This window comes from Mesorhizobium oxytropidicola, from assembly GCF_056174625.1.
The window spans coordinates 631,065-686,746 of record NZ_JBWBWK010000002.1; the positions used below are offsets into that span (position 1 = coordinate 631,065).

The window sequence follows — 55,682 nt, forward strand, 5'->3', positions numbered from 1 at the left end:
CCAAACGTCAAAGCTGATCTCATTGACCGCTTCGTCGGCGCCTATACCGCCGAGTGGCCCTGCAATTCCCGGCAAAAGGTGTTTTCATGAACGCTCATCCTGAGCCCCAGTATCACGGCATCGAAGCGCCAAACCGCTATACGCACTACCGCTTCGATCGATCCATCACTTATGACATTAAGGTCCTTGAAACCGACAATTGGCATGGCCCGCTTTATATCGTGAAGGATTATGCGGTGATAGCCGGCTTCGCGTGGCTGGTCATTGGAGCGAGCTGGTGGTTCTATCCCCTCGCGGTGATAATGATCGGAGCCCATCAGCGAGGCATCTCCACCATTTTGCACGATTGTGCGCACGGTGTGCTGACCAAGAATCGCCTGCTGAACTTCCTGCTCGGCACATTGCTGACGGCTTGGCCCCTCTTTCAACGCCACTTCGCCTACAAGCAGTCCCACGTCCACAGCCATCACCCCTACCTCGGGAGAGCCGATGCCGATCCTGACCTGGGATTCTTCATCGCGCAAGGTGTCTTCACACCCCAAACGGACCGCTCTTTCGTTTGGAAGATCATCATCTTGCCTCTGCTTGGATCGAAAACCTGCGCGTATCTGAAGTATCTGCTCCGCAACAGATACCAGATGATCCTCGACGTTCTCTCCGGCAAGAAGAGCTCAGTGCGGGTGAAGCGCGAAGAGAAATGGCGTTACCAGTTCGATCGCTGGGGCTTTTACGTGTTCTGGGCTTGTGTCGTCGCGCTCGCTCTAGTCTACGGCTCCTTCCAGGTACTTGTCCTTCTCTGGGTTGTTCCATACCTCACCTCATTCCACATCATCGGCTGGTTCATTGAGATGTCTGAACATTGCAGCTCCATGTATAACCGGACCGTGGACCTGCATATGGCCCGGAACCGCCGCAGCCGTCATATCGAGAAGTGGCTGACCGCGATCAACAGCGACCACTATCATCTCGATCATCATCTCGATCCAGCGACCCCGCTCTGGCGGTTACCCGAGGCACATGCCATCCGCATGAGGGATCGTGTCTATGCGGCGCACTGTTGCGAAGCGGGCGGGATCTTCCAGTCGGGCCCAAATGGCGAGCCTTCGATCCTGAAACTGATCCGCGACCAGAACCGGAAGCGCTTTGCCGAAGAGCTGGATTGTCGGCCTGAAGACTACGCATCGAGAAGCACGTATCTCCCGGAGCACCCAAATTGACCAAAAATGGCCCTGCAACACAATTGGATCCAACGCCGGCCCTTCATGCGGAGACGACAGTTCTGCATGGGGGCTATCGCTGTGATCCGGCGACATTGGCGACGACCGTTCCGATCTATCTCTCGAACGCCTATGCGTTCGAATCCATTGATCACGCATCGGACGTCTTCGATCTCCGGCGCGAGGGACGCACCTATTCGCGGTTGATGAACCCGACGACGGATATATTTGAGCAACGCGTTGCGGCTCTGGAGGGTGGCGTAGCCGCCTTGGCAACGTCCTCGGGGCAGGCCGCGACTATGATTGCGATCCTGAACATTGCCGTTTGCGGGGACAATATCGTGAGCTCCGCGCACCTGTATGGCGGGACAATCAATCTGCTCACCAGCACGTTTCAGCGGCTCGGGATCGAAACGCGCTTCGTCGACCCGAGCGAACCCGAGCGCTTCCGCGAAGCCTCGGACCACCGCACGCGCTGTTGGTTTGCGGAAGGGCTTCCCAATCCGAAGCTCAGCCCCTTCCCGATCGTCGAAGTGGGGGCGATCGCGCATGAAGTCGGAATTCCGCTGATCATCGACAACACGGTGACCCCTCTCATCTCGCGCCCTCTCAAGCTTGGCGCCCATGTAACCGTGCAGTCCACTTCCAAATATATTTGCGGCCACGGCACCACGATTGGCGGCATTATCGTCGACGGCGGCACCTTCGACTGGGCTGCTTATCCCGAACGCTTTCCGTTGATGACGGGTCCTGATATCTCCCATGGCAACATACTCTGGCTGGATGCTGCGCGCGATTTGCCCGGCCCGTATGGGGCCAGCCCGTTTCTGCTCAAGATGCGCAACACGCTCATGCGCGACTTTGGACCCTGCCCGTCCCCGTTTGCATCTTTTTTATGCATCCAAGGGTTGGAAACGCTGCCTTTGCGAATGCCACGACATTGCTCCAATGCCCGGCAGCTCGCCGACTATCTCAAGGCGCATCCTGGTGTTGTCGACGTGAACTATCCGGCTTTTGGCGGCACCGTTGATCGGCATCGCGCCGTGCAGAACATGGGCGATCATGGCGGCCCCATGATCGTTTTCGATATCGCTGGAGGCATCGAGGCCGGGGGTCGTTTTATCGAGCGCCTGCGGCTCGCCTACCACGTCTCAAATATTGGCGACGCCAGAACGCTCGCCACGCATCCAGCCTCGACGACTCATGCTTCGGTTCCCCGCGAGGCGCGCCTTGCTGCCGGGGTTTGCGATGGAACAATCCGCATCTCCGTCGGACTTGAGCATATTGATGATATCATCGCCGATATCCGGCAAGCCCTTGAGGGGGCCTGATCGTGGCCGCGATGGCAGACGGCAGCCCGGCGATTGTTGGTGTTGTTTCCGACCGCCGGACGATCGACGGCGTCGCCTGTGAGAGCGTGCGCGTCCGTTATCTCGAAGCCCTGCGATCGACCGCGGGAGTTTTGCCGCTCGTAATTCCGGGTGGACTTGCGGAAAAGGATTTGCGGGCCTGCCTTTCGGTCCTCAATGGGGTGCTGCTAACCGGGGCGGAGTCGAATGTCTCGCCCTCTCTTTATGGGGCGCCAGAAGCCAGTCCAGAGACTGCCGATCCCGACCGGGACCGGACAAGTATTGCTGCGATCAAGATCGCTCTATCGTCGGGCATTCCGCTGTTCGGAATCTGCCGCGGGTTGCAGGAACTCAACGTAGCGCTTGGCGGTAGTCTCTCAAGTGACCTTTCGGATGGTGAAGGTCGCACCACCCATGTGGAAGACCTCGCGCTCCCGCGCGACCTTCAATACGCCAGCTCGCATGCAATTCTCGCCGAAGGCCGCGGTTACATTGCCCAGTGCATCCGTCGCTCGCACAAGAAACCGGTCCTGGTCAACACGCTGCATCGGCAGAGAATCGCGCGTTTGGCGGATGGCCTTGAGGTTGATGCGCGATGCATGGACGGCGTCATCGAAGCTGTCTCCGTAAAGGGCACGGCAACCTTTGCCGCCGCCGTGCAATGGCATCCTGAATGGTTTCACGCGGAGGATCCACTCAGCGTCGAAATCTTCCGTGCATTCGGCGAAGCCTGCCGCTCCCACATGATAGCAACGAAGTCACAGTCATGAAGAATGCTTATTTGTCGTCGATCCTTGGGGCCGGTTTCGCCCTTCTCGCAGCTCTGTCCAATGGAACCGTCGGGGTCCTTTCCCGGTCCGCCTTTAATGAAGGGCTCGACCCCACTGCGGTCGCATTCTGGCGTTGCGGCATTGCGCTTTCGCTACTCTCGATCGCCATCCTTTTGAGGTCTGGGGGCTTGGCTCGACTCCTCGCTGCTTTCACGGGATCGTGGAAAATCGCCGTCTGCTCTACGCTTGGCATCTTCACGCTTTATCATTTCGAAACCCAAGCTTTCGCCTACGCGCCGATCCCACTTGTTGCCATCCTTGTCTTTACTGGCGGCCTTGGTGCAATCGCGCTCGACATCGTCATACTTAAGGAAAGGGTGACCACGCGAAAGGCGTTCGCCATGACCATGGTTTTCCTTGGAGTTTACCTCCTGATTGCCGGCGACGGCATGATGGCTGGAAGCATTATCGGCATCAGCCTCGCCCTTATCGCAGGGCTAGGCTACGCCAGCTTTATTTTCGCTTGGAAGTTCTTCAAGCTTCGCTCGTCCCTGGAAACTTTCTGGTGGTTCCTGGCTTATGGCTTTGCCATGCTCGCCGTTCCCTATGCCTGGAGCGGCGCGCCAATCCCGTCAGTGAACGCCTTTCCAGCGTTGTTAGCGCTCGGGATCATCCCCTCGTTCTGCGGTTTCTACTGCACAATCCTCGCCCTTCAGCATATCGAGGCTTACAAGACGCAGGTCATCGAATCGAGCGAGCCATTCTTTTCCGCCCTCTTCGCAGCTGTGTTCTTCGGCGAATGGCTGACGGGTCCAGGAATGCTCGCGGCATTGGCCATCATTGTCGGTGCGTTGATCACATCTGTGCCTGAGCGCGGTGTTATCTCCGTTGAAGTACGCCCAATTGGCGAAGGGGAGTAGGGCACCGTGTCCATTATTTCCAAAGACCAATATGCCTATGGACCGCGGGCGTGCTATTGCGTGGACAGATAGTGGCGTTGTCACGTTGTTTGAAATGTGGCTGCGTGAGGCCGACACCGCGCTTTTCAGGCAAGCCGTGCACGCACGGCTTCCCACGCGGCCATGGTTGGCGTCGATGGGTTCGAATTTGTGCTGCCGAGCGGTTGGTCTGGGAGGGGACGAAGAGATTTCGGACGGCGGAGAAGATCGACACGAAATGCTGCAATGAGCCGACCGACCGGAAACCCTGTCGCGTTCGTTCCCGTTTTCGGAACGGCAGGTGAGAATTCTCCGCCCGGTTGTTCAAGCCTTTATGCGAGCGGTGTTCCAAGTTCGGCATGAGCTGGCGTTTGGCCGCCCCGTAGGAGCGCAATTTGTCGGTGATCATACGCTTTGGCGGCAGACCCTGCTTCTTCAGAAGTCGCGTCAGCAGGCGCTTGGCGGCTTTGGTGTTGCGACGCGTCTGGACAATCTCGTCGAGCACATATCCGTCCTGATCAACCGCTCTCCACAACCAGCACTTCTGACCGTTGATGCGCACCACGACTTCATCCAGGTGCCAGACGTCATCTTTCGTCGGCGACTTGCGGCGTATGCGGCGCGCATAATCAGGGCCGTGCTTTCGGCACCATCGGCGGATGGTCTGTAGGAAATGACGATCCCGCGATCGAGCAGCATTTCCTCGACATCGCGCAGGCTCAGATTGAAGCGGAAGTAGAGCCAGACAGCACGGGCCACGATTTCGATCGGATAGCGGTGGTTCTTGTAGGTCGGTGCACTCACGGTCATGGGCGCGCTGCTACCTCAATTTCCTTACCGCTTAATCAATGTGACAGCACCATGCCGACCCCACCTACGAGGTCGATGGCGTCATCCATTACTGCGTCGCCAACATGCCGGGGGCTGTGCCGGTCACCTCGGCGCGTGCGCTCAACAACGCGACGTTGCATTACGGCCTGCAGCTCGCCGACAAAGGCCTGAAGGCGATGATCGACGATCACCATCTGCGCAACGGTCTCAACGTCCACAGGGGTAAGATCACCAATCGCGCTGTCGCCGAAGCACTCGGCTACGAACTGGTCGAGCCGAAGGCGGTGCTCGCCGCCTGATTTCAACAAAAAGAGTTTCCTCCCGTCGCCCGCCGGTTCGTTCCGGCGGGCTTTTTTTGGCGACGATTGGCCAGAGGCGTCTTCCCCTCTCCTTTCCATCAATGTCGCGGTGCAGCTCGTCGGGGCGAAGCCTGGTCGAGGATGAAGCTGAACGCGCCAGCCGCCGGCTCTTCCAGATGCTGGGCACCGGGCCCCTCCCCGTGAGCACGCGCCTTGGCGCCCGAGGTGCTTGTTCAATCGTTGCGACCAGATCCAGATCGCTGTGAGTTCGATCCTGCTGCTTTGCAGGCGGCCAGCTCTGCTCTCGGGGTAGCCATTGTCGAGCGCGCCGGACATGAATTCTCCGAATGATCTATTCCGATCTTCAGCATAGAAGAGATCTAGCAGGTCGTTGAAGAAGTCAGGCTCTTTCGCAAACGAAGCCTGAATCGTCGGCGTTGTGGATGTAGAAGTGGCCGACGAGGCGGCCTGCAGTGCCAAAGACAACCCAGCCGCGGCCACAGGCTGGGTCGTTCTCATCATGCCCCTCCCACGAGAATTCCGCGCAGGCTGAGCCATCGCGGGTGCCATATCGGACATCGAGGAAGCCCTTGAGTGCGCCGAAGGCGATCTTGCCATCCGCCGAGCCTTTGAATGTCAGATGCGCTTCCTCGACGAGATCAAGGAAGTCGTTATCCCAAACATCCATCTCGACGATGCGCCAGCGGCCGGCAAAGGCCTTGGCGAAGCTGGGAACCTTGGCCATCAACCGGTCTCCGCCATGAGCTTTGGCAGTCGCACCAGATTGTAGGCAGCGGCGGCGAAGGTGAAGGCCCATCCAACACGGTCGCGGCCGCGGAACCTGGTCTTGTGCTGGCCGGCCACGACCTTGATCCAACCGAATGCCTCTTCGATGCGCTTCCTGATGCGCTGGCTGACGGCATAGCCGCCATGCCGCGTCGTGCGCCCGTCGATCGCGGAACTGCGGCCGCTTGTTCTGCGCTACATGCGGCGTCACCCTCATCGAGCGCAGCTCATTGACGAAGTCTTCCGCGTCGTAGGCCTTGTCGGCGCCGAGCGTGATCGCCTGTGGCCGCTCCGCTCGAGGTTCGATCATGTGCAGTGCGGCCACCCGCTCAGCATGTCCGTCGGCCAGTGTCAGGCAGGCGTCGACCAGCAGGCCGTGGCGATTCTCCATCAAGCCATGTCCCATAAAGCACAGCTTGGCCTCCTTGCCTTTGCCCTTGCGATAGAGCCGGGCATCCGGATCGGTGGTCGAGGCATGTGTGTCGTTCGAGCGCTTGTGGCCATGGAAGTCCGATTCCGCGTTTCGCCCGCCCCCTTCGGCCGGCGGCTCGCCCGAGCCGTCCTTCGGTTTGACGCTCTTCATCGACGCCCACGCGTCGATCAGGGTGCCATCGACCGAGAAGTGGTCCGTAGACAGAAGCTTCTTCACCTTGGGCTGCGCCAGCACCGCAGCAAGGAACTTCGCCGCGATGTCGCCCTCCAGCAGCCGGTCGCGGTTTTTGGAGAACACCGAATGGTCCCAGGCCGCGTCGTCGACGCCGATGCCGACAAACCAGCGGAACAAAAGGTCGTATTCCAGCCGCTCCATCAACAGCCGCTCCGAGCGGATCGAGTAGAACGCCTGTAGCAGCATCGCTCGCAGCAGCTTTTCCGGCGGGATCGAGGGCCGCCCCATCGGCGAATATAGCGCCGCCAAGTCCCGCTCCAACGCCGCCAGCGCCTCGTTCACAATCGCCCGAATGCGGCGCAACGGATGATCGCCCCGCACCCGAGCCTCGAGATCAACATAACTGAACAGTTCGCCAGACCGTTCGTCTCCACCGCGCATGCCTCGTTCTCCGAATCTCTCCGGAGACACTGAATCACGCTCACAGCCCCGCTGCGAGCCACTTTTTCAACAGCCTGCTAGAACGGGCTTGGCGGCGTTTCAGGATCTCCTCCTCATCACATCGAGCATGGACGCTCCAACCGCGGTCGGATCACCACGAGCAAGACGGCGGGATGCGTCGCTATTGACCACGGTGCAGGACGAGCATGGCAAAAGTCTTGCCGGGGCTTTATTGCTTTCAACAGCAACCGCCACTATGAAGCGACGCTTCGCCAGCTGTATTTCAAGCCACCCGGAGAGTTCCATGACAGAAGAAGCCGACAACAACATCGACGTCCTCATCGAGCTCACCGCCGATGTCGTCTCAGCCTATGTCTCCAACAATCCGGTCCCGGTAGGTGAACTCCCTGCCCTGATCGGCCAGGTGCACACAGCGCTGAAAGGCACGGCCGGCAGCGTTTCCGCAAAAGAGCCGGAGGCTCTCGAGCCTGCAGTCCCGGTCAAGAAGTCGGTGACCCCGGACTACATCATCTGCCTTGAGGACGGAAAGAAATTCAAATCGCTAAAGCGCCATCTGTCGACCGACTATGGGCTGACGCCGGACGAATATCGCGCCAAATGGGGTCTATCGGGAGATTATCCGATGGTCGCGCCGAATTACGCCGCTGCGCGCTCGGCGTTGGCTAAGACGATGGGGCTCGGCCGCAAACCGAAAGAGCCGGAAACGGAGCCGGCGAAGACCCGCAAGAAAGCCGCCGCCTGACTTTATCTCTCGAGGTTCGTTGTGGCGCGCGCAACAGACAAAGTCTGCGCGGAATATGAAAAGACGGGGAACCAACCCCGCTTTCCCTTTCAAACAGCTTGGTTTCCCCAGGATTCGCGCCGGCTTGCAGCAATCTCCTGCTCCAGCGTTCCGGTCGAGCCTTGTTCTCGCCCGCTTCTTATTGGGCGGCCATCAGTCAGTCCTCGCCGTACCGTCCATCCGGCGGTTGCCAGCAGGCAGGAGAAAATTAGCCAGCTTTGCTGAGGCTGCCAGCTGAGGACTTGCCCGTGCGGCGGTCCTGTTCGACTTCATAGTTGATCTTCTGACCATCAGCGAGGGTCGAAAGGCCCGCTCTTTCAACGGCGGAAATGTGGACGAAAACATCCTGACTGCCATTGTCGGGTTGGATAAATCCAAATCCCTTGGTGCTGTTGAACCACTTCACGGTTCCGGTCGCCATATGTGTGTTCCTTTGTAACAATTGCAACGTGGGCAGGCCGTTAGGCCAGTCCCGATTCATAACCGAAAATCTGGAGTTAGGCGCAGCAAAAACGAAAAATTTGCAAGGCCGGTTTGATCGGCCGGCAGCAACTCGCGCGCTTCATCATGACCCTATCATCGTCCTGCGTTTCCGCCGCTCACATAGCCCAAAACAACCGCGGGATCTGAAGCCTAGCAGAGCCATGTCTATGGCTATGATCTCCTCCGAGGACAGCCGTCCGGCGCATTGGCCGCAACACATAGTCCTGCAGGTGACCGTAAACCTTTGCAATTAGGATGCGCCAGGGTCTCGGGTCACGGCAGGTTTCTTGGTCCGAAGGTGATGCCAGGGTGGTTCGGATCGATCCCGCCGGAGCCCGTCGCGTCCCGCGTTCAACGTGAGCAGTTTGAGGACGGGGACGAAGCCGGGTCTCACTGCCGAGAGGCTGCTGCTGGCCGCCGTTCGCGCGCCTGCTGCGTCATCGCCGCCGCGCCATCTGCCAAGAACGTTTTCGATACCCGGTGAAATTGACGAGTTGGACGCCAGGCACACTTGCAACCGGACATGATTTCTCCGCTGCTTGGCCCGCAAGGTAGGAAGCGGCGCTCAGCCGGTTAGAAAAGGGCGAAGTGACCTGAGCTCCGAAGCTTCGCTAGCAGGATGATGGCCGTTCCGCAGGGGTCAACCTTCGCTTGCTCACGTAACGGAGACGCATCCCAGGCAGCCAACTCTGCCACCAAAAGGGCGGTGTCGCCGTTTACCGATGCGCATCTAAGTTGTCGATTCTTCTCCATCACGATTATTGCCGTGCCGGTCACGCCATATCCAATCGCAGCCATGCGCTGAACGCAGATATCGCCGTCGACACGGACATCGAAAAGAACCGATCCAGCGGTTTTCTCCGCAGCGTCAGCCACACGATCACAGAACGGCCGATGCAGGCCTTCGATATTGCCGAGTGACTGCTCAAACAATGCCAATTCAACATGCTCCGCCACCATGGCTGCGAAAATGCGCGCCGGCTGGCTCAATGGACAATAGGCCAGGGCTGACTATCCACACACCAACCGTGCTCCCGATGCCTACATCGCAACTGCGCTTGACCGGCGCTACTTCGCTTGTCCGCGGCATGCCCAAAGCCGTTGCAGCGCTCCTCAAACAGATAGCGCAGACATCAGAGCCGAAGATGGCCGATAGGACGGACGCCCTTTTTTCCAAGAACCTCTTTGTCTTCGCTAAAATAGCCAAAGTTAAATTACGAGCGTTTCGGCTTGCCGGAAATTAGGATCTCGATGGATAAACCCGCATGGCTTTTTGGGTGGGTGCTGGCAGGAAGACTGATGCGCGGGCGTGGATGGATCAAGGCATTGCGTCAGGACGACGCTCGGCAGGTGCGTGCGCGCATTGCGGACCTGGAGCACGACCTCATGGCGACCACACCACAAGGGCGCCATCGACGTTTCGAAGCCGGACATGAACTCCGCAATGCGAAGTTCCGCCTCGAATGCCTGGAGGAATGCATCGCCGGAATATCGGAGAGAGGTGCGCGTTAGCGGAAGCTTCGCCGCTCTCAATCTGCCCTGGTGCGACTGGTCGGGGAGGGGAAGCCCAATGCAGCCTGCAACCGTCATCGGCACTCTGGCCTATGTCGTCTACCGCTGTACCAAGAAGTTGGTCGAGGACGTGCCCGATACAATCGACCCGCAGCTGCTGCCTCAGAGCCGCCGCGCCGTCTGCCTGGACGTTTTCGATAGCCCTTGACGAGTTGGACGCCAAGCATGCTTGCATGGCGAACCTCACCTCTCCATTGCGGTCAATCGATCCCCGGCAAAATGCGCGATGGAAAGGCGGGCCGCCTATGCGGATCCGAAGTTCAGGGCGTTCGATGCGGTTTGAGCGGGGTTTTGACCATGGCTGCCAACCAGATCCTGGCGGATCCGCTCGAAGGGGGAAACACCGGCTGCTCGCCTCAAGCAAGTCGACCTCATGGCCGGGATCCGGCAAACTGCATAGCGATAATCTGCCAATCACTTTGACTCATCTAACCGAAATCAGCTGCCATGCCAGGAGCGGCGTTGCTCAGGTAATCGGCCCACTTGTAGAACGATGAGCTTTTGATCGAGACAAGGGGAAAGAACGCGATGGGGCGCGGCATGCCCGGCAGTTCGAGCTCGCCTCCTGCCCTCCACCACACTTTGGGAATTTTCAGGGGAATCCGATCCGAAATGAGGGATGAATCCGAGGAAATATCGAACACTCTCATGTGGACTTGCCGCATGATCCTGGAAAGCGGTCCCGAGGATCGGCAGCGTATCGCGCTCGCCTATCAGGAAGCGCAAGCCCTGGTTGCCAGCATTCCGAAGGACAGTGGCGATGCTCGCCCGCGCATTGCGGCCTGCATCAAGCGGTCTGATACCTATAGGGCGGTGGATGATATTGCCTGCGTCGGTTGGACGCTGACGGCCATTGAGGAGCGGGTGGACGAACGAAACCTCCCCATCTGGCGGCAGCTCCGCAAGATCATTAACAAGATCCTCAGGGAGCTGCCCTTTTCCAAGCCGGCAGTGCATTGATGGGCGGCGATCCCCTCATCTGCCCAATTGGAGGCGCACTACGTTCAAGCAACCTTGCCTCTTGGTCACCGCGATCGATGTTGGTCGCTAGCGCTGCCTCCACCTCGGCGCTGACGACCGCAAGCGCCCCTCACCTCGAAATCGTCGAGAGCATGATCGAGGCGAGGAGACGGCTCCAAGCGGCGTCACGGTCGCGGGGAGCTCGATCTCGTAATCCGCGCCGGTCCGCATCAGGATGGTGCTGTAGCGATAGCCAAGCGCTGACCCTCATATTCGAGATCGAAACAGCCGATCGAGCGATGATGGTTCACCCTCTTGTTAGAGCTGGACGAGCGCCTATGCGGCCAGATCTTGCGAGCCGCACGAGGCAAAGCCTTCCTGCCGGGATCACGCTTTTCAGGTGACCGTGAGCGCCCTTGATTCCATGCCGTCGATGATCGATCCGCCACGATCTCGTCGGACTGAAGATGGCCACGCGCGCTCGAAGCACTCGACCATGTCGAGCGACGCCTCGGCATGGGGAATTGTCGGCACTGGAGGCGATCGACATCTTGCTGTCGGAGGAACTGACGCTGCGCGAGAACAGCCGCATCAAGACCCCTCCAGATGGTCTCGTAGGAAACGACAATCCCGCGATCGATCAGGGCCGATGTTTTCCCAGCCGTCACGGCGATTTTCGCGCAACCGAGTCTGCGACATGCTCGAGGTTCCACGATGCCGGTGGTGACGCTGTGCAAATCAATCATCGGCTCAGCCTTAGCGCTCCACGCTGGACGAAGGCTGCGCTGCAAGAGGCAGCCATAAATCTTCGATCAGAGCGCGGTGAAGCGCCCTAACAGCGTCGTCAAAGCGGGATTCATCAACTATGAAGATTATATCTACGCTGCGCATGAGCTGGTGGATGCCTAGGACCTCTATGCAAGCATCTGCTAGCGCTTGCACAGCAATGGCCGCTAGGTTCTGGAGATTTAGGTCGCTTCCGATGGCCGAGACAATGCTCACCTTCTTTGTAACAATATCAGCCGTCGGAAAGCTTTCCTCTAGAGCCTGGACAAGGGGCGCGATTACGTCGGGTGCCGCGGCTAGATAATGCGTGATGGTATTTGCGTTTGATGCCTTAGTGACGACGCGGACGTCATAGCCTTTCAACTTCTTGAGTATCTCCGCATCATAGTCGTTCCCACCCACCATATCCTGCTCGAAAAACTCTAGTGCATACACTCCTTTGAGGCCGGTGATAATCTCTGCCTGCGGTGTGTCAGAGACGTAGTCGCGCGTAATGACGGTTCCTTCGTCCCCAGGTTCGAAGGTATTCTTGAAACGAAGAGGTATATTCGCATGGCGCAACTCCTTGGCTGCAGCCGGATGTATCGCCTCCACTTCGAGGTTAGAGAGCTGATCGGCGACATCATAGTTGGTGTGGCCGATGGTGCGGACCCGTTCAATGCCGACAATCTTGGGGTCGGCTGTCGAAAGGTGGTACTCCTTGTGGATTATTGCCTCCTTGGCGCCTGTGCGTACGGCGATCCGGGCGAATGTAAACTCGGTGTAGCCACGGCCATAGAGCCGCACCAGGCCAGCTGGGCATCGGCTGTAGCCCGTGATGATCGGCAGCTGCTTGCCGAGGTCGATCGCGGATAGCGCCGTCTCGATTCGCTCGTCAAGGCTTATTTCAGTTTCGTCACGCCAGCCCGTCATGTCCACGAAGATCGCCTCCACGCCAAGTGTCCTGAGGAGCAGTGCCGTGTTGTGGGAACTGTGGGCTTCGCCCTGCGCGGCGAGAACCTCGCGCACGGTATGCAAGTGCTCTTCGAGCCTGAAGGGGCCATTTGAGCAAAGCCGCTGCAGATCCAACAGGCAGCCGCGCACTCCTTCGATGCGGTCGCGAACAAAATCATCGGCGACGCGCCTTTCCGGCGAGCGGCCGAAGACTTCCGCATTGATCCTCCTCATCTCACGATGGACCTCTGCGATCGCTTCGACCAAAGCCGATCTTGATCTGTCGCCCGCAAAGCGCGCATAGGCGCCGGGCTTGCCGGTTTTCTTGTGCTCGAGGAGCAGATCGGTCATTCCACTATAAGCGGATACGACGAATATACGGTTGTAGAGTGCGCTGCCCTTGCGTCCTCCGATTAGGACGTTCTTGAGTACGGCAGCGGTGTTGGAGATCGACGTGCCTCCGATCTTCTCGACAGTGTGGGCGTTAGGCTCGCGGTTAGGCAGGAGATTCACCTCAAAATCCTTTTCGGCGAGGTAGGTTGGTCAGTTGACAACCCGCGGCACCAGCGCGCCGTCCATACGTCTTGCATGCGCGCTGACGTCCATACGTTCTTCTCCTTCTGACGTAGCTCGTAGCGCTGCCATGCCGTGCGAAGGTTCTCCGAAACGCCAGCCATGGGAGGTAGATCGAATCCACGCGTCGTCGTACTTTCCTGGTCTGCGGATGTGCTAGCGCAGGGGAAGCCACGGCCTCTGGCATGACGAGCGACCGCGGTGAGGCGAAGGAGCCGAATACGCTTGATGTCGACGCTCATTAACCTTCTCTGTGGCGAAATCAGATCGCCTCAGTCAGAGTCGAGAGGATATGCGCCGGTCTCACCATGCACCTCGCTGCCGGCCAAGGGAGGTACAAAGACGTAGGCCAACACCAATTCGATCTCGGCCCAACAGGTAGGCGTCATGCTTATCGAACGCGTAAATGATGTTCGGTCGCACGACATGGACCTCATCCGCCTGCGGATCCTCGATAGAACCCGTTCCTGAGATGCAGTAGATCGCCCCAAGGTGGTTCCGAAAGTGCATCTTGAGCCCGGGCGTCCGGATAGATCCTAGTGATATGCCCATCCCATCGTTCTTGAGGAGCATCCGCCCGCTTTCCCAACTCGTCGTCTGGACCCGCCGGGCTGTCAGTTTCTCCTCATTAAAATCCCTGACGATCATGATTCACCTCTTACGCTGCCGTGTTCACGGTGCTGCCAATCACGCTTTCGATAGCGTCCTCGAGGATGTCGAGGCCTTGGCTAAGCTGATCCTCGCCAATGACAAGAGGTGGCAGACACTTCACGACCTCGTCTTTGGGACCAGCGGTCTCGACAATGAGGCCCTTTTGGAAGGCGGTGCTGATGACTTGACCGGCAACCTCGCCAGACTTCAGATCGATGCCCCGCATCATGCCACGACCCTTGGCTGAAGCGCGGCTTGGGTCGTATTTCTGCGCGATCTGCTCAAGGCGGCTTTTCAGCAGATTGCCTTTCTCCGCGACGGACGCAGCAAAGCTGTCTGTCCGCCAGAAGTGCTCAAGGGCTGCCCGGGCGGTCACAAAAGCATGGCAATTGCCGCGGAACGTGCCGTTGTGTTCTCCCGGCTCCCACTTGTCGAGTTGTCGATCAATTAGGACGAGGGCCATAGGCAGGCCATAGCCCGATATCGATTTCGCCAGAGTGACGATGTCCGGGCGGAGACCGGCCGCCTCAAAGCTGAAGAACGCATCGGTACGGCCAACACCCGCCTGAATGTCGTCTACGATCAGCAGAGCTCCGTGTTTGCGCGCAATGGCCGCCACCCTGCGCAGCCACTCCGCGCCGGCGACATTCAGGCCGCCTTCGCCCTGAACTGTCTCGACAATCACCGCCGCCGGGGCGTCCACGCCGCTGGAGGGATCCGAGAGCAGGCGATCAAGGTAATCGGCGGTGTCTACAGCGGATCCAAGATAGCAGTCATAGGGCAGTCGCGTGACGCCGCCGAGCAGCTGCCCGGCGGCGGCGCGGTGATATCGGTTGCCGGTGCAGGAGAGAGCGCCAAGGCTCGCGCCGTGAAAGCCATTAGTGAAGGCTATGATGTTGGGCCGACCAGTGATCTTGCGCGCCAGCTTGAGGGCAGCCTCGACCGCGTTGGCCCCGGTTGGACCGGGAAACTGTACGACGTAGTCTAGTTGTCGCGGTCTAAGAATCGTCTCATCGAATTCCCGCAAAAAAGACTCCTTGGCTTCGTTATACAGATCGAGGCCATGGGTGATGCCGTCACGCGCAATATAGTCTACGAGCGCGGACTTCAGCTCGGGGGGATTGTGCCCATAGTTTAAACTTGAGCAGCCCATGAGAAAATCGAGATAGGCTGTCCCATCTCGCGCAAACAGCTGGGCCCCTTGTGCCCTCGCGAAAACGACGGGAAAGCTGCGGGCGTAGCTGCGCACTTCGGACTCAAGATGGTTGAAGACCGCAAATTCCTCCTCGCGATCCGGTTTACTTTGGTCAGTCATCGTTGCCTCCCTATTTGGGTATTGGCTTGGCAGGTCGGCGGGTATGCCTGCAAATGGGTTCGTGGTCGAACCAGGGAGCTTGCCGAATTGGCGCACCCAAGTCCTGAGCCACAGCTGCGAAGAACAACTTGGACGAACACCGGTGCCGCCCGGCGTCGCGTTTCACGAAGAGGACTTCTCAAAAGTCATGCCAATTGCGCCGAAGGAGCCTTAGAAATATTTTACTGAGTTTTGTTCAATGATTTGACCCGGAGTGCAGGAGGCAACCAGGGCGAAACAATGTGTCGCGGATCCAACAAACACGACAGTAGGGGTCGGTTGCCCGGCGTTTTCTCAGGAATGGCGAAGGGGTTTAACAACGCGCGACTGGGAGCGGATCACATTGCGATCGGCGTTGACGACGGAGCATGCTACAGGCCGGAAATTGAACTGATATAAGTGCGTCAAATGGATACTTAGCATGGCGTTCCTAAGACTCGATCCGATCGATCTCAAAATCCTCGACGCCATCCAGCGCGACGGGCGCATCACCAAGCTGGCGCTGGCCGACAAGGTCGGCCTGTCGCCAACGCCGTGTTGGATGCGGCTGCGCAAGCTGGAAAAGGCTGGCATCGTTTCGGGCTATCACGCCAGCGTCGCCATGCGTTTGATCGCACCTGTCGCCACCGTGCTGATGCAGGTGACTCTGGCCAGCCACCGCCAAGCCGATTTCGATCGCTTCGAACGCATCATCCGTGACATCCCCGAGGTCGTCGCCTGCTGGTCGGTGGGTGGCGGCGTCGACTATGTGCTGAAGGTGATGGCGCGCGACATCGATGCCTATCAGCGGCTGGTCGACGGCTTGCTCGAGCGCGAGATCGGCATCGACCGTTACTTCACCTACATCGTCACCAAGACGGTGAAGGACGAGAGCGTCGTGCCGGTGGCCGACCTGCTGCCGGCGCAATCGTAACAAGACCCCAGAGATATCCTCTTCCCGGGGTGCACAATAGAGAGACTCTCTCTACGGGCAGGCATCCAAACAGCCTCTCTGTCCGCGCACTGCGGATAGCCTTCCCGTATCAGTCCGACCCGGGAGGTCTCGACCATGTCCGCGCACTTTGCCCGCACGATCCGCCATGACGCTGTCGCACTGCACTTAAATGTAAGATTGCGCCGACCTCTCGCGACCACTGTACCTAATGATGAGATTCAATGCCCCTGAGTCTCAATTCACCTGCAGCGGCTGAGAGTTTCTCGAAGCCGACATGCCGGCGCCGATTGCAACGAATCGCGTGTAATGGGGGCCAAGCGTTTGGCGGTTGAGTTCGGAGACTAACGTGGGCCCTGCCTCATAGACGATTGAGATACCAGCGAGCAGCGCCATGCGAAGTCCGATAGGCAAGATGGGTCTTGCAATCGTAGGTCTTGGGAGACCCTGTTCGGCTACAAGCTCATCGAAACCTTGAACGACGGCGCCAAGGATGGTGGAGTGGCGTATCGATGCCTGATGACGGGAGCGCTTTGGGCATCGTCTGATGAGCAGCAACCGGGCGATATCGATTGGCGATACCCCACCGACAGATGCTCCCCGCAGCGACTGATCGATGAGCTCCTCCCCATGGACGGCATTTACCCAAAGATCCTCGAACGGCGATGACGTGCTTGGGAGGGCAGATGCCCCCTCCCTCGTTCCTTGCTGCCGTTGCCTGCAAACGGGACAGGTTATCCGCCAACCCTCGATCCAGCTTCGCTGTACCGCAGTTGCGGCTCCTCGCAAGCTGTTTTGCTCGGAGCAGGCGACGCAGCATTGAATGACGCGTGGCGCGACGAGCCGCGCTGCCGATTGTGGGAACCCAGACGTGGTCATTGCCAAGATTGTCGAAGATTGGGATCGAAACAGCCTCGCAATGTGAACGGCGGCGGTTGGCCCCAGGTTTGTATCGGTTTGCCGCAAAGATGTTGCCTCAGGAATGGCATGGCGAAGCATCGTGAGCGGTGGGACGCCATAGAAATCGGCATGGCGCGTGATCCACGACGACAGGAGCTCATCTGGGACGGGTTTGAGAATGACTGAAAGCGGCCGTGTGCCGTTGAGCTCTCGGATCATGCGTATGCTGTTTCGGTAACTGGCGGCCGCCAACTTTCCACAGCTTCATCGGTGATATGCTCTAAGCCGCTCTCGATCGACTCGGCGGACAGGCTCGTGATCGCCTGGAAAATATTTGCAGTGATGCCGCCGCTGATCTGCAGAATTCGGCGTAGAGATTTCGGCGTCAGCACCGTCGGTCGGCGAAGCGGCATATTCCGCAAAATGGACGAAACTAGTGCTTCGAACTGTTCGTTGGCCGCCCACCTATTCAAGGTCAGCTCGCCGAATCGGCGGGCAAGCTGTACGTCGCCACTTATCGCTTCGCGCGCTTCGATAACGCCGAAGCAAACGAGGGAGATCTGAAGCCGATTGCTGAGAAATCGCAGCGTGTTCAGCACGACCCGCTGTTCGCGGTACGAGCCGGCGAGAATGTTATGTACTTCATCGATCACAAGAACGTGGACGCCGACCGTTTTCAGAAGCCGCAATGCCGCTTGCTCCATCTGCACAATGTCGGCGCGGGGTGCCTGTGGCGCGCCAAGTGCAGCCAGGATCCCGGCATATAAACGGCGCTCACCTGGCTTCCCGGTCATCTCGATTGCCAGGACCGGTATAGCCTGTACGCCGGTCGTCGGATCAAAACGGGAGGGGTTGTTGTCGCAGAATTTTTCCAGGATCATCGTCTTGCCCATACCACTGTCGCCGTAGATGGCCACCGAGGGCATGCGCGTGCCGCGAGGATGGTCGACCAGCAGGTTGAGACGATCGAGCGCCTGCTTGGCACGCGGATAAAAAATCCAGCGGCGAGCCTGAATTGCGCTAACTCGCACGATATCAGGCTCGCCTAGGAGGTCTTTGGCCGCCTGCGTCAGATGGACGGTATCGGTGCTCAAAGGGGCTCAATCCAGATCTTCAACGGAGGGAACAGGTTTGCTTGAATCGACGCCCCGAAGCGAGCCCACTTCATCGTCATCCACATTCGTTTTCGCAAGCCGCAGACGCCCTTGTGTCTTGTGTTTCGCCTCCTCGATCAGTTCGCGCTGCGAAAGCGCGGTACGAACAAGGACGTGCATGTCAATTTCGCGTTTGCCCTGAGCGTTGAGCTTGCGCCGCGCAGCCTGCGCCTCCCACAGCGTAATGGGCGCGAGTGTCACATCGGCATAGCGAGCCTCAACAAAGCTGCCGGAGTGACGCCTAACAAAAACGCGCGACAAATCGCGGGGGTCGTATTTCACAATCAGGCGGGCCTTGGCCCGTCCGATATCGGCGGCCAAGGCGGGAGACCAGTAGCGGATGTTGAAAAGATGGATGCCGGTCGGGCGCAACGTTCTCTCTGCCTCCGGCAGGAAGGAGATCCAGAATTGCATACGATCGTTCGGCAGGCGCAACACCAACTCGCTCTCGTGCTGCCGCCAGACCGCAATCGGTGGCCGACGGAGTGCGCCATGGATAGCATGATGGTATTGCCCAACGATCTCGAGTGCGATGTAGCGCTCAAGCTCTCGAAGCGTCAGTGTCGCATGGCGTTTGGCATCGTACTCGCGCCGTTCCTCGATGTTGCTTGAGGTCGATCCTGGCAGCAGATGAACCGCGCCCATCTGCGTGCCGATCAACCGTTCGATGTGGCCGCCGAAATGGGGCGTCCCCGGCGGACGCCAATCGATCTGTATGCCGTTGTCCCGGCAGGCACGTTCGAATGCATGACTACGAAAATCCGCGCCGTTGTCGACATGTATCGTTCCCGGCAAACCGGCCACGGGCCACGCTTCATGGATACCCCTCTCCTGCAACCACGGGGTCTTGTCGAATACTGAGTGCAGGATGCATAGGCTTGTCGATAATCGCGACGGCGCCTCCATGGTCAGATAGAAGCCCGTCACCATCCGAGAAAAGACGTCCAACGCTAGTGTCAGCCAGGGCCGTCCGAGCGGCAGACGCGTTTCTTCGTCGACTACGAAAACGTCAACTTTGGTATGATCGATTTGCACAAGTTCAAGCGGCCGCGACGCCGAAAGGGCACCTGGCGTGGCCGTTGTAGCTTTGACGATCTCGCTCTCGCCGCGCTTACGCCCCCTCACCCGTAGATCGACCTCTTCAACCCGGGATTTGATGGTGCGCCAGTTTGGTGGAGTAAGGCCGGCCGCTGCGCAGGCGATTTGGACCTGGCGAACCAACTGCGCAAATGACGGGCGTGTCGGCTTGAGATAGAAGCCTTCAATCGTTCGACGCACGAGGCCTTCTCGATCTTTATCGAGGGCGCGATGTCCCTGGCGCCGACCGCGCTTTCGGTCCATCAGTGAACTTACAGTGCCACCCGCTCGAAACAGCCTGATCATTCTGTAGAGAGTGGCCCGGCTGAGGTCTAGCTCCCACGCCAGATCCGCTACAGCCTGCCCGCTCAGGCCTTTTGGATAGCGCTCCACGAGCTTGCGGATTGCCTCTTCGCGCCGGCACGCCTCGTTCCAACGCGCTCGCTCTCCGTAATCATCATTGGTGTCGTCGCCCATGCCGCCTGCGAACAATTCAAGCTAACGTTAGACCGTCTAAATCTCACATTAACTGCAGCGAGCCAAGCGCGAATCTCAAATTAAATGCAAATTCTCAATTTAAATACAAGGCTAAGGGCTTGATATCATTAGGCGAGAAGTCTCACCTTTAAATGCAGCGCGACAAGCTGATCTGGTCGGTCGTCAATTGGGCCCGCCGCAATGCCTGAACCGGACGAATTCACGCAGAAACAATCTGTAGAGGCAATTCGCCTCTACACCGTCTATCGACACGAGCTTGATCATAGCGAGATCGGCGGTCGGTTTATGCCCTATCGCTGGTGGACGCTCCCCAACCCGCTCACCGTGATATGGATGCCGTATTCCAGCATGTTGTCGGAATATGCCTCGGAGCTCGCGAACATCATCAACGACCTGACTCATGACGTGCGTCGGCTGCGCGCATGGGCGCGCGTCGCGGCCGCACTCTCCGATAAAGAGAAGCTCGCAGTCTCACATGAGTTCATAAACACGCTGGGGACGGTCGCTCTCGGGAGGCCCTATGCGATCAAGTCGCGCTTCGCCTTCGCGGCGGGACATCTGTGCCACCAAGCCAATAGGACAAAAGATCTGCAAGGGTGGCGTGACGAGTTCCCGAATGAGCGAGCGCTCTATCTGGACGATATAGACCCGATTTGCAGGGGGTGGCGACGCTTCCGGACTTTCAAGCGCCGCGTCGAGCCTATCGCCGGCGGCGCGTTCAAGCGGGCTACCGGGGACTTCCGTAACGCCTACAATCATCGTTTTTCGAGCCGGTTTCTCATCGGTATGAGCGCGATGGTCACGCGTATCGTCGGCGAAGACGGGCGCATCTGCTACGGTATTGGCGGCAGCGAGCCGCTTAATCTCGATCGGTTCCGTTGCAAATTTTCATACCGGCACAGAAACTGAGGGGGCGGCAATAGCTTCACGCTGCGGCGATGATTTCAAACTGTTCAGCAATCGACGGATTTGGATTGTAGGCGTACCTCGCCTGCCGTTTGCGCATCATGTGGATCATCTCGACTCCAGCCAGTGTTGCCGTCGCGCTTGCGAATGACTTGAAACCGAGCATCGGCCGCACCCGGCGCTTGATACGCCGATGGTCCTGCTCGATGCGGTTGTTGAGATATCGGCTCTGGCGGATGCCAATCCGTTTGGGAGCGCGCCGGGAGGGACGGCGCAGTCGGTTTTCGGCATCGCACGAGACGAGCGCCTCGCGGTTGGTCTGGCTGCCGTCGATGACCACCCGCGCGGGCCGCCCATGGCGTTCAAGCGCTTTTCGGAAAAACCGTTTGGCCGCCAGCAGGTCCCGGTGTTCGCTGAACCAGAACTCGACGGTGTCGCCGGCGCTGTCGATCGCGCGATAGAGATACATCCACTTTCCGCGAACCTTGATATAGGTCTCGTCGACATGCCATTTTCTGGTCACCGCGCGGCACCGTAAACTTAACGCTGTGAAAACAAGATCTGGGAGTGAGGCTTTGGTTCATTCGGCGTGAAGGCGCGCGATTTGGCGCCATGCTTGCATGGCAGTTGCTCGCAGTTCTCGATGGTGGGTGGATGGAATATCGTGGCGGGGAACGTTAAAGAGGTTGGCGATCGGGTCGTGGACGGAAACGAAACGCTGAAGATGTCGCGCTGACTTGAAGCGCTTCATGATCCTCTCCCGCCGTCGGACGGGTTGATGAGAGTTCTCCGCCCGATTGTTCAGGCCCTTGTGCGAGCGATGCTCGACGCCTGGCATGATCTCCCGCTTCGCCGCACCGTAGGATCGAAGCTTGTCGGTGATCATCACACGCGGCGAACGGCCTTGCCCTTTCAGAAGCTTTCGCATCAAGCGCTTTGCCGCCTTGGCATTGCGACGGCTTTGCACCAACACGTCGAGAACAAACCCGTCCTGATCAACGGCGCGCCAAAGCCAGTGTTTCTTTCCACCGATGGTGATGACAACCTCATCGAGATACCATTTGTCGCCGAGCTTGCCGGCCGATCGCTTCCGGATATCATTGGCAAAGTGTCTGCCAAATTTCTCAGCCCAAAGTCGCACGGTCTGGTGAGAGACGATGACGCCACGAGCTGCCAGCATATCCTCGACCATCCGCAGGCTGAGCGGAAACCGGAAATAGAGCCAAACGGCATGGGCAATCACCTGCGCCGGAAATCGGTGGCGACGATAAAGAGGATCACGGGAAAATCTGGTCATGCCGCCAGATCCCACATTTTGATCGATGCCCGGTTAACGTTACGGTGCCGTCAGAACCGCACGCCAAGCTTTGCGGTGACGCCATGCTCTTGCACGGAGGACGCAATCTGACCCTCATAAGAGACCGCGAGACTGGCATTGGCCGCCAGACGGAAGTCCAGCCCGACCTCGAGGATGGCAGCGTCCTTGGCGACCGGCGTGCCGCTGATCGCAAAGTTCTGGCCGCCGGCGAAGCCATGCGCGGCCCGCGGCACCACATCGCCAAAGGCATGCCGCCAGCCAAGCGTCCCATATGACTTGACGGCCATGCCGCCAACGACGAAGTCGCTACCGGCATGAAGCCCCAGCGTGGTGTACGTCACGTCGCTGCTGCTGCTGCTGCTCGTTAACCCGGCGCCGTTCGTGTCCTTCTCGCGGTAGCCGTCCGTCTTGAGATGCACATGCGCCAGATTGGCGAAGGGCTCGAAGCGGGCAAACTCGTAGCTCAGCTCATAGCCTGCCTCGCCGAAGGCCTGCGCCGAACGGGCATCGTAGGAGGCTGTCGCCTTATCGGCAAAGCTTTGAAACACGACCCCCCGGCCGGTGTCGATCGAATGCCAGCTATGCGCCGCCCCAAAATTCAAAGATAACGCCTCGATTCGGGTACCGGCATAAAGGGCAAGCGTGTAATTGTCCGCTTCGGCCGATGCGGCGCGCGCATCGACCTCGTAGGAGGAATGACCATAACCGCCCGCAAGGCCTAGCCGCCAATCGCCAAGTAAGACATCCCCGCCCGCCAAGAAGCCGCGCGCCGAGCGGTGATAACCGGCCGCATTGCCATCGCCGTCGGCAGTTCCCCAGGCGCCGTAGGCCTGGCTCCAAACAGCAAACCGTTGCGTATCGGCGCAAACCGGCTCCACCCCGTCCGGCCCATAGGCCATCACAGGCACGGATGAGGCCCCCACCCCGTCAAACGCCGCACGCAGACGCTCCATCACGGCATCGCGCGCATAAGAACTCTCCCCTATCAGCGCACCCTTAACCGTCGCATGAATCTCACCGGACAGCGGCGCCCAGGCGTGGCCGGCCGAGGCCTTGCTCAAATTGAGAACAGCAAGCAGCAGCGGATCGAGCGGGGTCGCCGGCAGAGCCTGTACAGTGGGCGATGGCGGCGCCAGCGCCAGTTCTGGCGTGGCGTCCGCCTGAGGCTCTCCCGCCGGCGTCGCTTGGCCGGGTGATGTCGGCGACGGCGTCAGGGGAAAGGCATTTTCCAGCGCCGCCGCAACCGCCATCTCGTTCGCCGTTGCCGCCGTCGAGGCCAGCGCCACCTGGTTGCGCGACAATGTCAGCCCGACATCATGGGTCCGGTGATCAAGCGACGGATCCAGAAACGCAAGGTCCGAGGTCGTTTTGTCGAATTGACCATTCACCCCCCCGGCCGCAGTCAGGATCTGATAGCGGGTCTCCGGCTTATAAAGCCATCCCGCCGGCACCTTGACCGTGCCGCCATTGACCGTGACCGTGCCGGTGGTCTCGATCCGGTCGCTTGCGCCGAGGGAATTGACCTCAACCGCATAGGTCGAGCCTTTCTCAAAGCGAACACCCACATCGCCAACCTTAAGCGTGCCGATCGGCTGCGTCACACTGCCCGGCTCAACCGTCCCGCCCGCTTTTGCAATCAATCCACCGATCGTGCCGGTGCCGCCAATCGTCCCGCCGGTCGTGCCCTGTTCGGTCTGCTTGTCGCCGTTCGGCGTATAGTATTCAACCTCTTTGCCAATGCCGCTGCCATCCACCGTCACCGTCGAGGTGATCGAACCATCCACCGACAGCTTGCCGCCGCGTACCCAAGTGCTGCCCGCATAGGTGTTCTTCCCAGTCAAAATGAGATGCCCGTCGCCAAGCTTCTCCAGACTGTCAACATAGGTCTTGCCCGTCACCGGATCCTTGCCGCGTGTCTGCATCGCTTTCTCGCGAGTGACGATGAGATTCATCAGGTTTTTTTTGTCATCCTCGGTGAATGCTTTACCATTCTCCCCCTGGCCGCTTTGTAGAAGTTGGCGCAGAGTTGCTTGTTCTTTTAGATCGTCATCCTTGCGCGCTCTGATCGCTTCATCGGAAATGTCGTTCGCCCAGGTGTCGGACATTCCCTTCGGCAAGCCCGCCGCAAAATGCCCGAATAACTGGCCGGGACCGGCCATTGCCTTCTTCAGGTCGGGAAGCCCCCAGCCGCCAAGTTCATTCGGAATCCGACTGTCGCCATTCTTCACCGCGGTAAGAAAATCAAAGGTCTTATCACCACGTTTGGGTACTTCGCGATCCGGATCGGCAATCTTGTTTTGAGCTGTCGTGAGCAGTGTTGTGACAGCCTCTTCGTTGCTCATATAGCGATATCGGCTCATGACAAGGGCAAGAGCCCCTGAAATGTGGGGGGAAGCTGCCGATGTGCCGTTGGCATTGTCCATGTAGTTGCCATCTGTCTTGGTCGAGCTCATGCCAGAGGGGCCCATGATACACCACCACTTTGCCACGCCGCATTTATTATAGACTTGGCTCCCTGTTTCGTCGTAGCCGGTAACAGCCAACCACTTCCTTTCTACATCCGGATTTAAAAACGGCTGACTGGCAAACAAGTCAGGATTAGCAGACTTGCTATGGTTGCCGTTGGAGACCACCTGAACAAAACCATGCTGCCTGGACCCATCGACCGCTGCATCAAGCCAGGTTTTGGTTCCTCCCGTCCGGAGCTTCCAGAAATTCCTGGAGGCAAAAACCAAGTCGGAAATGCTACCTGTACGCCTCTCCGAAAGAATAGCTGAATCGCTTCCCCAACTCTCATTGACCACTCTTACATTTTTTTTGCCGAGCGCATCGAACGTCGATTTGAAGAAGTTGAAGTCGAGGGCCGGATTGTTGGAGCCCTGCTGTAGATCGTCACGCCCGCCCGTATTGGCAACATAGAAGGGCGAACCGAAAGCGACGCCGTGCATTTTTTTGTTGTCGCGGCTCGCGACGATCAGCCCTGTCATTCCAGTTCCGTGATCATCATTGATTTCCGGATTGTACTCGCCGCTCATCCCAAATGGTTTGCCCTCCGTGGAAAACCCCTCGACGTAAATGAGATTAAGCCGACCACCCACGAACTCCTGGTGACTAGACAGAATACCGGAATCGAACACTCCAATTCTGACCCCATTTCCGGTAATGCCCAAAGCATAGGCACCGTCGGCGTTCATTGCCTTCAGTCCCCAATTGCCCTGGAATTCTGGGTCATCGCGCCAGCTTTGCATGGCGGCCTGTAGATCGTAGGTGCCGGTTCCGTCAGCATTGACATACGGCGGCGTTTCCTGCGCCAACGCCCCGGACGAAGCGGTCGCGACCAACAGCACCGCGGCGCTGCGCAAGGAGCGAAGCCTGGCCAGACGAGCACGGCATGGCGCGGCTCTGACCTGCATAGCTCCGGCGGACGCCAGCCTAGATTGCCGTGATCCTTTGCTTCCCCATACAACTCGACCCGTCTGCATCGTCATTCCCTATGTCCTCTGTTGTTCTTGACCGGCGGCACCAAACCCTCAAAGCCGAGCGCGGCGGCGGGCGGTGAGGAGGCCGCCGCCTTTCGGACGTCGTCACGTGCGCTCAAGAGATCGGACAGGCGATTTGGGAGGTTGAACGTGGGTTTTGCGCCGTTCACATCAAACCCGGCCAATTCTGTCTCTCTCATCAACTTTAGGGTCGGCCGCCAAACAGTAACCACGTGCTGAATCGGCCATCGTGCAGTCACCCTCACTCAGTGTTGCCGCACTTGTATGTGCAAAGCCTGTGCCAACGCGCTCAGCGCGCAGTAAGCGCCTGTGTCGCACTGCACTTAAATGTAAGATTGCGCCTCCACACCAATGGTTCGGAAAACGACATCCGCACCTTCGTCACCAAGCGCAAGATCTCCGGCGGAACCGTCAGCGAGGCAGGCAAGAACGCCCGCGACGTCCTGCTCGGCCTGATGAAGACCTGCATCAAGCTCGACGTCTCATTCTTCCGCTATCTCGGCGACCGCCTCGGCATACCAACACAAGAGTCGATTCCGCCGCTCCCGGATCTCGTTAGGCAAGCCGCTCAAGCCTGACTGCCCGGTAATCTGCCCCGGTTGGACGATCAGGCGACGTTGCCGCCGATCCAGTGCGACAGCGCGGTCTTGGACAGCGCACCGACCTTGATGTCGGCGACTTCGCCGCCCTTGAAGAATATCAGGGTTGGAATGCTCTGCACGCCGAACTGCGCCGCGATTTCGGGATTCTCGTCGGTGTTGAGCTTGGTGATCTTCACCTTGCCGGCCATTTCCGTCGAGATTTCCTCAAGTAACGGCCCGATCGTCTTGCAGGGGCCGCACCACTCGGCCCAGAAATCCACGACAACGGGTTCGGAAGCTTCGAGTACCTCAGCCTGAAAACTGTTCTTGTCGACCTTCACGCTAGCCATGATGAAATCCTTTCGGTGTGGAATGTCGCACCGCCTGACATGTAGCTTTCCTTCTCTTGTTCCATTCGCGGCTGCCCGCGCCATGAAGGCAGCTCTCGCCGCCTTGCACTAAGGGTTTCAAGACTCGTGCCAGCTTGGCCGAGTTGGGCCGAGTTCTCATTTTATAAGGTCTCCTGATTGGTTGTTCCAATAACAACCCTTCTGCCAGCCCTAGCTGACAGCAGCCTGAAAGCTACCGGCGATTTGCGCGACGGTGATCCTGCGTGGTGTAAGTTCCTGTCGACCAGGCTAGAGTCTTCCCTTCGAGCTGGAAGCTCGGCACACCTGATTCGTATGCTGCTCAGGTCGCGTCCCCACAGGGGGAGCATGAGGAACTGTGGGGCGGTTATGCGGCGAGAGCTGTTTCGTCTGGTTCGTGATTGTCGTTCGCCATACCGGGATACCATTGCTGGAAGGTCGAGCGCAGGGAGCCGTCGAGGGTCTGCGTGCGGGTTTGCAGCAGAAGATGCGCGCCGATCCTGCTCCACTGCATCTGCTGCTTTTTCGCGAACCGCTTGCTGATGACGGCATTGACGGTTGCCTCGACGAAGGCCGAGGATATCCGCTCACCGGACCGGTAGCGTTCGCCGTAGTTGATCAGGCTTGCGCTGTTGGAAGCGATGTAAGATCGGAACTCGCCGATGGCCGTCAGGAATTTGCGCATGTTCGGGTAATCCGTTTCGAGCGCTTCCGCATCGAATTGCAGGTCGTCGATTTCCTCACGGGCACGGTACGCATTGCCATGCCAGAGATGCCATTTGATCCTGCGGAGGGTTTCAAGGATGGCCTGCCCGGCCCGCTCATTATGGTTTTCGACACCCTGGCCGAATTGGCGCAGGACCGTGATGCGCATGGTGATGTGGAACCAGTCGAGGGGCACCGTAAACTTAACGCTGTGAAAACAAGATCTGGGAGTGAGGCTTTGGTTCATTCGGCGTGAAGGCGCGCGATTTGGCGCCATGCTTGCATGGCAGTTGCTCGCAGTTCTCGATGGTGGGTGGATGGAATATCGTGGCGGGGAACGTTAAAGAGGTTGGCGATCGGGTCGTGGACGGAAACGAAACGCTGAAGATGTCGCGCTGACTTGAAGCGCTTCATGATCCTCTCCCGCCGTCGGACGGGTTGATGAGAGTTCTCCGCCCGATTGTTCAGGCCCTTGTGCGAGCGATGCTCGACGCCTGGCATGATCTCCCGCTTCGCCGCACCGTAGGATCGAAGCTTGTCGGTGATCATCACACGCGGCGAACGGCCTTGCCCTTTCAGAAGCTTTCGCATCAAGCGCTTTGCCGCCTTGGCATTGCGACGGCTTTGCACCAACACGTCGAGAACAAACCCGTCCTGATCAACGGCGCGCCAAAGCCAGTGTTTCTTTCCACCGATGGTGATGACAACCTCATCGAGATACCATTTGTCGCCGAGCTTGCCGGCCGATCGCTTCCGGATATCATTGGCAAAGTGTCTGCCAAATTTCTCAGCCCAAAGTCGCACGGTCTGGTGAGAGACGATGACGCCACGAGCTGCCAGCATATCCTCGACCATCCGCAGGCTGAGCGGAAACCGGAAATAGAGCCAAACGGCATGGGCAATCACCTGCGCCGGAAATCGGTGGCGACGATAAAGAGGATCACGGGAAAATCTGGTCATGCGTAAGACCTTATGTCCTTTCTGGTTGCCGGCTGTGGGGTGGTTCGCCCTACACTGGCAGTGTTGAAGCGAGGGTTGCTCGTCGAGCCTATCCTCATGCCAGGAGGACGAACCATGGAAGAATATAGCGAAGTTTTCGTAGGATTGGATGTTGCGAAGGATCGGCATGCTGTTGCCCTCGCCGAGGGCGGGCGTACGGGCGAGGTTCGATATGTCGGAGAGATATCCTCCGATAGTGCGTCAGTACGCCGCCTCGTCCGCAAGCTCGGACGCCCGGGTGTACGATTGAGATTTTGCTATGAGGCTGGACCCACCGGATACGGTCTGAAGCGGGAGATCGAAGCGCTTGGCTACGAGTGCGCCGTGATTGCTCCGTCTATGATCCCGCGCAAGCCTGGCGATCGGGTCAAGACGAACCGCCGCGATGCCGAGAAACTTGCCCGGCTGTTCCGTGCCGGTGAGCTGACGGAGATCTGGACCCGGACGCTGCTCATGAGGCTATGCGTGACCTGATCCGCGCCCGCGAAGCTGCGGTGAAGGATCGAACGCGAAAGCGGCAGGAGATTCGATCCTTCCTGTTGCGACATGGCAAGATTTACCCGGGCTTGAAGGCCTGGGGAACGAGGTATCTCAGATGGCTGCATGGACTGAGTTTCTCGTTCCGCAGTCAGCAAGCTGTCCTGCAGGAGTTGATCCTCGCAGAGACGCAGTGCCGGGAAAGAGCAGCACGCCTGGAAAAGGCAATCGAAGACGGCCTGCTCGACTGGCCACTCGCGCCGGTAGTCGAACGCTTGCAGGCTTTGCGTGGGGTCAAGCTCATTTGTGCGGCTACCTTCATGGTCGAAATCGGCGATGAACGCCGCTTTGCCAACCCGCGACAACTGATGGCTTATCTCGGACTTGTCCCCTCGGAGCGCTCGACCGGGGACGCCGTGCGACGGGGCGGCATCACCAAGACTGGGAATGCCCGAGTGCGCCGCGTCTTGGCTGAAAGCGCCTGGACTTACCGCTATCCGGCCAAACTGGGGAAAAGAAAATACTTCGAAAGCCGCCACCTGCCTGAAGTCGTGCGAGACATAGCGTGGAACGCACAGGCGCGCTTGACCAAGCGCTACAGGGCCCTGATCGCGCGTGGCAAGCGCAGCACCGTGGCTGTGATCGCAATAGCTCGGGAACTCGCTGCTTTCATGTGGGCCATCGCCCGAGCGGATGGGCAGCAGGCAGGAACCTGATCCTCGGTCGCGACGAGAATAATCATCGCGCCTATCGGCGGGGACGTGGCATTGAATGGGGAATTTCCGGCATCGCTTTGTGGCCGGCAATGCCGACGCCCGTTGTAAGAGAGGACCAGCCCCGGACGAATACATGGACATGCGGTAACCAACCCGCGCATCAGAGCTTGTTCACCCGCGTCCCAGGCCACGTCTCCACCGATAGGCGCTCCGTCAATGAGAACCGACCGAGGAAATCGGTGTCGGGTGGATTACTGCTACGGCGCGGCAATCAACCTGGAAGGAGCGTCAATCAGGATGGGAGCGTCGCCAGGGACGTCACGGAGGGAGGGCGTAGCCCGACTGGAGGGACGTTCCTGGCGACGGCGCGAACCCACATAGGGGTTCACGCCGTCTGGTGATCGCGATGTGTCGGGTGCATTTCTTCTTCCCGCTCAAAGGAAGAATGAATGTCCGGCAGTCACATCACGGATCAACAATCGAGGCTCTATATGCAAAATCGCCAGAAGCACAGTGTCCCTGTCGCGGCCGCCAAATCAGGTTTCAGCCCATCCACTGGTTATCGGATCGAATCAGACCCCCGTCCACCAAGCGAAAAGAAGGCCAAACACGAACGACGTCGGCCTGATCCATTGGAAGGGATATTCACCGAAGAGGTGGTTCCCATGCTGCAAAGCGCTCCCGGCTTGCGCCCTGTCGGCATTCTTCGTGAGCTTTGCAAGCGTCATCCCGAGCTCGATTCTGGTATTCGCCGCACACTTGAGCGCCGGATCCGCGCATGGCGCGCGATCCATGGAGGAGATCAGGATGTGGCGTTGGTGCGCGGATATGAAATCGAACGCATTTCGATCTTTAATGTAGTTGGTTATGCCTGCGTGACTTGACGCCGGATAGACTCCGGGCGTGCCCATGCCAGCATGCGGTTGAGAACGATGCAACCGATGGCAACCTCGGTCTGTTGAGCCGGAAGAGAGCGTGCTCGCAGGCGCCGTCCGATCAGCCCCTTGTATCGTCCGATGGCTGTTTCGCTCAGCGCCCGCTTGCCGTAGCCGGTAGCTGCCTGCCATTTCAGCCGACCGTCGCTTGCGATTGCGGCAATGTGCTTGTCCCTTTGACCAAGCGGTCCGGTATCACCGCTTTCCACCGCCGTGGAACGCGGTGGAATGACGATGTTCGCGGTTGCGCTGTGCTGCAGGATAGACCGATAGGTTGGCTTGCCGTCATAGGCTCCGTCGGCTGTGAACTGGTCGATCTCGCCGTCGATCTGATCGAGCAGCGGTGCCACCTGGGAAGGATCATCCGTGTCCTGATCTGTCAGCCTTTGGGCAATGATCGCGCCACTTTTGGCATCCACTGCCAGATGCAGCTTGCGCCAGTTGCGACGTGATCTGGCGCCATGTTTCTGCTCCAGCCATTGCCCGGCGCCGTAGACTTTCAATCCCGTGCTATCGACAAGCACATGCAGCGGGCCGTCCGGCTGCGGCGGGTTTCGTCGGGCTGATGGCTCCCACTTCTGTGCCCGACGGCTCAGCGTCGTATGATCTGGAACTGGGACTTTCAGCCCCATGAGATCCAGCAGCGAGTGGAGCAATCCCTCGGTCTGGCGCAGCCGCATTGCGAAGACGCAACCCAGCGTCAGCGCTGTCTCAATGGCGAGATCGGAATACCGGGCTTGGCCGCCGCGGGTCTTGCGTCGCGGAGCGCGCCATCCCGCCAGTGCCTCCGGCGTTACCCATAAGGTCAGGCTACCACGCCGGCGCAGACCTGCTTCGTAGTCACGCCAATTCGTCACCCTGAATTTCATCTTTCCGACGTGATGACGACGATCTGCGTTGTGTTTGTACGGCATGGCACTCAAATCAAGCTGATTTCGATCCTGCCTGCCTATCGCCAAACCGTTGACAAAGAATCCATGCACCAACGCTGGTGCTGGCCGCTGGTATTGTGTTTGAAAGGCATGGCTACGCTACAAAGCCTATTGCGGTGACCGCTTGCCTAAACCCACACCAATAAACGATCCGTGCACCAACGCCAATTTCAGTGCTTCTGCCGTTAATTGTCTGGGCTTCGTCTCTGTACTGGTTGATGAGAGCCGCGTCATGGGGATACGGAGTCAACTCAGCGCGGCCTGCGATCGTCACGACGCCCCCCGTCGACTGCGAGGTCCGGAGATGACCTATTGCCGTAAGGAGTGTCTTGGGCTTACGGTTTCCGATGAATTTGAGCGCATCTTCGATCAGGGACCCGTGGTCGAGCCGATCCTTAATAGGGTCTTTGTTGTTTGCGAAGAGCCAGCGGCCAAAGCTGAGAAGAGAACCTAAATAGACCCTGGCGGTGTTCTCGGCGGCGTTGCCCTTGATGAGGGCCGCCTCAAGGGCCGAAATAGACTCAGAATCCCCGGGTGAAGAGGGCGATTGCTGAGCCTTTTCACAAACTGAGCCGGCTGCGGAAACGGGCCCGGTCCGTCCATCAGCTCCAAACGCACATCCTGAACGTGGGCTGCCGCAGCATGGTCCTTTGGCCAACTGACAGCTTCCTGCCACGCGCTGTGCTGCGCAATCGCCTCGCCGACCCGCCTCGGCTGCATCAGTGCCGCGTCCTCGGGAATAGGAACGAGGGGAATATGGCGCTCGCGCTGCATCTTAGCGCCGGCCTGCGATTTTTGGAGACAAGCCAGTGCGTAACCGATCTTTGGATCACCACCGCCCTCCTTCTTATAGTCCTTGACATCTCCATCCAACGCATTGCCGAAAAGCCGACCAGCAATGCCCTTCTTGTTGTTTTGACGCAGGTAGTCACTGAAGCTCCGAAGAGCAATTGCATTCCTTTTGTTGTTGGTCGATATCGCTGCTTCGTTTTTGTACTCATCGATGAGGGCTACATCCTCGCGGTGAGGAGTGACCTCAGCGCGGCCTGCGATCGGCACGATTCCGCCGGTCGACTGCGCGGTCCGGAGATGACCTATCGCCGTAAAGAGTTTCGCGGCGTTACTCTTTCCAACGAACTCGCGCGCATCATCGGTCAGCGACTGCTTGTCGAGCCGATCCTTAATGGGGTCTTTGTTGTTTGCGAAGAGCCAGCGGCCAAAGCTGAGAAGAAGATCTACATAGACCCTGGCGGTGTTCTCGGCGGCCCCGCCTTTGATGAGGGCCTCCTGAAGGCTGAAGATAAAGTCTTCATCCCTGAAATGAAGAGGGCGCTTGCTGAGCCTTTTCACAAACTGAGCCGGCTGCGGCGCCGAGCCGGCCGGTATTGCTCCACCACCTCCACCTGAATTGGCGATCTCGCTCAGTTGCCGCTCAAACGCGGCCGCACCTGCGGACAGAGCCGCACGTGAGCTATCTTGCAGGCCGGCCCTGTTCGATTGTCCGCGCACACGCTTGGTCGAGGCGAAATCCATCCGTTCTCACTTTCAGCAATATAAGCCAGCTTGAAGCTGGGCTTGCATCTGACATAGAGAAGCTGTCGAGAACCTGACGACAACGTGCCCGCTAAGACGGATGTGCTGCAAAGTTGAGCTATGGCGGAAACTGGGTGATGACGGTTTGAGGAGAGCGGCGTATCGAGGCGGGTGATGAAGCCTGCCAGGACCTCTCAAGGAGAGCGATACGCCATGAACGGCGTTGGTGCACGGATCGTTTATTGGTGTGGGTTTAGGCAAGCGGTCACCGCAATAGCCTTTGTAGCGTAGCCATGCCTTTCAAACACAATACCAGCCGCCGCCATCATATTGAGAAGATGAAGTTCAGGGTGACGAACTGGCCAGAATATGAGGCAGGACTTCGTCATCGCGGCAGTTTGACCCTGTGGGTGACGCCGGAAGCCCTGTCCAGGTGGCAAGCGCCAAGACGCAAGACACGTGGCGGCCAGCACCGCTATCTGAGCTGGCGATCGAGACCACCTTGACGCTGGGCCTTGTGTTTGGCCTGCGGCTGCGCCAGGCAGAAGGCTTGCTGGAATCGGTGCTGCAACTGATGGGGCTGGCGCTCGCTGTCCCCGATCATACCACCCTGAGCCGTCGGGCGCGGACATGGCAATCGCCCAACAAACGGCATGATCGCCAGGTTGCGCCGGAGGGACCAGTGCATGTTCTTGTCGACAGCACCGGCCTGCAGGTCTACGGCGCGGGTCAGTGGCTGGAGGAGAAGCACGGCGCCAGATCCCGTCGCAGTTGGCGCAAGCTGCATCTGGCACTGGATGCCGACAGCGGCGAGATCATTGCCCATACCCTGACTGATCAGGACACTGGCGATGTCTCTCAAGTTGAGCCACTGCTCGACCAGATTGGCGGTCCGATCGGACAGTTTACTGCTGACGGCGCCTATGACGGAAAACCGACTTACGACGCAGTCATCGATCACAGCGCTGCCGCCGCAATCGTCATTCCGCCTCGCGTCAACGCGGTCGAACCATTCGACGATAGACCTGCCGGCCAAAGGGACCAGCATATCGCCGCAATCGGCAGAGACGGCCGGATGAAATGGCAGGTCTCCAACGGTTATGGCAAACGCTCGCTGGTCGAGACCGCCATAGGGCGATACAAGTCCACCATCGGGCGGCGTTTGCGGGCACGGTCGCTTCCCGTTCAGCAGACCGAAGTCGCCATCGGCTGCGCCGTCCTCAACCGCATGCTTGCCTGCGCACGCCCGAAATCCGCCCCCCGCAAGGCGGCCACGGCATAGCCTGCCGCTTCAAAGATCGACATCCGCTCAAGTCCGGACCCATGCACCAACGCTCCGCCTCAGTCATCCTTTCACAGACGCTTGATCTCGATGCCGTATTTCCTCAGCACGTAGCCGATCTGGCGTGGCGACAGTCCAAGCAGGCGTGCCGCCTTTGCCTGGACCCAGCCACATGTTTCCATGGCCGCAATGACACGCTCGGCATCGGTCATTGTCGTACCATTGAAGTGGACTGCGCCGGCAGGCCCTCGCAGCGGCTGCCCTATGGTTTCAGGTGGGACTGCGACGGCGGCAGAACTAGCGGCCGCAGCCGGCGGTATCGCCGGAATCACCGGCAGCGGCACGATCGGCCCGGGTTGCATCGCGACGTTGCCAGATCTGGATTTACGCAGCGCCGCAGCGAAGCATTGGCCCTGGCGGCAGGCAAAGTCGTCTCTTCCGATTGATGGTCCCGCCGCCAGGACCGCTGTCCGATACACGCAGTTTTCGAGCTCGCGAATGTTGCCGGGAAAATCGCAGTTTATCAGTACCTCTATCGCACTCGGATCGAAGGTCAGCATGCGGCCGTTCTCATCGTTAAAATTCTTGAGAAACTCAGCCGCGAGGAGCGGAATATCACTGCGCCTTTCGCGTAGCGCCGGCACCAGTAAGGGAACCACACTGAGGCGGTAATAGAGGTCGGCGCGGAACTCGTTTCTTGCAACTGCCTCTTCCAGGTCCTTGTTCGTGGCTGCAATCACGCGAACATCAACTTTAATGGTCTGGTTGCCGCCGACGCGCTCAAATTCCTGCTCCTGCAGCACGCGCAAGAGCTTTGCCTGGAACGAGGCCGAGATCTCGCCGATCTCGTCCAGGAACAACGTCCCCTTGTCGGCGAGCTCAAAACGCCCCTTGCGCGAATTGAAAGCGCTTGTGAATGCACCCTTCTCATGACCAAACAATTCGGACTCCAGGACTGTCTCGGACAGCGCCGCGCAATTGAGCTTGATGAAGGGCCGCTTGGCACGCGGCGACAACTCGTGAATGGCCTTGGCGACCAGCTCCTTCCCGGTACCGGATTCGCCCCGCAACAGAACCGTAATCTTTGCCTTGGCTACGACCGTGACCTTCTGACGCAGACCGCGCAGCGCCGAACTGTCGCCAATCATCCCCTTGACGTGAATCTGGTTAGGCTCCCGCGCCGGGTGCTGGAGCTCGGAGAACCCCTTTTGCTGCCGGTCCTTCTCTGAGATCGGATGCACGCGGTCGCCCAAGTAGGAGCGATGCAACTTCACTGCTTGTCCCACTAGGTTGGCGATTAGGGGGAGCAGATGGAGGTTGTAATCGAGCCAAAATCTTGAGCCACTGTCCACTACGCGGTCAATGGTCAGCGTACCCACGACATTTGCATCGACGCGAATGGGAACGCCGATGAACGACACTGGTATATTGTCCGAGACCCCGAGCGCATCCAAGTCGGCGGTGGTGAAGGCCGAATGAACCGCAATGTTCTCGGCCATCAGGGGCATAGCCGTCGTCAGAATCTGGTCGATTGCCTTCCGCGGCATGTACATCCGGCCGCGCTCATTGCAGCTCTCGTTGCAGCTGGCGCCAACGGTGGTTTCCAGTTCGCCATCACCGTCGAAGAGAGAGATCATGCCGTGCCGCATCTGCACAAACGACCGCAGGAGACCTACGACCTTGGCCAACGCGACTTCGAGCCGAGAGTCGGCGGTGAGTGCTTGCGATATTTCGAAGATCCCGGTAAGCGTGCTCTCCTGCGACGGCACAATGGGGACCGCGTTGTTCGTCTCGGGCTCTGAGCTAGCCCTTTTCGCGTCCTGAAGCGATATGCAGCATGACGGCGTCTCCCCGGCACTCTGTTCGGATTCACGAGCATTGTCTGAGTCTAGCATGTCATCCTCGATCTCGCGCCACGAAATCAATGCTCGCGGCATGTGCGCCTGTGACGCCGTCGGCGCTCTCGGCAAATGGCATTGTCGCCCGAGCCGTCGTTGACCGGCACCAGCACGAGCGTCTTCGCCCCGCGGGCCGCCGCATAATCGGCGAGCTTGCTCGCGCGCGGGCGTCTACTCGTTGAATCGCTGCAAGGGGTAGACAGAGATAATCGAGACGCAGGCTTCGGTGGCGGCAGACCGGACTTCCGCAGCCGGCATGCCGCTTGCAAGAGGCCGCGCCGCGCGGCTGTTGCCACCGTCGGCGTACGTCGGCACATGAGCCAGCATGCCGCCGTCGATGCACACGACCTGGCCGGTGATGAACGCAGCATCGTCGGAGAGCAGGAACGCCACCAGCGCGGCCACGTCCTCGGTGAACGATTTGCCCCTTGTCCTCAGCCGAAACCTGACTACTCGGTACGAGGACGATCACGGTCGCAGCAAGGATCATCCCCTTCCAGAAAGACGGGGGATGCACTCGATGAATCGGGATGGCCGCGGTGGCGGTCTCTTTCGGTGAGGATCTCATGTAAGGATTTCCTTGTGCTCGTTTGTGAATTGTCCGCCATCGCATCCGTTTCGCGATCGTCAAGTCGAACGGAACTTGTATAGCGGCCAGAACTGACAATAGCCTGAAAGCATTGCGCGAAGGTCAGCGACTTGCTGTATTGCCCCCGCCCGGTTATTCTCGTCCTTGCGATCCCCCTGAAAGAGTAGTTCCGATGCTTCCTCCCCAACTCAGCCGCCGCGATCTCCTGACCATGATCGGCGCGCTTGCCGGCAGTGAGGCCATGTATCAGGCCATGACGACCCTGGGCTTCGCGCAGGAGTCGCCCTACAAGGGTCCGATCAAGCTGGACGGCGATCCGAAAGGGGCTTCCGTTCTCGTACTCGGCGGCGGACTGGCCGGCATGGTCGCTGCGTACGAACTCAGCAAGGTCGGTTACAAGGTGCAGGTTCTGGAGTACAGGGAAAAAGCCGGCGGTCGCTGCTGGTCGCTGCGTGGCGGCGACAATTACACCGAGCTCGGCGGCTTCGAGCAGGAATGCAAGTTCGACGAGGGTCTTTATATCAATCCCGGCCCGTGGCGTATCCCTTACCATCACCATGCCGTGCTGGATTACTGCAAGCGGCTCGGCGTCAAACTCGAGGCGTTCGTGCAGGTGAACCACAACGCCTACTTGCATTCGGTCAAGGCGTTCGAAGGCAAGCCGCAGCGCTACCGCCATGTCAGCGCGGATTTCAACGGCCATATCGCCGAGCTGCTTTCCAAGGTGACGAAGCAGGGTGGACTCGACCAGGCGGTCTCGACGGAGGACCGGGAGAAGCTGCTGGAAGCGTTGCAGAGCTGGGGCGCGCTTGACGAAAACTACGCTTACGTCGCTGGCACTCACAGCAGCGAGCGGCGAGGCTTTGATATTGAACCGGGCGGCGGCCAGATGCCGCTGGCCAAGCCATCGCAGCCGATAGGGCTCTCCGACATCGTGCAATCCGGCCTGTGGAGCAGCCTTAGCACTGGCAGTCTCTATGACTACCAGACCACGATGCTGCAGCCGGTCGGCGGCATGGACATGATAGCCAGGGCGTTCGAGAGGGAAGTCGGCAGCCTTACCAAATACAACGTGAAGGTCACGGAGATCGACCAGGACGACGAAAGCGTCACCATCCGCTACGAGGATGCGCGAAAGGGCGGCGAGGCGCAGACCGCCACCGCTGACTGGTGTATCTGCACCGTGCCGTTCTCCGTGCTCAGCCAGATCAAAACCAAGGTGTCGACCGAAACGAAGGCGGCGATTGACAACCTGCCTTACGGTGCCGCGATCAAGGTGGGATTGCAGTTCAAGCGCCGCTTTTGGGAAGAGGACGAACACATCTACGGCGGCATCACCTACACCGATCTGCCCAACACGCTGATCTCCTATCCCAGCACCGACTATCACAGCCCGGGCAAGGGCGTGCTTCTCGGCGCCTTTTCATTGGAGGCCTGGGCTTACGAGTTCACGTCGCTGCCGCCGGAAGAGCGCATCCAGAAGGCGCTGGAGTACGGGGCTCAGATCCATCCGCAATACAAAGACGAGTTCGACAACGGCGTTGCCGTCGGCTGGCACCGCGTGCCATGGACGCTCGGCTGCTATGGCGAATGGACCGAGGAGAAGCGCAAGGAACACTATCATGCGGCAAGCTCGATCGACGGGCGCATCGCCATGGCCGGCGAGCACATCTCCTACATGCCGGCCTGGATGGAAGGAGCGATCCTGTCTTCGCTCGATGCGATCGGGCGTCTCCACCAACGCGTGGTCAGCGGCTGACGGCCCGCCGCCAGCCAGCTCGCCCTGATCGCAATCTGGAGACTTTTGGACATGAACCGGATCACCTCTTTCGCCGCCACCGTTGCCGTTGCAGCTTTCGCTGCGTTTCCTGTTTTTGGGCAATCGTCCGACTCGACCGGTTTTGGCAATGCCTCGAAGATCCAACCCAGAGATGGCGCCGGCATTTACGCGGCGATCTGCCGGGGTTGCCACATGCCGGAAGGCGTCGGCGCAGTCGGGGCCGGCAAATATCCGGCGCTCGCCAAGAACGAGAAGCTCGAAGCGGGCGCTTATCCGGTCGTCATGGTGGTCAAGGGTCAGAAGGCGATGCCGCCGCTCGGCTCCTATCTCGATGACGAGCAGGTGACGGCCGTGGTTAATTACATCCGTACCAATTTCGGCAACAACTACACGGATGCGGTGACTGTCGAAGACGTGCAGGCGGCGCGCCCGTAAACCCGGCCTGAACAGGTCATTGCAGGCGCATTACCGGCGGGCGCACGCTGACCTTCCTTGGCTCCGCGGCTATCTCGAACAGGAGTTGGTGCCGCTACGCTCTAAACTCCAGGCCACGAAAGCACTGGGCTGGAAAACGCCCGCTGAGGCGCTTGACGAGTGGTTGCGGTAGGTCAAACAGATTGGTGTTGCGACGACCGGCCTGAATCCGCCCAATTTTCGTGCGCTGCCCATTCCGGTCTTCTCAACCTGCACGGCACCCAGCCAAGCATGAGCCGCGTTGGCACTAGGACAATGCCGAGGCGGAAAACTTCATGAAAACACTGAAGCAGGACGTAGTGCAGGTCCTCAAGCGCCTCCTTCGGGAATCTCTTCCCCAAGGTTGCAGGCTAGGCCTGAGTCCAGGAACGCCCTAAGATCGAAAAGTCGGGCAACCGAAAGGCGCGGAACGTCAGTGGTCTTGACCGATGCGACCGCTGGATCGATCATCCAGGCATATTTCCCCCACCATTTTCTAGGCAACGCCCCACGCCCGACAGCGTCTCCTCACGTCATCTCGCGAACCCCGAGTCGTAGATCACGTTGAGGACGCCGCGAACTGCGGCCACCGGCCAGGCAGCGTATTATTCATCAGTGCCGACGCTAAGCATGCTCTTCCTCGTCGTTGGATAATCCTGGCATGATATCACCTGCGAGTAGCTTCTCCTTCGAGAGCAGTCCAGCGTCCTCGAGGGCTTCGAAATCCGGCAAGTCGCGCAAGGTTTCGAGCCCGAACTCCAGCAGGAATTCTTTGGTCGTGACATAGGTGTAGGGCGCCCCCGCCGTCGGGCTGCGCGGGCCGGAGGCGATCATGCCGGATCCGCGCAGATGGCCGATCAGGTCGCGGGAAATCTCCTTGCCAAAAAAGCTCGACAGTTCGGCGCGGGTGATCGGCTGGAAATAAGCAATGCACATCAGCACCAACACCTCCGACTGCGTCAGGTCCCCAGCACGCCCGTTGCCGCCGCCGGCGGTACCAAATGCACTGCGGATGGCATCGGCGTAGGCCGGCCGGGTCAGGTGCCGAAAACCGCCAGCGACGGAGACCAAGTCATAGGGCCGACCGCGCAGTTCTTCGCGGATGTCGTCGATGAGGAGATCAATGCTGCAGCTTTTGCCGACGATCCGCGTCAGCGTCTCGCGGCTGACCGGTTCGCTGGCGGCGAAGATCGTTGCCTCGACGCGATGCATCCATTCACGCCAGCGCGCCTCCGGCGGCAAATGATCCAGCTCCCGGTCAAACAGCTGGTCAGCTGATCGCCGTTCGCCTGATCGACGGTCATCTGACCGGCTCCCCCCTCGCCTGCGCATTGCCTCCGCCATCGTCTTCACAGTCCGTAGATGCGGAAGGTCGGGCGGCCGGACAGTTCACGCACGGCGCCGAATTCGACCAGACGGTCGAACAGGCGGCGCAGGCCGCGATCACTCATGCCGGCGATCTTTTCCGAGGCAACAATCGCATCGTCGGACAACAGTCTTTCGACGACGAGAGCCGACGCCCGAGCACGCAACTTCGGCGCCACCGCCAGTAGTCGCTCCGATCGGCGCCCGAGTTCGGCGGAAAGATCAATCGCGCGCAACGCAGCGCGCGCCTGCGCGGCAAGCAGACTTTTGGCACGTTCAGGAGTTGTCTCAATGCTTGTCGCCGCAGAGCTGGCTGCCGATCGACGCGGGCGAACGCTTGTGCCCAAGGCCGCTTCGCCGCCCAGCAGCGGCACCGCATGAGTCCAGCCCAGCCGCTGCGCGAGCAAGACATCGGCAAGCCAGGCCCCGACGGCGCGCCCAAAGCCACGGCTTTCGGCGGCCGTGAACGCGCCGGTCAGCAGGCCGACCATTCCGATGCCCGCGGAAAGCTGTCGAAGATCGTCCGCCAGGTCGCTGACTGCGTCGTCGTCGCGGCGGAGACCGAGGTCATCCAGCACCGCGCCGAGGCTTTTCCTCGTCAGCAGATTCTCGACAGGTGTGCCGGCCAGCCGGCGCCAAGCCAACAGCATCGATCCGGCGGGACCGACGGACAAAAAATCGCCCGGTCGTGTGAGCAGCACGGCGTCGCGCAGCGCGCTTTCATCCTCGACGCGTCCCATCTGCTTTGCCGTTACCGCGGCCGCCGAAAGCGCCAGGCGCTGCCGCCAGGCGCCGGCGCATCGCTCCTGCCGGCTAACCACCGCATCGAGCATGCTGATAGTGGCGCCTGCGACGAGCGCGATGTCCTCGACATCTTTTCCCGCAAGGCTTTGCGCATCCGGGACAGCGCGGCGCAGCCAGGCCGGCACCGTTGCCAGCGGCGCGGTCGACGGGGCACCGCCAAGCGTGCCGGTATGGCGGAGGGTGTGTTTGGGACGCAGAATCATCAAAAGCACGATGAATCATGGCGGCGCTTGTGGCAACGAAAAGAGCACAAAACCGCCGCGCCTGTCGTGCCAACAGAACGAATGATAATCTTGCATTATCGTTCGTTTTAAAAGCGGCCGCAAAATGCCTCAGCCGCCCTTATTTTTCACCGGAAATGAGATCCATGTCGCGGCACGAAAGCTGCCGACTGTCGCCATCACGCCGGCAAATTATCTCGCCTGGCCCTCGGGGCTATCGGCTGCCAGCAGCCTTAGACCCGACCAAGATGGAACGATCACAGCGTTGTCCATCTCAAGGCAGCGTATAGCGCATTTTTGCCCTTTTCGCAACCGTTCGCCCTTTCCCCGTTCGCCCTTCCATTGTTCGCTGCGGTCACTCCCCTCGCCTGCGGCGACGATGGTGCACGCGCCTATCTGCCACCAATGCTTTCAAGCTTGCGAGGGCAAGCCTGCAGCCGGCCGGTAGAAAATTACACGCACCGACGGGACAAGCTGATTGAGGGGATCGAAATCCCGGATGTTGCCAGTCAGAACCGTGGCTCCCAGCAGACCGGCCTGGTGAAAGATCAGCGCATCGTTGAGGAAGCGGCGTTCGTGTCCCTCGCCTTTCGGCAGATGGCTGAGCCGGAACAGCAGACCGGCAAGCATGCCAGCCCGTCCCCAGGCGGTGGCGTCGGGAGCATGCAGCCGGTGCGCTGGAATATCCTCGATCGTGTCCGCTACCACTTTCAGGACCGACTTCGTCGTGGCGTGGGCCGGATCGAGACGGCCGAACACATGGCTGAGCTCGGCAAGGCATACGGCCGAGTGGTGGCAAAGCCGATAGGTGAGAAGGTCATCGACCGCTTCGGGCGTGCGTCCCTGCAGGACATCCAGATAGACGCTGGCGTCCAATAGCAGCGCGCCGCCGATAGGCGGCTCTTCCCCTGCCCAAGACAGCGCGGAATCCGGCCGCCGTACCAGCCCCGCGGTGCGCCGCTGCGGTTTGAGAGAACGCAACGCGCTCCCGAGATCAAACGCCAAGATCAATGTCCGCCGGGATGCTGCCCTTGCGGCCGACGAGCCGGATGCCAAAATCATCCTCGAGGGCCAGCCGCGACAGGGCGAGCTCCAGCAGTTCGGTGTCGGAAGTCACATGAGCGCGCTTCTTTGCCGCCTCGATCAATTCCGACGGCACCCGGCCGGAAAGGCGTGTGTTCTTGGCCGCGCCAAGAAGGCCGACCGCCCTCGCCTGCTCAAGCACCAGACGGTTGCGGGTGTGGGCAATCCGCTCCTCGCTTTCGGCTGCCGTCGCGCCACGTATGCTCATCCTGGATTCTCCTGTTGAACGAAAAATAGAGGATGTTGAACGCATATGCAATGAACGGCAAGGAAGGGCAAGGCGTGGAAGCGATCCCCGCATCGTCCATAAGTACAGTGCCCGCCCGGCGCCGCGAGAAGCGTGCCCGGCCCATTGTCGTGCGTGGCGGGAAATGTCGGGGTCATTCGTCACGCGTCTCGCGGTGGACAATTCGGCGCTTTGGTCGCACGTTGTGCTCTCAGAATCGCTCCACTGCGACATTCCAATGAACGAGAGCCCGATGGGCAGTGCCCGTAATTTCATGACGCCCCTCGACGCGATCGACACCGACGACCTGCCTGACATTGTCGACGTCGTCATGGAAATGGGGCGCCCGGATGAGGCTCCCTCCCCTCCCCCGCAGGTCCTTGAGTCGCGACAAGCAACACTGCCCGCGCATCTCGAAAAGCTGGCCGACCGTGCGCGCGATTATGTCGAGGCGGCAAGTTCGGCAAACACGCGTCGTGCCTATGCCGCCGACTGGAAGCATTTTTGCGCCTGGTGCCGGCGCCAGTCGTTTGATCCGCTGCCGCCAGATACCCAAGTTGTCGGCCTCTACATCACGGCGCAGGCTTCGGGATCGGCAAGGGACAAAAGTCTGTGTCGACCATTGAGCGCCGCCTGTCGTCGCTGACCTGGAACTATACGCAACGCGGTCAACCGCTCGACCGGAAGGACCGGCATATCGCCACCGTACTCGCCGGTATCCGCAACAAACACGCCTCCCCTCCCCGTCAAAAGGAAGCCATCCTGCGCGACGATCTTGTCGCCATGCTGGAAACGCTCGACCGCGGCACGCTGCGCGGCCTGCGTGACCGCGCCATGCTGCTTTTGGGCTTCGCCGGCGGCTTGCGCCGTTCTGAAATCGTCGGTCTCGACTGCGGCCGTGACGAGACCGAGGATGGCCGCGGCTGGATAGAGATTCTCGACAAAGGGATTTTGGTGACCTTGCGCGGAAAGACCGGCTGGCGCGAGGTCGAGATCGGCCGCGGCTCGGCCGACAGCACGTGTCCGGTTGTCGCGGTGCAGATCTGGCTCAAATTAGCGCGTATTGGCCATGGCCCGCTGTTCCGGCGCGTTACCGGGCAAGGCAAGGCTGTCGGCGCCGAGAGATTAAACGACCAGGAGGTGGCACGGCTGGTCAAACGCACAGCCTTGGCCGCCGGCGTGCGCGGCGATCTTTCCGAGGGCGAGCGCGGCCAAAAGTTTTCTGGCCATTCGCTGCGCGCAGGCCTCGCGTCCTCCGCCGAGGTCGACGAGCGCTATGTGCAAAAACAGCTTGGCCACGCCTCGGCGGAGATGACGCGCAAATACCAGCGCCGCCGCGACCGTTTTCGGGTCAACCTCACCAAGGCAAGCGGGCTTTGATCGCATGCCCTCACCTCTGCCCCTTTGACAGAGTTGTGCCCACGAGAACCTCAGCCGTCGGGCGCGATCAGCTTTATAGACGGGAAATAGGTGCGGTAGCGGCCGACGTCGCGGGTCAACAGCGGCAGACCACCCACGGCGGCATGGGCGCCAATGAAGAAATCAGGCAGCACGCCGGTGCGCGCTCCGCCAGATTTGCGGTATTGCGTAAAGATCTTGCCCGCCAGAAACAGGGCGTCGCGCGGGATCGGGGCGAGTTCCAGGGCTGCCTGTTTGATGAAGGCATCCAGTTCCTCGATGCGGTTATAGCGAACCGCAAGCTCTGCGTAGACAACATCGTTGATCACCAGCGGCCCAGCGATGCTCGCGGCCTCCAGCTTGGCAAGCGACCAGTCGGCCCATTTCGGATCATCGGTGACAAGGTCCAGCAGAATGTTGGTGTCGACGAGCGTCACGCTTCGCCACGCGTCAGCGCCATGATTGCGTCGGTATCAAGTCCCTTGCCGGCATGGCCACGCAATTTGGCGAACCGGCTCGCCGGTCGTTTCTTGTCGGCGCGCGCGAGTACCACGCTGCCATCGGCGGCGCGCACGAATTCGACTTGGCTGCCTGGAACGATACCGAGAAGGTCGCGGACCGGTTTGGGGATCGTCACTTGTCCCTTGGCTGTGACTGTCGTGGTCATGCTTGCATCAATCGTAATACCATATTGACTAAAGGTATTACCACACACGCCGATTTGCAATCCTGGCTGCGAAATTGCCAGATCCGGCTACTAAACGGTCCTGCTCAAAGGCGCGCGTATGCCCGGTCCGCTGAGCGACCGGGGGTTGCCCGCCGGTTCAAGCGCACCGCTCTGGCCGCCCGCTCGCAGAGCGATCTCTCGGAGGGTGATCGAGAAAAAAGAGTTGCAGCCCATTGACGGCGACCGGGCCTGACGCGTCGGCTGAGGTCAAAGAGCGTTACGTGCAGAAGCAGCTTGGTCGCACGATTGCCGAGATGACCTCAAAATTCGAACGCCGCCGCGACCGTTCCGAGTGCCCTCTGCAAGCGCCCGGTACTGCTCTACCCTCCTCCAATTTCATTAGCCACACAGCGTCGAGAGATAAGGAGGCCGTCCTGCGCGACGATCTAATCGCCATGCGGAGACAGTCGACCGTGGCACGCTACGTGGCCTGCGCGACCGACCTATGCTGCTTTTGTGCTTCGCCGGCGGCTTGCGACGCTCCGAAATCGTCGGCCTCGATCTTGCTCGCGACCAAACCCAGGATGGCCGCGGCTCGACCGATTTCTTCCCGGACAAGGGGACTGGTTACCCTGCGCGGCAAAACCGGCTCGCGCTAGGTCGAGATTGGCTGCGGTGCGTCGGACGCCGCCTGCCGTGTCATCGCCCTGCAGACTTGGCTCAGCCTGGCCGGCATCGCCCACGGCCCCTGTTCCGCCGGGACACCGGAAAAGACAAAGCGGTGGGAGCCGAGCGGCTTAACGATCGGGAAATCGCAAGTCAAAGCCCTGCCGGCCGGGGTGCGCGGCGACATTGCGGAGGGCGAGCGGGAGATGAAATTCTGCGGGCACTCGCTTTACGCGCCAGCCTCGCCTCCTCGACTGAGGTTGGGAACGATAACGTTTGACTCAAGCCGTCAAAGGTCGAACATCGTGACCGAGAAGCGAACCTGGTCCGGACCGTCAGGCGCTATTCGTAGAAATCCTTTCTGAGAGAAGTTCTCCCGGCCTTTGGGACCCCGCCGAGGAGTGTCGGCGTGGTTCAACAGATGCTCCATGGGCCAGGCCTCGAGATAACCACAGCCCCCCGCGCTCCGATGCCAGCTTGGAGCATATGGCATAAGACGCCGATCGACGAACGCGGCCGTCGTTGAAACGACGGTGAGCGGATGCAATCGCAATGATACGAATCGTGCCTCTTTCTCCCTCATTGAGACCGCTTCTGGAACGGACGCATGGAGTCGGCGATACATTCGGATGACGGGGCTGATGGCGGCGGCGGCGATCTCTTGGCCGGCCTGCGCGATTTCCAGCTTGGTGGCCCTCCGGCCGCCGCTCTGTAAAGCAGAACTCATCAATCTATGTCTGGCTTAGGAACTCACCCCGGCGGTACAGCGCTTCGATCTTCAACATGGGCCTTTCCTCATCCGAAATTAGGTCGGCCAGTTCGGCAGTTGCGAGGGGTGACGACCAGGCCAAGTTAGCCTCCCGCTGAAATTCGGCCCTCAAGTCGACCCATCACCGTTCCTATCTTGCACAGAGGGCCTAACCCCAACCACGGAACCGGAAGCGTGCCCTGGCCTTTAAACTTGACAGCCGTGCAAATCGGATAATTGTGCCGTTATTTCAACGGCGTAGACGTACGAATGTCATGTCAAGCTTGCGCTGCCTTATAGGCTTATGACGACTGTTCCCAACTGCTCGGGAGATGCAATTTTAGATTACGCTTTCGAGGCGAGGACGCCCGTTAACCTCCTGTTAACTAAAAACTTCTTGCTGGATTGCCCGAATCGGGCATTAATCACGCTTGCAGTGACAATCATGTCAGAAAAGCGTTATTCTGGAAGTTGCCGAATATGAATTTGATGCCCGATCACGGCTTGGAGTTCGATTTCGACGAGGAGATTCTCGAACAGGGAGAGCTTATCTCGGACAAATTGAACATGCTGCGGCTTGAGCAGTATCCCCCAAATGCGATGAAGGGACTACGGCAATTTTCGTCGGTCGAGGTCGCGGACTTTCTCGGCGTCACCCAGAACCATATCAAAAAGCTGCATCTCGAAGGCAAGGGCCCCGCACCTGAGGTTTCCAGTTCGGGTCGTCGTTCATACACCGCTCGGCAGATGCTCGAGTTGCGTCAATACCTCGACAAGCACGGTCGTTCGGACTTCAAGCGCTACGTTCCTCACCGCCGTCAAGGTGACACGCTGCAAGTCATCTCCGTCGTCAATTTCAAGGGTGGCTCCGGCAAGACAACAACAGCTGCCCATCTAGCTCAATACCTCGCTCTGACAGGGCACCGCGTTCTCGCAATTGACCTTGATCCGCAGGCTTCCCTGTCAGCTCTGCATGGCATTCAACCTGAACTCGACAAGAATCCCTCGCTTTATGAAGCGCTCCGATACGACGAGCACAGGAAATCAATCAAGGAGATTATTCGGCCGACCAATTTCCCGGGTTTGGACATCGTACCTGCCAATCTTGAACTGCAGGAATATGAGTACGACACTCCACTAGCCGCTTCTAACAAGAATTCACCAGAAGGGCGCTTGTTCTTCACGCGCATTTCTGCGGCGCTTAAGGAAGTTGACGATCGCTATGATGTGATTGTCATAGATTGCCCACCGCAGCTCGGTTACCTAACGCTCACATCTCTGACAGCTTCGACGTCGGTGATTATTACCGTGCACCCGCAGATGCTCGATGTGATGTCGATGTCTCAGTTTTTGCTCATGCTCGGCGGGATCCTGCAGTCCATCAAGGGGGCTGGGGCAGCCGTGAAGCTGAAGTGGTTCCGTTATCTCGTGACTCGATATGAGCCGACTGATGGTCCCCAGGCCCAGATGGTTGGTTTCCTGCAAGCTCTTTTCAACAAGCGCATGCTCAAGAACCAAATGGTGAAGACCACGGCCATCTCAGACGCTGGCATCACGAAACAGACACTTTACGAGGTCGAGAAAAGCCAATTCACGCGATCAACATATGAGCGGGCGGTTGAAAGTCTGAACGCGGTCAATTCCGAGATTACATCACTTATTCATAAGGCATGGGGGCGGAAGTGACCATTTTGACAGCCGTGCAGAACCACAGTTTTGGGAGCAATTTCAAAAAGATGAGAGCGGTTCTGAGAGGACAGAATGGCTAGAAAGGACCTTCTGGCAAGCGTAACCGCGTCACTTACACGGGAACAGCCAGTGCATTCTGCGTCACAGGCTAGGTCTGACTACGCCAAGCGTGGCGCGTCGCGTTCGATGATGCAGTCACTGGACGAACTGGCCGAGAATTCAGTGCGGATGCTCGATGGCGAAACCGTGGTGGCGATTGATCCCAAGGATCTCGATGGTTCGTTCATTGCTGATCGTATAGGGGAGGACGACGCAGAATACCTGCAGCTCAGACAAGCCATTCGTACATCTGGCCAGTCGACACCGATCCTTGTGCGACCGCACCCCCATGATACAGGCCGCTACATGATTGTATTTGGCCATCGACGGGCAAAGGTCGCCCGCGATCTCGGCATTGATGTCCGAGCGGTCGTGAAGCGCTTGGCTGACATTGAGCATGTCATCGCACAGGGCCAAGAAAATACTGCTCGAGCCGACCTGTCGTTTATCGAGAAGTCGTTGTTCGCTCGGAAGTTGATTGAGGGCGGCATGACGAAGGATACTGTCAAATCAGCTCTTACGGTCGATGACACGCTGCTGTCTCGTATGCTGTCGGTTGCTGAGACAGTTCCCGAAGCGGTGCTGAGTGTCGTTGGGGCCGCAAAGGGTGTTGGCAGGGATCGTTGGGAAGAACTCAAAAAACTAGTCCAGATTCCAGCCAATGCTACCAAAGCGATCGAGTACGTTCGAACCGAGCAGTTTGCAGCAGGTCAGGTGAAGGATGAAGTCTTCAACCTGCTCCTCAGTCATCTGAAATCATCCAAGACACCCAAGAAGCCAAAGGTTGCCCTCGCACCCAAAGCCTGGGCTCCTGCCGACAAATCACTGAGCGTTGCGATTAGAGGGACACCAAAGAAAGCTTCGATAATAGTCGAGGCAGCTTACGGTCTCCATTTTGCTGAGTTCATAGCAGGCCAACTGGACGGTCTTTATGAGGCCTACAGGAAGCAGGAAAAGGAAATCAAGAGAGACTAAACCGCAAAAGAAAAAGGCCCCCGACGGCGAACCGTGGAAGCCCTTCTCGATCTTTAGCAAGCCGAGAATCTCATTTCCGCGAATCAGTGTCAAGCGTTTTAAGCGTCGATTCGGCGGACGGATTTCTTTTGCCTGATTAAAGGCGAAGGAAGAAATGGAGACGGGTATTGCAACGACGCCCTTTGGGCGGCGGCCTATGTCGCTTGCCATGCTGGCAGCGCAAAACGAATCACGTGAAATCCCCAAGGGCAGGGCTGTCGACAAATGGCAGATCTATCGCAACCTCTGCGAGGGCAAGAGCATTGTCGGCATCGGCGATCGTGCTCTGGCCGTTCTGAATGCGTTGCTGTCATTTTTCCCGGACAGTGAGTTGAGCGAGGAGAACGGGCTCATCGTCTTTCCCTCGAACGCCCAGCTGTCGCTCAGGGCGCACGGAATGCCCGAGCCCACGGTCAGGCGGCACCTGGCGGCTCTTGTTGACTGCGGGCTGATAATCCGTCGGGATAGCCCGAACGGCAAGCGTTACGCCCGCAAGGGCCGGGGAGGGGAGATAGAGGAAGCATTCGGCTTCTCCCTAGCGCCGCTGCTGGCCCGTGCTTACGAGTTCGAGGCGGCGGCCGAGCGTGTTCGTGCCGACAACCGGGCGCTCAGGCTCATGCGCGAGCGGATCACCCTGCACCGCCGTGACATCCACAAGCTGATCGAGGCGGCCCTTGACGAAGATGTCCCGGGCGACTGGGGAGGCCTGTGGAAGCGGTTCCGCGGCGTTGTGGAGGCAATTCCGCGCCGAGCTTGCATTGCCGAGCTCGAACCGATCGTCGCCGATCTGGCAGTCTTGCGTGATGATGTGGATAAGCTGCTGGAAGTCCATATGAAATCCACGAATCCGAGCGGCAATGACTTTCAAAACGAGCGGCAGCAATCTGATTCAAACACCGACTCTATTTTTGAATTTGAACCTGCTTTAGAGAAAAGCGGAGCGACGGCCGAGCGCAGGACGAGGACCGCAGAGGCGCCGAAAACATACCCGTTGGGGATGGTGCTGAAGGCGTGCCCCGAAATTGCGGATTATGCCGTCGACGGGATCGGCAATTGGCGCGATCTCATGATAACCGCCGCCCAAGTGCGGGGATATCTGGGCGTTTCGCCGTCAGCGTATGAGGAGGCTTGCCATGTGATGGGCCAGGAGATCGCGGCGATCGTGATTGCCTGCATTCTGCAAAGGGCGCAGCACATCAACTCGGCCGGCGGCTATTTGCGGGTACTGACCGAAAAGGCGACGGCAGGGCAGTTCTCAGTCGGGCCGATGCTGATGGCGGCGCTCAAGGCGAACGGCGCGACGGCGAGGATGACGGGATGACGATCGCCAATCCCGCAGCTTGTCGCGCGCCCAGCTCAAGTGCGAAAACGGCCTTGTCGATCGTCGGTTTCGCCGACCGGCAAGCGTGTGGGCGGCTTTTTGCGCAGTCTGACCGACAAGGAACAAGGGCAAGGCAGTTTTCCGTGAATCCTGTTCCCAATCATACGATGATCGGCGCCACCCGTCTCAGCAGCCGTCGGCACTGCTTCCGCCTGTCGCACAACGACCTTGGCCTTCTTGGTAATGGCAAGCAGCCCTGTCACAGCTTCGTTTCCCCAGGTTAGCGTCCGATACTTATGAAAGCCCGAAAGGCCGTATATTCCGGAAGAAAGGAGTTCCGCCCATGACGACCACCGTCACCGTCACCGCCGCCGCCGTGTCGAAAAACTTCGGCGCCTATCAGGATGCCGCGGTTCGCGACCCGGTCATCATCACCAAGAACGGCAGGCCGCGTACCGTGCTGCTGGCTTACGAGGATTTCGTCCGGCTGTCGAAGCGCGACCGGCGGGTCGAGCTTACGGCAGAGTTCAGCGCGGACGAAATCGCCGCGGTCGAAATGGAGCCGAGCCTTGACCATCTCAACGGCGAGCTTCCTCCGGTAAAGGCCTGACAGCAAAAAATGCTGCCGGCTGAAATCAAGGTCGGTCATGTCTTCCGCTATTCGTATCTCTGGCATTGGCAACACCGCGAGGGGCGCGAGGAAGCCGACAAGGACCGGCCATACCTCGTGCTAGCGCTGGTCGCCATGTAGGAGGACGGCTCGCCGGTTGTCCGGGTTCTGCCGATCACCCATACGCCCCCGTCCGATCCCGCTGATGCCATCGAGATCCCGGCGCCTAGTTCCAGCCAATCACCCGCCCCTAGCTGTCGACCTTTTTCGGCAAGGAGGTCAGCCTCGACCTGATCGGCAATCCGCGTGGCGCCGACTTCATTGCGTCGAGCCCGCGCAGCCCGACACCCGGCGCCCCCATACGTGTGACGACATGGGCGTTCCTGCCTGGTGACGCGCACATCGACGAATAGAAGGCTCGCGCTACGGCCGAAGGACCTGGCCGCCGATCCCAACAGCAGGAAGCAGCCGCTGGGCCGACCGCGGTCGATCAGCCCGCGCAGGTTCTGAAACAGGCTCGGTAGCCGGTGTACCTGATCCAGGATGACTAGCTTGTAGTTCCGGCTCGGCAAGTCGGGCGAGGTCGATGTCGGACTCGAGGTCTAGTATTGATCGAAGGACGCCGTTCGGCTATTTCCAGCGCGAGATGCCAACCTGACGAGGTCCGAGCAGCGCCCACGCCGGGCATGCTGTCCAGCAATTCGGTGAGTTCGGTCGTGACGCGGCGCTCAATGACCCTTTCTGCCGGGGCGGGGCGGCGTGTTTGTTGCGGCTGCCGGACATGACCGTCGCGATATGCTTGTTCTTGCCCAGCGCGCATTTCTGGGTTTTGATCGACGAGAGAGAGAGCATCTCCTCTAGAAAGATCAAAACGAAAGGCTACGGTTTATCGTTCGTTTTTAACTGTCGACGGGCACGGCGGCTTTCGGCCATTTTCGTTGCCAGAAGCGCCGCGATCATTCATGCTGTCGACGATGATTCTGCGCCCGAAACTGCTTCACCATGCACCTGTGGCCGTCACCGGTGTAGCCCCGGCTGCGCTGGCCACTCCCGTGCCGACCTGGCTGCGCGCCGCGGCGGCCGGTCCGGACTCGATTGAAGACGCTGCATTTGCCGCGGCCGCGGCGCTGACCGCCCTCGATGCGGTCGTGCGCCGGAAGGAGAGATGGGCCGGCGCCTGGCGGCAGCGCCTGGCACTCGCGGCAGCGGCGGCAACCGCCAAACGCGCCGGCCGGGTCGAGGACGAGGCGGCGCTGCGCGACGCGCTGCTACTCACCCGTCCCGGCGACGACGTTGGACCCGCCGGCGGTATGCTGCTTGCCTGGCGAACGCTGGCATCGCGTCCAGTCGCGACGTTGGTCAGCGAGGCGGTATTGGTCGATGTCGCCGCGGATCTGGGGAGCGCGCTTGACGAGGCGGCGGCCGGCCAAATTGGTGACGAAATCCAGGCGACGGCTGGCGTGGTTGTCAATGCAATCGCTGGCGCGGTCGACGCGATCGCCGTGCTCGAGCGTCATCACAGTCGCGCCGCGCGTGAGCTTGGACCGTGGCTTGCCGACGCTGTTCTGGCCGACCGGCTAGGGTGGGCGCATGCGGTGCCCCTGTTCGGCTTGCACCCGGTGGCGGGCGGTCGTCGGTCACCCCATGCCGAACGGCAATCCGGGCAGGCGTCCCGGCAACGCATTTGGGCGGCTTATGCTCAGGCGGCGCTGCAGGCGATGGATCTTGCGGCCGAGCTCGGCCGCCGCGCCGACCGCCTGCTGGCTGTCGCTCCAAAACTGCGGGCGAAAGGGGCGAACACTGTCGTCGAGAAGCTGCTGTCCGACGACGCGATCATCGCATCCTCGAAGATCGCCGGCATGAGCGACCGCGGGCTGCGCCGCCTGTTCGACCGGCTGATCGAACTTGGCGCCGTCCGCGAGCTGTCCGGCCGTCCGACCTTCCGCATCTACGGGCTGTGAGACCATGGAGCAGGCGAGGGGGAGAAGGGCGAAGGAGCGATCAGATGGTCACCTGTTCGACCGCGAATTGGATCACCTGCCGCCAGAAGTACGTTGGCGCGAATGGATGAACCGCGTCGAAGCAACCATCTTCGCCGCCAGCGAACCGGTCAGCCGCGAGGTGCTTACCCGCATCGTCGGCAAGACCTGCAGCATCGACCTTTTGATCGACGACATCCGCGAGGAGCTGCGGGGCCGGCCATACGATCTGGTCGCGGTCGCCAGCGGCTGGAAGCACCTGACGCGGCCGGCCTATGCCGACGCCATCCGTACGGCCGTCGGCTCTAGCGAACGCGCCGTCGACCTCACGCAATCCGAAGTGCTGGTCTTGATGTGCATTGCCTTCTTCCAGCCGATCACGCGCGCCGAACTGTCGTCATTCTTCGGCAAGGAGATCAGCCGCGACCTTATCGGCAATTTGCGCTCCTTCGGTCTGATCGCCTCCGGCCCGCGGAGCCCGACGCCAGGCGCCCCCTATACCTACGTGACGACGAAACAGTTCCTGCTGGAATTCGGGCTTGAAACCTTGCGCGATCTTCCCGACTTCGAGGCTCTCGAGGATGCGGGGCTGCTGTCGAAGGAAAAGCTTCTGGCGGGCGACATCATGCCGGGGTTTTCGGGCCCCGGCGAGAGTGATGCCGACGCCGACGAATAGAGCGCCTGTGCCTGGTCCGGACGACCGCCATCGTCACCTCAACTTCTCGAGCGATAGGACGGCAAGATCGATTTTTCCCACGAGGTCCCTCAACGGCGCACAATCCGGATAGTGTTGCGTCAGGACGGACTGTGCGAGGCGGAGGTCCTCGATGTGTTGTTCGCCAGTTTTGGACGTTCCTCCGGCGGAATTTTCTCCGTAGTCGAGGTCGAAAAACACCTCATCGGGCATGGCCGCCCGATCGTGTTCGCATTGAACCCAGTCATCAAGCTCGCTTCGGACAGCATCAACGCGCTTGTACACGCCTCCGCGCGCTCGCATGTCGGTCAGCACACCCTGCAGTAGAGGGTGCCTATCCTGGCATGCGCGTCCAGGGGCATCGCCGCCTTCGGACGCCGGCGCCGCTTGCCGCTGAGCGGCAGCCGGTACTCGACAGTGGTTGTGGGGCCGCGTGGTGGGGTGGCTTTTCGTTGGCCGTTTCTCGCGAGCTTCGCCTCGGCAGCCGCGAGATCGGCCATCGCGTATCGTTTCGGGTAGAGGTCGATCCTACGGCTGGTGCGCAGACGATCACGCCGGTCGAGGAACAGCCGATCGCTTCGGATGTGTTTCCCGTCGAAAACACGGGCAAGCCAGACCCTGAACTTGAAGCGGCGCTTGCCGCGGCGCGCGAACGTGGCCACAAGCGCGTCGCCGAAATTGTCGCCGGTGAAGACATGCTGAGTGCGGAAGCCTTCGCCAAACTGCTCGGCATGTCTCGGGTGACGGTCAATGCCAAGCGGCAGAGCGGGCAGGTGCTCGGGATCGAGGGCGCCAAGCGCGGTTTCCGTTTTCCTGTGTGGCAGCTCGACAAGGACGGTCGTCCCTTCGGCGCATTGCCGGCGCTGCATGCCATGTTGGGCAATAGTGCCTGGGCCGTCTATCGGTTTCTCGTGTCGCGCCATGGTGCCCTCGATGGGCGGACCGGCCTTCGAGCCCTTCAACAAGGCGATGGCGCCTTGGTGTTGGCCGCGGCGGAAGGCATGGCCAGGGGCGATTTCGACTGAATGCGCGGCGTTCCACCTCCACCCGATTTCGCGCGCGCAAACCTCGAAATCGAGACCATACGCTGGTCGGATGTTTGGTCGGATCTACTGGAGCACCTATCCCGATCCGTTGGGATACGGGAAGTCGCCGAGCCGGTTCAGCGATCCTCGACGCCGTCTTGATGCCAACCGGTTTGGCGTTCTTTACCTCGGTGACTCACTGAAGGTGTGCTTCCTCGAGACCGTGCTCCGCGACCGCCGCGAAGGAATCCTTGACGATCTTCCGGTGGAGCAGGTGGAGTCTGACCCGACGGCGCTATGCGGAGATCACGACCAAGGCAGACCTACGCCTGGTCGACCTCAGAGGCGACAATGCCGTTCGGATGGGTGTGCCGACCGATCTCGTTCGGGCACAGCGCCAGAACCTGGCACGCCGGTGGTCACTGGCGTTTCACGAGCACCCATCCGAGCCCGACGGGATCATTTATCCCTCGCGCCTCAACCAGGCGACCAACCTTGCCATTTACGATCGCGCGGTACCGAAGCTTCAGGCGAAGCGTGTTATGACCCTTCTCGGCGCGCGAGGGCTGGCTCAGGTTCTGGAGGATTTCAAGGTGGGGTTGGTGTGAAGATGCAGCTCGTATCCGTAGCGCTTGGCGAAGATGGCTGTAGCGCCAGAAGCGTCCACTAAGCCGGAGCAACGGAACGACCGGTGAGGGGCCGCAGATCGGCGGCTGTCAGCACCGGATCGCCGAAACCTGCCGTCCATTCACATCAAGGATTCGACCGTTGTCGAATGGCTGGCCTTGGCCGCTAGCTGGGCCCGACTGTATATAGACAAAGCGGCGCGCGGCCGCCGATCGAAGTGCGAGGGAACAGGCGGTAGCGATGGATGACAACGACAGTGCTAGCGACAAGCTCTCGAAAATCTCGCGAGGCGAGCCGCTGACGGCTGCCGAAGAGATCGCTCGCGGCGCGCGCGAGCTCACAACCGAGCGCCTCGCCCGCGAGTGTCTGGAATCGCCGTCGGTCAAAATGGCGCGGGAGCTTTACGTTTCCCCTGCGGCAAAGCTGGCCCGCGATTACGCCAATTCGCCTGCGCAGCAGGTCGCGCTCGGGCTTGGCCCGGCCTTTGGAGCGGCCGAGACCGCGCGCATGGAAGTGATGCGCAAGATGCTCGAACCGTCCACGGCGCTGGCCGCGAAGCTCA

General features: G+C 59.7%; 48 protein-coding genes and 17 pseudogenes (2 of these 65 cut by a window edge). 34 read left to right on the forward strand and 31 right to left on the reverse strand.

The annotated features are described in order from the left end of the window. The 5 genes in view from AC0V8S_RS38560 to AC0V8S_RS38580 are tightly spaced (at most 11 nt apart) and all read left to right on the forward strand, a layout consistent with a single transcriptional unit that may run on beyond the window. Positions 1-90, forward strand: the end of a protein-coding gene (locus tag AC0V8S_RS38560) for a histidine decarboxylase (protein WP_475438899.1). 1,104 nt of this gene lie to the left of the window's left edge; only the last 90 of its 1,194 coding nucleotides appear in the window; the start codon falls outside the window, past its left edge; it ends in the stop codon at positions 88-90. Then, on the forward strand, positions 87-1,217 hold the full coding sequence (locus AC0V8S_RS38565) for a fatty acid desaturase (protein WP_475438900.1): 1,131 nt from the start codon (positions 87-89) through the stop codon (positions 1,215-1,217). Before AC0V8S_RS38560 ends, AC0V8S_RS38565 begins: the two co-directional genes overlap by 4 nt. Beyond that, positions 1,214-2,548 carry an O-acetylhomoserine aminocarboxypropyltransferase/cysteine synthase family protein gene (locus AC0V8S_RS38570; RefSeq protein ID WP_475438901.1) on the forward strand — a complete coding sequence of 445 codons (1,335 nt, stop codon included), beginning with the start codon at positions 1,214-1,216 and terminating at the stop codon, positions 2,546-2,548. The genes AC0V8S_RS38565 and AC0V8S_RS38570 overlap by 4 nt, the downstream gene beginning before the upstream one ends. A gap of 11 nt (positions 2,549-2,559) precedes the next feature. Continuing rightward, positions 2,560-3,336 carry a gamma-glutamyl-gamma-aminobutyrate hydrolase family protein gene (locus tag AC0V8S_RS38575; RefSeq protein WP_475439180.1) on the forward strand — a complete coding sequence of 259 codons (777 nt, stop codon included), beginning with the start codon at positions 2,560-2,562 and terminating at the stop codon, positions 3,334-3,336. Beyond that, complete coding sequence (locus tag AC0V8S_RS38580) at positions 3,333-4,256, forward strand: DMT family transporter (RefSeq protein WP_475438902.1); 924 nt, start codon at positions 3,333-3,335, stop codon at positions 4,254-4,256. The genes AC0V8S_RS38575 and AC0V8S_RS38580 overlap by 4 nt, the downstream gene beginning before the upstream one ends. 125 nt (positions 4,257-4,381) lie before the next feature. Here AC0V8S_RS38580 and AC0V8S_RS38585 read toward each other — a convergent pair. Next, a pseudogene (locus AC0V8S_RS38585) lies at positions 4,382-5,084 on the reverse strand (IS6 family transposase). 50 nt (positions 5,085-5,134) lie between these two features. Between AC0V8S_RS38585 and AC0V8S_RS38590 the strand changes: the two are divergent. Beyond that, a pseudogene (locus AC0V8S_RS38590) lies at positions 5,135-5,404 on the forward strand (alanine dehydrogenase); the annotation flags it as partial. A gap of 400 nt (positions 5,405-5,804) precedes the next feature. Here the strand turns inward: AC0V8S_RS38590 and AC0V8S_RS38595 are convergent. Further along, positions 5,805-6,149, reverse strand: coding sequence for a hypothetical protein (locus AC0V8S_RS38595; RefSeq protein WP_475438903.1), 345 nt, complete (start codon positions 6,147-6,149; stop codon positions 5,805-5,807). Continuing rightward, positions 6,149-7,238, reverse strand: a pseudogene (locus AC0V8S_RS38600) (IS5 family transposase). Before AC0V8S_RS38600 ends, AC0V8S_RS38595 begins: the two are co-directional and overlap by 1 nt. Positions 7,239-7,542: 304 nt before the next feature. On the opposite strand from AC0V8S_RS38600, the gene AC0V8S_RS38605 reads away from it, so the two are divergent. Then, a complete protein-coding gene (locus AC0V8S_RS38605) occupies positions 7,543-8,001 on the forward strand; it encodes a Ros/MucR family transcriptional regulator (protein WP_258598168.1) in 459 nt (152 codons plus the stop codon). Positions 8,002-8,248: 247 nt separating this feature from the next. Here the strand turns inward: AC0V8S_RS38605 and AC0V8S_RS38610 are convergent, their stop codons facing one another. Next, the gene (locus AC0V8S_RS38610) at positions 8,249-8,461 is read right to left on the reverse strand and encodes a cold-shock protein (RefSeq protein ID WP_258598170.1); all 213 of its coding nucleotides are present in this window, start codon (positions 8,459-8,461) and stop codon (positions 8,249-8,251) included. Between the two features lie 635 nt (positions 8,462-9,096). Further along, positions 9,097-9,483 carry a hypothetical protein gene (locus AC0V8S_RS38615; protein ID WP_475439181.1) on the reverse strand — a complete coding sequence of 129 codons (387 nt, stop codon included), beginning with the start codon at positions 9,481-9,483 and terminating at the stop codon, positions 9,097-9,099. A 291-nt stretch (positions 9,484-9,774) separates the two neighbouring features. Between AC0V8S_RS38615 and AC0V8S_RS38620 the strand changes: the two genes are divergently transcribed. Continuing rightward, positions 9,775-10,035: a hypothetical protein gene (locus tag AC0V8S_RS38620; RefSeq protein ID WP_475438904.1), complete on the forward strand. Its 261-nt coding sequence runs from the start codon at positions 9,775-9,777 to the stop codon at positions 10,033-10,035. Positions 10,036-10,093: 58 nt separating this feature from the next. Continuing rightward, entirely contained in the window at positions 10,094-10,243 is a 150-nt protein-coding gene (locus AC0V8S_RS38625; RefSeq protein ID WP_475438905.1) for a hypothetical protein, read from the forward strand. Positions 10,244-10,523: 280 nt separating this feature from the next. Here AC0V8S_RS38625 and AC0V8S_RS38630 read toward each other — a convergent pair whose 3' ends face one another. Next, entirely contained in the window at positions 10,524-10,745 is a 222-nt protein-coding gene (locus AC0V8S_RS38630; RefSeq protein WP_475438906.1) for a hypothetical protein, read from the reverse strand. Positions 10,746-10,758: 13 nt separating this feature from the next. On the opposite strand from AC0V8S_RS38630, the gene AC0V8S_RS38635 reads away from it, so the two are divergent. Next, positions 10,759-11,055 (forward strand): hypothetical protein, encoded by a 297-nt coding sequence (locus AC0V8S_RS38635; protein ID WP_475438907.1) that lies wholly within the window; start codon positions 10,759-10,761, stop codon positions 11,053-11,055. A 107-nt stretch (positions 11,056-11,162) separates the two neighbouring features. Here the strand turns inward: AC0V8S_RS38635 and AC0V8S_RS38640 are convergent. After that, positions 11,163-11,351 (reverse strand): annotated as a pseudogene (locus AC0V8S_RS38640) (hypothetical protein); the annotation flags it as partial. A gap of 128 nt (positions 11,352-11,479) precedes the next feature. Here AC0V8S_RS38640 and AC0V8S_RS38645 point away from each other — a divergent pair. Continuing rightward, positions 11,480-11,654: pseudogene (locus AC0V8S_RS38645) on the forward strand (AAA family ATPase); the annotation flags it as partial. Between the two features lie 157 nt (positions 11,655-11,811). On the opposite strand, the gene AC0V8S_RS38650 reads toward AC0V8S_RS38645, so the two are convergent. From AC0V8S_RS38650 to ectB, 3 genes are all read right to left on the reverse strand, one after another. After that, the gene (locus tag AC0V8S_RS38650; RefSeq protein ID WP_475438908.1) at positions 11,812-13,287 is read right to left on the reverse strand and encodes an aspartate kinase; all 1,476 of its coding nucleotides are present in this window, start codon (positions 13,285-13,287) and stop codon (positions 11,812-11,814) included. A 363-nt stretch (positions 13,288-13,650) separates the two neighbouring features. Then, entirely contained in the window at positions 13,651-13,995 is a 345-nt protein-coding gene (locus tag AC0V8S_RS38655; protein WP_475438909.1) for an ectoine synthase, read from the reverse strand. A gap of 10 nt (positions 13,996-14,005) precedes the next feature. Next, positions 14,006-15,313 (reverse strand): diaminobutyrate--2-oxoglutarate transaminase, encoded by a 1,308-nt coding sequence (gene ectB, locus AC0V8S_RS38660; protein ID WP_475438910.1) that lies wholly within the window; start codon positions 15,311-15,313, stop codon positions 14,006-14,008. 460 nt (positions 15,314-15,773) lie between these two features. On the opposite strand from ectB, the gene AC0V8S_RS38665 reads away from it, so the two are divergent. Then, positions 15,774-16,265 (forward strand): Lrp/AsnC family transcriptional regulator, encoded by a 492-nt coding sequence (locus AC0V8S_RS38665; protein ID WP_475438911.1) that lies wholly within the window; start codon positions 15,774-15,776, stop codon positions 16,263-16,265. A gap of 255 nt (positions 16,266-16,520) precedes the next feature. Here the strand turns inward: AC0V8S_RS38665 and AC0V8S_RS38670 are convergent, their stop codons facing one another. The 3 genes from AC0V8S_RS38670 to AC0V8S_RS38680 are packed head-to-tail and all read right to left on the reverse strand — an operon-like array spanning position 16,521 to position 19,891. Further along, positions 16,521-17,402 (reverse strand): TniQ family protein, encoded by an 882-nt coding sequence (locus AC0V8S_RS38670; protein WP_475438912.1) that lies wholly within the window; start codon positions 17,400-17,402, stop codon positions 16,521-16,523. Beyond that, positions 17,399-18,277 (reverse strand): TniB family NTP-binding protein, encoded by an 879-nt coding sequence (locus tag AC0V8S_RS38675; RefSeq protein WP_475438913.1) that lies wholly within the window; start codon positions 18,275-18,277, stop codon positions 17,399-17,401. Before AC0V8S_RS38675 ends, AC0V8S_RS38670 begins: the two co-directional genes overlap by 4 nt. Positions 18,278-18,283: 6 nt before the next feature. Further along, positions 18,284-19,891 carry a transposase gene (locus tag AC0V8S_RS38680; protein ID WP_475438914.1) on the reverse strand — a complete coding sequence of 536 codons (1,608 nt, stop codon included), beginning with the start codon at positions 19,889-19,891 and terminating at the stop codon, positions 18,284-18,286. Between the two features lie 201 nt (positions 19,892-20,092). Between AC0V8S_RS38680 and AC0V8S_RS38685 the strand changes: the two genes are divergently transcribed. Beyond that, the gene (locus AC0V8S_RS38685) at positions 20,093-20,821 is read left to right on the forward strand and encodes an integrase (RefSeq protein WP_183465768.1); all 729 of its coding nucleotides are present in this window, start codon (positions 20,093-20,095) and stop codon (positions 20,819-20,821) included. A 16-nt stretch (positions 20,822-20,837) separates the two neighbouring features. Here the strand turns inward: AC0V8S_RS38685 and AC0V8S_RS38690 are convergent. The 3 genes and pseudogenes from AC0V8S_RS38690 to AC0V8S_RS38700 form a co-directional block, all read right to left on the reverse strand. Then, positions 20,838-21,353: pseudogene (locus tag AC0V8S_RS38690) on the reverse strand (IS6 family transposase); the annotation flags it as partial. A 45-nt stretch (positions 21,354-21,398) separates the two neighbouring features. Next, a complete protein-coding gene (locus AC0V8S_RS38695) occupies positions 21,399-22,115 on the reverse strand; it encodes an IS6 family transposase (RefSeq protein ID WP_183455349.1) in 717 nt (238 codons plus the stop codon). 50 nt (positions 22,116-22,165) lie between these two features. Then, positions 22,166-25,498 (reverse strand): autotransporter domain-containing protein, encoded by a 3,333-nt coding sequence (locus AC0V8S_RS38700; RefSeq protein WP_475438915.1) that lies wholly within the window; start codon positions 25,496-25,498, stop codon positions 22,166-22,168. A gap of 473 nt (positions 25,499-25,971) precedes the next feature. Here AC0V8S_RS38700 and AC0V8S_RS38705 point away from each other — a divergent pair, with 473 nt between their 5' ends. Further along, positions 25,972-26,214, forward strand: coding sequence for a hypothetical protein (locus tag AC0V8S_RS38705; RefSeq protein WP_475438916.1), 243 nt, complete (start codon positions 25,972-25,974; stop codon positions 26,212-26,214). Positions 26,215-26,243: 29 nt separating this feature from the next. Here AC0V8S_RS38705 and trxA read toward each other — a convergent pair whose 3' ends face one another. The 3 genes and pseudogenes from trxA to AC0V8S_RS38720 form a co-directional block, all read right to left on the reverse strand. Beyond that, positions 26,244-26,567: a thioredoxin gene (gene trxA, locus AC0V8S_RS38710; protein WP_258598711.1), complete on the reverse strand. Its 324-nt coding sequence runs from the start codon at positions 26,565-26,567 to the stop codon at positions 26,244-26,246. Between the two features lie 385 nt (positions 26,568-26,952). After that, a pseudogene (locus tag AC0V8S_RS38715) lies at positions 26,953-27,480 on the reverse strand (ISKra4 family transposase); the annotation flags it as partial. Positions 27,481-27,533: 53 nt separating this feature from the next. Next, the gene (locus AC0V8S_RS38720; protein ID WP_183455349.1) at positions 27,534-28,250 is read right to left on the reverse strand and encodes an IS6 family transposase; all 717 of its coding nucleotides are present in this window, start codon (positions 28,248-28,250) and stop codon (positions 27,534-27,536) included. A gap of 114 nt (positions 28,251-28,364) precedes the next feature. On the opposite strand from AC0V8S_RS38720, the pseudogene AC0V8S_RS38725 reads away from it, so the two are divergent. Together AC0V8S_RS38725 and AC0V8S_RS38730 are read left to right on the forward strand one after the other, a co-directional pair. After that, positions 28,365-29,482 (forward strand): annotated as a pseudogene (locus AC0V8S_RS38725) (IS110 family RNA-guided transposase). Positions 29,483-29,931: 449 nt separating this feature from the next. After that, positions 29,932-30,333 (forward strand): annotated as a pseudogene (locus AC0V8S_RS38730) (IS21 family transposase); the annotation flags it as partial. Positions 30,334-30,347: 14 nt separating this feature from the next. Here AC0V8S_RS38730 and AC0V8S_RS38735 read toward each other — a convergent pair. Together AC0V8S_RS38735 and AC0V8S_RS38740 are read right to left on the reverse strand one after the other, a co-directional pair. Continuing rightward, entirely contained in the window at positions 30,348-31,331 is a 984-nt protein-coding gene (locus AC0V8S_RS38735; RefSeq protein ID WP_475439182.1) for an IS5 family transposase, read from the reverse strand. Positions 31,332-31,799: 468 nt separating this feature from the next. After that, positions 31,800-32,882, reverse strand: a complete 1,083-nt coding sequence (locus AC0V8S_RS38740; RefSeq protein WP_475438917.1) for a hypothetical protein — start codon at positions 32,880-32,882, stop codon at positions 31,800-31,802. Positions 32,883-33,175: 293 nt separating this feature from the next. Between AC0V8S_RS38740 and AC0V8S_RS38745 the strand changes: the two are divergent. Then, a pseudogene (locus AC0V8S_RS38745) lies at positions 33,176-34,164 on the forward strand (IS5 family transposase). 71 nt (positions 34,165-34,235) lie between these two features. Here AC0V8S_RS38745 and nifA read toward each other — a convergent pair. The 3 genes and pseudogenes from nifA to AC0V8S_RS38760 form a co-directional block, all read right to left on the reverse strand. Continuing rightward, complete coding sequence (nifA, locus tag AC0V8S_RS38750) at positions 34,236-36,101, reverse strand: nif-specific transcriptional activator NifA (RefSeq protein ID WP_475438918.1); 1,866 nt, start codon at positions 36,099-36,101, stop codon at positions 34,236-34,238. A 47-nt stretch (positions 36,102-36,148) separates the two neighbouring features. Then, positions 36,149-36,332: pseudogene (locus tag AC0V8S_RS38755) on the reverse strand (TIM barrel protein); the annotation flags it as partial. Beyond that, a pseudogene (locus AC0V8S_RS38760) lies at positions 36,333-36,473 on the reverse strand (SDR family oxidoreductase); the annotation flags it as partial. A gap of 350 nt (positions 36,474-36,823) precedes the next feature. Between AC0V8S_RS38760 and AC0V8S_RS38765 the strand changes: the two are divergent. Further along, positions 36,824-38,410, forward strand: coding sequence for a flavin monoamine oxidase family protein (locus AC0V8S_RS38765; RefSeq protein ID WP_475438919.1), 1,587 nt, complete (start codon positions 36,824-36,826; stop codon positions 38,408-38,410). A 51-nt stretch (positions 38,411-38,461) separates the two neighbouring features. After that, positions 38,462-38,866 (forward strand): c-type cytochrome, encoded by a 405-nt coding sequence (locus tag AC0V8S_RS38770; RefSeq protein WP_183455384.1) that lies wholly within the window; start codon positions 38,462-38,464, stop codon positions 38,864-38,866. A 642-nt stretch (positions 38,867-39,508) separates the two neighbouring features. Here the strand turns inward: AC0V8S_RS38770 and scpB (AC0V8S_RS38775) are convergent. From scpB (AC0V8S_RS38775) to AC0V8S_RS38790, 4 genes are all read right to left on the reverse strand, one after another. Next, positions 39,509-40,228, reverse strand: coding sequence for an SMC-Scp complex subunit ScpB (gene scpB, locus AC0V8S_RS38775; RefSeq protein ID WP_475439183.1), 720 nt, complete (start codon positions 40,226-40,228; stop codon positions 39,509-39,511). Between the two features lie 5 nt (positions 40,229-40,233). Next, a complete protein-coding gene (locus AC0V8S_RS38780) occupies positions 40,234-41,256 on the reverse strand; it encodes a DUF1403 family protein (RefSeq protein WP_475439184.1) in 1,023 nt (340 codons plus the stop codon). A gap of 429 nt (positions 41,257-41,685) precedes the next feature. Beyond that, positions 41,686-42,279, reverse strand: a complete 594-nt coding sequence (locus tag AC0V8S_RS38785) for a type II toxin-antitoxin system VapC family toxin (protein ID WP_475438920.1) — start codon at positions 42,277-42,279, stop codon at positions 41,686-41,688. After that, positions 42,269-42,565, reverse strand: a complete 297-nt coding sequence (locus tag AC0V8S_RS38790; RefSeq protein WP_027053676.1) for a hypothetical protein — start codon at positions 42,563-42,565, stop codon at positions 42,269-42,271. Before AC0V8S_RS38790 ends, AC0V8S_RS38785 begins: the two co-directional genes overlap by 11 nt. 271 nt (positions 42,566-42,836) lie before the next feature. Here AC0V8S_RS38790 and AC0V8S_RS38795 point away from each other — a divergent pair. After that, a pseudogene (locus tag AC0V8S_RS38795) lies at positions 42,837-43,963 on the forward strand (site-specific integrase). A gap of 50 nt (positions 43,964-44,013) precedes the next feature. Here the strand turns inward: AC0V8S_RS38795 and AC0V8S_RS38800 are convergent. Further along, positions 44,014-44,418: a type II toxin-antitoxin system VapC family toxin gene (locus AC0V8S_RS38800; protein WP_475438921.1), complete on the reverse strand. Its 405-nt coding sequence runs from the start codon at positions 44,416-44,418 to the stop codon at positions 44,014-44,016. Further along, entirely contained in the window at positions 44,415-44,648 is a 234-nt protein-coding gene (locus AC0V8S_RS38805) for an AbrB/MazE/SpoVT family DNA-binding domain-containing protein (protein WP_027053680.1), read from the reverse strand. The genes AC0V8S_RS38800 and AC0V8S_RS38805 overlap by 4 nt, the downstream gene beginning before the upstream one ends. A gap of 416 nt (positions 44,649-45,064) precedes the next feature. Here AC0V8S_RS38805 and AC0V8S_RS38810 point away from each other — a divergent pair. The 10 genes and pseudogenes from AC0V8S_RS38810 to scpB (AC0V8S_RS38855) all read left to right on the forward strand — a co-directional run. Then, a pseudogene (locus tag AC0V8S_RS38810) lies at positions 45,065-45,576 on the forward strand (site-specific integrase); the annotation flags it as partial. Between the two features lie 966 nt (positions 45,577-46,542). Beyond that, positions 46,543-47,748, forward strand: a complete 1,206-nt coding sequence (gene repA / locus AC0V8S_RS38815; protein ID WP_027053683.1) for a plasmid partitioning protein RepA — start codon at positions 46,543-46,545, stop codon at positions 47,746-47,748. A gap of 75 nt (positions 47,749-47,823) precedes the next feature. Beyond that, entirely contained in the window at positions 47,824-48,825 is a 1,002-nt protein-coding gene (gene repB, locus AC0V8S_RS38820; protein WP_475438922.1) for a plasmid partitioning protein RepB, read from the forward strand. Between the two features lie 154 nt (positions 48,826-48,979). Further along, complete coding sequence (gene repC, locus AC0V8S_RS38825) at positions 48,980-50,185, forward strand: plasmid replication protein RepC (protein ID WP_475438923.1); 1,206 nt, start codon at positions 48,980-48,982, stop codon at positions 50,183-50,185. Further along, a complete protein-coding gene (locus AC0V8S_RS38830; RefSeq protein WP_475438924.1) occupies positions 50,182-50,469 on the forward strand; it encodes a hypothetical protein in 288 nt (95 codons plus the stop codon). Before repC ends, AC0V8S_RS38830 begins: the two co-directional genes overlap by 4 nt. A 59-nt stretch (positions 50,470-50,528) precedes the next feature. After that, complete coding sequence (locus AC0V8S_RS38835; RefSeq protein ID WP_475438925.1) at positions 50,529-50,795, forward strand: type II toxin-antitoxin system Phd/YefM family antitoxin; 267 nt, start codon at positions 50,529-50,531, stop codon at positions 50,793-50,795. A gap of 9 nt (positions 50,796-50,804) precedes the next feature. Then, positions 50,805-51,017, forward strand: a pseudogene (locus AC0V8S_RS38840) (plasmid maintenance toxin (PemK-like)); the annotation flags it as partial. An 8-nt stretch (positions 51,018-51,025) separates the two neighbouring features. Beyond that, a pseudogene (locus AC0V8S_RS38845) lies at positions 51,026-51,181 on the forward strand (SMC-Scp complex subunit ScpB); the annotation flags it as partial. Between the two features lie 576 nt (positions 51,182-51,757). Then, on the forward strand, positions 51,758-52,756 hold the full coding sequence (locus AC0V8S_RS38850; protein ID WP_475438926.1) for a DUF1403 family protein: 999 nt from the start codon (positions 51,758-51,760) through the stop codon (positions 52,754-52,756). A gap of 4 nt (positions 52,757-52,760) precedes the next feature. Then, a complete protein-coding gene (gene scpB / locus AC0V8S_RS38855; RefSeq protein WP_258598848.1) occupies positions 52,761-53,450 on the forward strand; it encodes an SMC-Scp complex subunit ScpB in 690 nt (229 codons plus the stop codon). 33 nt (positions 53,451-53,483) lie between these two features. On the opposite strand, the gene AC0V8S_RS38860 is transcribed toward scpB (AC0V8S_RS38855), so the two are convergent. Continuing rightward, complete coding sequence (locus AC0V8S_RS38860) at positions 53,484-53,771, reverse strand: DUF5623 domain-containing protein (RefSeq protein ID WP_475439185.1); 288 nt, start codon at positions 53,769-53,771, stop codon at positions 53,484-53,486. 149 nt (positions 53,772-53,920) lie between these two features. On the opposite strand from AC0V8S_RS38860, the gene AC0V8S_RS38865 reads away from it, so the two are divergent. The 4 genes and pseudogenes from AC0V8S_RS38865 to AC0V8S_RS38880 form a co-directional block, all read left to right on the forward strand. Further along, a complete protein-coding gene (locus AC0V8S_RS38865; RefSeq protein ID WP_475438927.1) occupies positions 53,921-54,493 on the forward strand; it encodes an XRE family transcriptional regulator in 573 nt (190 codons plus the stop codon). A 70-nt stretch (positions 54,494-54,563) separates the two neighbouring features. After that, a pseudogene (locus tag AC0V8S_RS38870) lies at positions 54,564-54,659 on the forward strand (RES family NAD+ phosphorylase); the annotation flags it as partial. An 85-nt stretch (positions 54,660-54,744) separates the two neighbouring features. Next, positions 54,745-55,101, forward strand: a complete 357-nt coding sequence (locus AC0V8S_RS38875) for an RES domain-containing protein (RefSeq protein ID WP_475438928.1) — start codon at positions 54,745-54,747, stop codon at positions 55,099-55,101. Between the two features lie 259 nt (positions 55,102-55,360). Further along, positions 55,361-55,682, forward strand: partial view of a Swt1 family HEPN domain-containing protein gene (locus AC0V8S_RS38880; protein WP_475438929.1) — the beginning only. It continues 1,247 nt past the right edge of the window; the window shows 322 of its 1,569 coding nt (coding positions 1-322); its start codon is at positions 55,361-55,363; the stop codon falls past the right edge of the window.

What these genes read in the sequence shown, in the direction of transcription:
- AC0V8S_RS38565 (WP_475438900.1), top strand. Translation starts at nt 87, where the DNA reads ATGAACGCTCATCCTGAGCCCCAGTATCACGGCATCGAAGCGCCAAAC.
- AC0V8S_RS38575 (WP_475439180.1), top strand. Translation starts at nt 2,560, where the DNA reads ATGGCAGACGGCAGCCCGGCGATTGTTGGTGTTGTTTCCGACCGCCGG.
- AC0V8S_RS38580 (WP_475438902.1), top strand. Translation starts at nt 3,333, where the DNA reads ATGAAGAATGCTTATTTGTCGTCGATCCTTGGGGCCGGTTTCGCCCTT.
- AC0V8S_RS38595 (WP_475438903.1), bottom strand. Translation starts at nt 6,149, where the DNA reads ATGGCCAAGGTTCCCAGCTTCGCCAAGGCCTTTGCCGGCCGCTGGCGC.
- AC0V8S_RS38605 (WP_258598168.1), top strand. Translation starts at nt 7,543, where the DNA reads ATGACAGAAGAAGCCGACAACAACATCGACGTCCTCATCGAGCTCACC.
- AC0V8S_RS38610 (WP_258598170.1), bottom strand. Translation starts at nt 8,461, where the DNA reads ATGGCGACCGGAACCGTGAAGTGGTTCAACAGCACCAAGGGATTTGGA.
- AC0V8S_RS38615 (WP_475439181.1), bottom strand. Translation starts at nt 9,483, where the DNA reads ATGGTGGCGGAGCATGTTGAATTGGCATTGTTTGAGCAGTCACTCGGC.
- AC0V8S_RS38620 (WP_475438904.1), top strand. Translation starts at nt 9,775, where the DNA reads ATGGATAAACCCGCATGGCTTTTTGGGTGGGTGCTGGCAGGAAGACTG.
- AC0V8S_RS38625 (WP_475438905.1), top strand. Translation starts at nt 10,094, where the DNA reads ATGCAGCCTGCAACCGTCATCGGCACTCTGGCCTATGTCGTCTACCGC.
- AC0V8S_RS38630 (WP_475438906.1), bottom strand. Translation starts at nt 10,745, where the DNA reads ATGAGAGTGTTCGATATTTCCTCGGATTCATCCCTCATTTCGGATCGG.
- AC0V8S_RS38635 (WP_475438907.1), top strand. Translation starts at nt 10,759, where the DNA reads ATGATCCTGGAAAGCGGTCCCGAGGATCGGCAGCGTATCGCGCTCGCC.
- AC0V8S_RS38655 (WP_475438909.1), bottom strand. Translation starts at nt 13,995, where the DNA reads ATGATCGTCAGGGATTTTAATGAGGAGAAACTGACAGCCCGGCGGGTC.
- ectB (WP_475438910.1), bottom strand. Translation starts at nt 15,313, where the DNA reads ATGACTGACCAAAGTAAACCGGATCGCGAGGAGGAATTTGCGGTCTTC.
- AC0V8S_RS38665 (WP_475438911.1), top strand. Translation starts at nt 15,774, where the DNA reads ATGGCGTTCCTAAGACTCGATCCGATCGATCTCAAAATCCTCGACGCC.
- AC0V8S_RS38670 (WP_475438912.1), bottom strand. Translation starts at nt 17,402, where the DNA reads ATGATCCGAGAGCTCAACGGCACACGGCCGCTTTCAGTCATTCTCAAA.
- AC0V8S_RS38680 (WP_475438914.1), bottom strand. Translation starts at nt 19,891, where the DNA reads ATGGGCGACGACACCAATGATGATTACGGAGAGCGAGCGCGTTGGAAC.
- AC0V8S_RS38685 (WP_183465768.1), top strand. Translation starts at nt 20,093, where the DNA reads ATGCCTGAACCGGACGAATTCACGCAGAAACAATCTGTAGAGGCAATT.
- AC0V8S_RS38695 (WP_183455349.1), bottom strand. Translation starts at nt 22,115, where the DNA reads ATGACCAGATTTTCCCGTGATCCTCTTTATCGTCGCCACCGATTTCCG.
- trxA (WP_258598711.1), bottom strand. Translation starts at nt 26,567, where the DNA reads ATGGCTAGCGTGAAGGTCGACAAGAACAGTTTTCAGGCTGAGGTACTC.
- AC0V8S_RS38720 (WP_183455349.1), bottom strand. Translation starts at nt 28,250, where the DNA reads ATGACCAGATTTTCCCGTGATCCTCTTTATCGTCGCCACCGATTTCCG.
- AC0V8S_RS38735 (WP_475439182.1), bottom strand. Translation starts at nt 31,331, where the DNA reads ATGCCGTACAAACACAACGCAGATCGTCGTCATCACGTCGGAAAGATG.
- AC0V8S_RS38740 (WP_475438917.1), bottom strand. Translation starts at nt 32,882, where the DNA reads ATGGATTTCGCCTCGACCAAGCGTGTGCGCGGACAATCGAACAGGGCC.
- nifA (WP_475438918.1), bottom strand. Translation starts at nt 36,101, where the DNA reads ATGCCGCGAGCATTGATTTCGTGGCGCGAGATCGAGGATGACATGCTA.
- AC0V8S_RS38765 (WP_475438919.1), top strand. Translation starts at nt 36,824, where the DNA reads ATGCTTCCTCCCCAACTCAGCCGCCGCGATCTCCTGACCATGATCGGC.
- AC0V8S_RS38770 (WP_183455384.1), top strand. Translation starts at nt 38,462, where the DNA reads ATGAACCGGATCACCTCTTTCGCCGCCACCGTTGCCGTTGCAGCTTTC.
- scpB (WP_475439183.1), bottom strand. Translation starts at nt 40,228, where the DNA reads ATGGCGGAGGCAATGCGCAGGCGAGGGGGGAGCCGGTCAGATGACCGT.
- AC0V8S_RS38780 (WP_475439184.1), bottom strand. Translation starts at nt 41,256, where the DNA reads ATGATTCTGCGTCCCAAACACACCCTCCGCCATACCGGCACGCTTGGC.
- AC0V8S_RS38790 (WP_027053676.1), bottom strand. Translation starts at nt 42,565, where the DNA reads ATGAGCATACGTGGCGCGACGGCAGCCGAAAGCGAGGAGCGGATTGCC.
- AC0V8S_RS38805 (WP_027053680.1), bottom strand. Translation starts at nt 44,648, where the DNA reads ATGACCACGACAGTCACAGCCAAGGGACAAGTGACGATCCCCAAACCG.
- repA (WP_027053683.1), top strand. Translation starts at nt 46,543, where the DNA reads ATGAATTTGATGCCCGATCACGGCTTGGAGTTCGATTTCGACGAGGAG.
- repB (WP_475438922.1), top strand. Translation starts at nt 47,824, where the DNA reads ATGGCTAGAAAGGACCTTCTGGCAAGCGTAACCGCGTCACTTACACGG.
- repC (WP_475438923.1), top strand. Translation starts at nt 48,980, where the DNA reads ATGGAGACGGGTATTGCAACGACGCCCTTTGGGCGGCGGCCTATGTCG.
- AC0V8S_RS38830 (WP_475438924.1), top strand. Translation starts at nt 50,182, where the DNA reads ATGACGATCGCCAATCCCGCAGCTTGTCGCGCGCCCAGCTCAAGTGCG.
- AC0V8S_RS38835 (WP_475438925.1), top strand. Translation starts at nt 50,529, where the DNA reads ATGACGACCACCGTCACCGTCACCGCCGCCGCCGTGTCGAAAAACTTC.
- AC0V8S_RS38850 (WP_475438926.1), top strand. Translation starts at nt 51,758, where the DNA reads ATGCTGTCGACGATGATTCTGCGCCCGAAACTGCTTCACCATGCACCT.
- scpB (WP_258598848.1), top strand. Translation starts at nt 52,761, where the DNA reads ATGGAGCAGGCGAGGGGGAGAAGGGCGAAGGAGCGATCAGATGGTCAC.
- AC0V8S_RS38860 (WP_475439185.1), bottom strand. Translation starts at nt 53,771, where the DNA reads ATGCGAGCGCGCGGAGGCGTGTACAAGCGCGTTGATGCTGTCCGAAGC.